Source organism: Rathayibacter sp. AY1C1 (assembly GCF_002932105.1).
In the GTDB taxonomy this organism is placed as follows: domain Bacteria; phylum Actinomycetota; class Actinomycetes; order Actinomycetales; family Microbacteriaceae; genus Rathayibacter.
On the sequence record NZ_PSWH01000027.1, the window covers coordinates 1 to 51,765 of the forward strand.

A 51,765-nucleotide genomic window follows, 5' to 3' on the forward strand; every position below is an offset into this window, starting at 1 on the left:
CGCCCGGACCCCGTCCCGCCCGACCCTCGCCCGGTCTCGATCCGCCGCTCCGCGGCTACTCGACCACCCGGAGGACACCGGCGGCCGCAGGCTCGCACTCCGATCCGCCACCCTCTCGCCGCACCCTCCGAGGCGAACCGGCGATCCGCGTGTCAGCGGAACGTCGTAGCCGGACGCACGACGCTCTCACCGACCCGGCCACCCTCCCCAGCCGACCGCGCCGAGCCGGGCAAGGACCGGCTCGCCACAGACACCGCGAACCGGCGATCCGCGTGTCAGCGGATCGTCGTAGCCGTACGCAGGACGCCCTTGAGAACCCGGCCACCCTCCCCAGCCGACCGCGCCGAGCCGGTCGGGGACCGGCTCGGAATTCAATACAGACAGTTCGGCCCCAGCAGGCTCTTCAGCTCGCCGAAGAGGTCCGGGGTGATGCGCACGGGGAACGGCACCTCGAACACGCGGGCCGTGTCGCCCTTGATGAGCTTCAGCCGCACCTCGGTCTGGCCGGAGTGGCGGATGAGCACGTCGCTGAGCTGTGAGACCGTGTCGGTGGTCGCGCGCGACTCGGGCATCGAGACGGTGAGCGGTCCCGAGTCGCCGTCCTGGCTCATCTCGGGGGCGAACAGGCTGAACGCGTGCAGGTTCATCCCGTCGTCGCGCATGCTGACGCGGCCTCTGACGACGACGATGGAGTCGTTCGTGAGCGCCGGGGCGAACTCCTGGTACGCCTTCCCCATGAACATGCAGGTGATCTCGCCGCCGAAGTCCTCGACCTGGATCATCCCGTACTGGTTGCCGGAGGCCTTGGCCATGCGGTGCTGGACGCTCGTGACGAGGCCCGCGACGACCACGGTCTCGCCGTCGGCGATCGTCTCCGAGATCAGCAGGTCGGCGATCGTGGTGCTGTAGTGCTTGGCGAGCTCGGTCTCGAGTCCGGCGAGCGGATGGTCGGACACGTAGAGCCCGAGCATGTCGCGCTCGAAGGCGAGCTTGTCGCGCTTGGCCCATTCGGGCCGCTCGGGCACCTGGATCGCGGCCTGCGGCTCGTCCCAGAGGCTGTCGAAGTCGAAGCCGACCTGGCCGTTCGCCTCGTTGCGCTTCTCCCCCACCGCCGCCTCGACGGCGTCCTCGTGCACCTCGACCAGGGCGCGGCGCGTCGAGCCGAGCGAGTCGAAGGCGCCGGCCTTGATGAGCGACTCGATGGTGCGCTTGTTGGTCACCTGCAGCGGCACCTTGCGGAGGAAGTCGTGGAACGTCTCGAAGCGGCCCTTCTCCTCGCGGGCGGCCCGGATGCCCTCGACGACGTTCATGCCGACGTTGCGGACGGCGCCGAGGCCGAAGCGGATGTCGGTGCCGACGGCGGTGAAGAAGCCGATCGACTCGTTGACGTCCGGCGGGAGCACCTTGATCCCCATCCGCCGGCACTCGTTGAGGTAGGCGGCCATCTTGTCCTTGGAGTCGCCGACGCTGGTGAGCAGCGCGGCCATGTACTCCGCGGGGTAGTGCGCCTTGAGGTACGCCGTCCAGTAGGAGACGACGCCGTACGCCGCCGAGTGCGCCTTATTGAAGGCGTAGTCGGAGAAGGGCAGCAGGATGTCCCAGAGGGTCTTGACGGCCTCCATCGAGTAGCCGTTGGCGATCATGCCGCCCGAGAAGCCCTCGAACTGCTTGTCCAGCTCGGACTTCTTCTTCTTGCCCATCGCGCGCCGCAGCAGGTCGGCCTGCGCGAGCGTGAAGCCCGCGAGCTTCTGCGCGATCGACATGACCTGCTCCTGGTACACGATCAGGCCGTAGGTCCCTCCGAGCACCTCCGAGAGCGGCTCCTCGAGCTCCGGATGGATCGGGGTGATCTCCTGCACGCCGTTCTTCCGCAGCGCGTAGTTGGTGTGGGAGTCGGCGCCCATCGGGCCCGGCCGGTAGAGCGCGAGGACTGCGGAGATGTCCTCGAAGTTGTCGGGCTTCATCAGTCGGAGAAGGCCGCGCATCGGGCCGCCGTCGAGCTGGAAGACGCCGAGCGTGTCGCCACGCGCGAGGAGGTCGTAGGCGGCCTGGTCGTCGAGCTCGAGGTCCTCGAGCACGAGGTCCTGTCCGCGGTTGGCGCGGATGTTGTCGAGGGCGTCGTCGATGATCGTGAGGTTCCGCAGCCCCAGGAAGTCCATCTTGATCAGCCCGAGAGACTCGCACGCGGGGTAGTCGAACTGCGTGACGATCTGGCCGTCCTGCTCCCGCTTCATGATCGGGATGATGTCGAGCAGCGGATCGCTGGACATGATGACGCCGGCCGCGTGCACGCCCCACTGGCGCTTGAGGTTCTCGAGTCCGAGCGCGGTGTCGAAGACCAGCTTGGCCTGCGGGTCCTCGGCGATGACGTTGCGCACGTCGAGCGCTTCCTTGTAGCGCGCGTGGGCGGGGTCGTTGATGCCGCTGAGCGGGATGTCCTTGCCCATGATCGCGGGCGGCATGGCCTTCGTCAGCTTCTCGCCCATCCCGAACGGGAAGCCGAGGACGCGCGAGGCGTCCTTGAGAGCCTGCTTCGCCTTGATGGTGCCGTAGGTGACGATCTGCGCGACGCGCTCGTCGCCGTACTTCTCGGTGACGTAGCGGATGACCTCGCCGCGGCGACGGTCGTCGAAGTCGACGTCGAAGTCGGGCATGGAGACGCGGTCGGGGTTGAGGAAGCGCTCGAAGATCAGGCCGTGGCGCAGCGGATCGAGGTCGGTGATCTTCATGGCGTAGGCCGCCATCGAGCCGGCACCGGAGCCGCGGCCGGGACCGACGCGGATCCCGTTGCGCTTGGACCAGTTGATGAAGTCGGCGACGACGAGGAAGTAGCCGGGGAAGCCCATCTGCAGGATGACGCGGGTCTCGTAGTCCGCCCGGTCGCGCACCTCCTGGGAGATGCCGTCCGGGTAGCGCTCGCGCAGTCCGGCCTCGACCTCCTTCACGAACCAGGTGTCCTCCGTCTCGCCCTCCGGCACCGGGAAGCGGGGCATGTAGTTCGCCGAGGTGTCGAACTGGACGTCGCAGCGCTCCGCGATGAGGAGCGTGTTGTCGCAGGCCTCGGGGTGGTCGCGGAAGACCTGGCGCATCTCGCGCGGCGACTTGAGGTAGAACTCGTCCGCGTCGAACTTGAAGCGCTTGGGGTCGTCGAGGGTGGTCCCGGACTGCACGCAGAGAAGCGCCGCGTGCGAGGTCGCATCGTGCGCGTGCGTGTAGTGCAGGTCGTTGGTGGCGACCAGCGGGAGGTCGAGGTCCTTCGCGAGCCGGATGACGTCGCCGATCACCCGCCGCTCGATGTCGAGGCCGTGATCCATGATCTCGGCGAAGAAGTTCTCCTTGCCGAAGATGTCGCGGTAGTCGGCGGCCGCCTGGCGGGCCTCCTTGTACTGGCCGAGGCGCAGGCGCGTCTGGACCTCGCCGCTCGGGCAGCCCGTGGTGCCGATCAGGCCCTCGGAGTACTGCGAGAGGATCTCGCGGTCCATGCGCGGCTTGAAGTAGTAGCCCTCGATCGACGCGCGCGAGGAGAGGCGGAAGAGGTTGTGCATGCCCGTCGTGGTCGAGCTGAGCAGCGTCATGTGGGTGTACGCGCCGGAGCCGGACACGTCGTCCCCTCCGCCGTCGCCCCAGCGGATGCGGGTCTTGTCGGAGCGGTGCGTCCCCGGGGTGAGGTAGGCCTCGGTGCCGATGATCGGCTTGATCCCCGCCGCCGTCGCGGTGCGCCAGAAGTCGAAGGCGCCGAACACGTTCCCGTGGTCGGTCACGGCGATGGCCGGCATGCCCTCCTCGACCGCCGCGTCGATCAGCGGCTTCACCCGCGCTGCACCGTCGAGCATCGAGTACTCGCTGTGCACGTGGAGGTGGACGAAGGAATCGTTACTCGGCAAGGATGCGCCTCCGGCGGACTGCGGGCAGGGGAGGGATGGCCGGCGACCCGGGAGGGCCCGTGGACACGGCGGGAAGAAGTCTAACCGCGCCGGACGCGGGTCCGGCCGGGAGAGCGCGGATCACTCCCCGCGCAGCACCTCGAGGGCGTGCACCAGGTCGTCGGGGTACGACGCCTCGAACTGCACCCACTCCCCGGAGCCCGGGTGGGTGAAGCCGAGCCGGACCGCGTCGAGCCACTGGCGGGTGAGGCCGAGCCGCTTCGAGAGGGTCGGATCGGCGCCGTACATCGCGTCGCCGACGCACGGGTGGCGCTGGGCGGCCATGTGCACGCGGATCTGGTGGGTGCGGCCGGTCTCGAGGTGGATCTCGAGGAGGGAGGCGAACGGGAAGGCCTCGATCGTCTCGTAGTGGGTCACCGAGGGCTTGCCGTCGGCGCGGACCGCGAACTTCCAGTCCGAGGACGGGTGGCGGCCGAGCGGGGCGTCGATCGTCCCGGCGAGCGGGTCGGGGTGGCCCTGCACGACCGCGTGGTAGACCTTCTCGACCGTGCGGTCGTGGAACGCGCGCTTGAGGTGCGTGTAGGCGCGCTCGGACTTCGCGACGACCATGAGGCCGCTCGTGCCGGCGTCGAGCCGGTGCACGATGCCCGCGCGCTCGGCCGCACCGGAGGTCGACACGGTGAAGCCCGCGGCGGCGAGGGCGCCGAGCACCGTCGGTCCCTCCCAGCCCACGGCGGGGTGCGCGGCCACTCCGACGGGCTTGTCGATCACCACGATGTCGTCGTCGTCGTGCACGATGCCGAGGCCGGGGACCGCCATCGGCACGATCCGCGGCTCCTCGCGCGGGCTCCACTCGACGCTCAGCCAGGTGCCGGCGTGCACGCGGTCGCTCTTGTCGAGGACCCGTCCGTCGGCGCTCACTCCTCCCGCCTCGGCGACCTCGGCCGCGAAGGTGCGCGAGAAGCCGAGCAGCTTCGCGACGGCCGCGTCCACGCGGAGGCCGTCGAGCCCGTCCGGGACCGGCAGCTCTCGGGACTGCGCCATCAGCGTCCGCCGAAGCGGTCGGCGTCGCGGGCCGCCTCCTCGACGGAGGAGGCCGCTGCGGGGGCGCCCGCTCCGGGGGCGGCGGGAGCGCCGTCCTCGGACACGACCTGCTCCTGCTCGTCGCGGCCCGCGCGCTCGCGGGTGCCGTCGAGGCCGACGCCCCGCACGCTCAGGAGGACGAACAGCGCCATCGCCGTGCAGATCGCGATGTCGGCGACGTTGTAGATCGCCGGGAGCAGCCACGGCGTGAAGAGGAAGTCGACGACGTGTCCGAGCCCGAAGGAGGGCTCTCGGAACAGCCGGTCGAAGAGGTTGCCGAGGGTGCCGCCGAGCAGCAGGCCGAAGAAGACGCCCCACGCGGCGGAGCGGATCCGGCGCGAGAACCAGATCACGGCGACGACGACGCACGCCGCGATGATCGAGAAGATCCAGGTCGACCCGCTCGCGAGGGAGAAGGCGGCACCCGGGTTCTTCACGTAGTGCAGGATCAGGACGTCGCCGAGGACATGGACGTCCTCGCCCAGGGGCAGGTTCGTCGTGACCAGGAACTTCGCGGTCTGATCGATCGCGAAGACCGCGAGCGCGACGAGGCCGAGGGTGACGAGCACCCTCGGCCTGACGTCCGCTGCGGCGGGACTACGCCCCAAAGCCCGACAGCGAGGACTCCGTCGACGCCGGCTGGGTGTCGAGGTCGCGGAGCTGGCCCTCGATGTAGCTCTTCAGCTTCTGGCGGTACTCGCGCTCGAAGGTGCGGAGCTCGTCGATGCGGTGCTCGACCGTCGCGCGCTCCTCCTCGAGCTTCGCGACCTGCTGGCGCTGCTTGGCCTCGGCCTCGGCGACGATGCGGGCGGCCGTGGCACGGCCCTCGGCGACGAGAGCGTCGCGCTTCTCGGCACCCTCGCGCACGTGCTCCTCGTGGAGGCGGCGGGCGAGCTGCAGGAGTCCGCTGGAGCTCTCGGCCTCGTCGACCGGAGCCGACTGCGAGGAGCTGACGGGAGCGACGACCGGTGCGGGAGCCGGGGTGGGCTCGGGCTCGGGCTGCGGCTCCGGCTCGGGTGCCTCGTCGACCACCGGGGCGGGAGCAGGAGTGCTCTCGCGCGGGGCGTCGGAGACTCGGGCGTCCGAGGGGCGGCTGTCGCCGGAGGAGAGGCGCTGACGAAGCTCCTCGTTCTCCTGGTTCAGGCGGCGGAGCTCCACGACGACCTCGTCGAGGAAGTCGTCGACCTCGTCCTGGTCGTATCCCTCACGGAACTTGGTCGGCTGGAACCGCTTGTTGACAACGTCTTCGGGAGTGAGCGCCATGGCTTTCCACCTTCGATTTCAAGTAGGTACACGTTTAACAACGCGCGACTAAAGCTAGCAACTTCAGGCGCACGGCGCAGTGCTGACACCGCGGGGAACGTCCGGACGTGCCAACGATACAGGGACGGTCAGGCGCGCTGGAGCCACGTGGCGATGTACATGCCCACGATGACGCAGAGCATGGTGAGGCTCCAGCCGAAATCGAGCGCGATCGGACCGATCGAGACCGGCTTGATCAGGCGTCGGAAGAAGCCGATCGGCGGGTCCGTGACGGTGTAGACGCCCTCCGCGGCGACGAGGCCGGCACCGCGGGGGCGCCAGTCGCGTCGGATCACGCGGACGAGGTCGAGCACGAACCGCGCCCACATCGCGAAGAAGTAGAGCAGCAGCACGAAGTACAGGACGCTCCCGAGGAGCGAGACGACGGAGGTCACCGGGGGCCAGGGCTCCCCGGGATCAGGACTTCGCGAAGAACGACGCGTCGGCGTCGCTCTCGGCGGAGGCGGAGTCGCCGGCGACGGTGATGTGCGACGGCGAGAGCAGGAAGACCTTGCTCGTCACGCGCTCGATGCGGCCGTAGAGGCCCTGCGAGAGTCCGCTCGCGAAGTCGATGAGGCGGCGGGCGTCCGCATCGCTCATCTGCGAGAGGTTGATGATCACGGGGATGCCGTCGCGGAAGTTCTCCGCGATGACCTGCGCGTCGCGGTACTGCTTCGGGTGGACGGTGAGGATCTCGTTCATCTCGGCGGGTGCCGTCGCCTTCGGGGTCTGGGGGGTGGGCTTGCGGAGCGGGGTGACCGTCGCGCGGGGCTGCTGCACCGGCTCGACGGGAGGGACGGGCTGCACCGGGGAGACCGGTGCGCGGTGGGCCGTCGCCGGGGCCGCCTCGACGGGCTCTGCGCGCTCGTACTCGACCTCTTCGTCGGCGAGTCCGAGGTAGACCATCGTCTTCTTCAGCGGGTTGGCCATGGGGTGTCCTCCGTGTCGTGTGTGCTCCCACAGGTGGGTCACCACGAGGTTAGGTGCGGGCGGGGCGTTCTCCGGTGATTGCCGATCCGATTCGCAGGTGTGTCGCACCCTCCGCGATCGCCTCGGCGAAGTCGTTCGACATGCCCGCCGAGATCGCCGTGGCGGAGGGCTCGACGGCGCACACGCGGTCGGAGATCGACCGGAGCCGGGCGAACGCCTGACGGGGCTCCTCGTCCAGCGGAGCGACCGCCATCACGCCGCGCAGCGTGAGGCCGGGCGCCCCGGCGAGAGCCTCGGCGAGGGGCTCGACGTCGGCGGGCGACGCTCCCCCGCGGTCGGGGTCCTCGGTGAGGTTGACCTGCAGGAACACGTCGAGCGGCTCCTCCCCCGCCTCCAGCAGCGGGACGAGCGCGAGCCGGTCGACGGAGTGGACCGCGTCGGCGTAGCGGCGCACCTGGCGCGCCTTCTTGCTCTGGAGCTGCCCGATGAAGTGCCAGCGCGCAGCGGTCCCCGCCAGCTCGGCCGACTTCTCCTGCGCCTCCTGGTGCCGGTTCTCGCCGAAGTCGACGACGCCCAGCTCGAGGAGGTCGCGGAGCAGCGACACGGGGTGGAACTTGGTCACCACGATGGTCGTGACCGAGGACGCCTCGCGACCGGCCGAGCGGGTCGCGTCGGCGACCCGCTCGGAGACCTCGGCGCAGCGCGCGGCCAGCTCCGGATCCGGCACGACTACTTGAGGAAGTCGGGGATGTCCAGGTCGCTGTCGTCGTCGTCGAAGGACGGGTCGGCGACAGGGGCCGGGGCGGCGACGGGGGTGCTCGACCAGATCGAGCCGGCCGCAGGGGCGGCGGCGGGAGCCGGGACGGGCTCGGCGGCCGACTCGCTCGCCGAGCTCTGCTGCTGGCGCGGCTGGGCGATCGCGGCCTGAGCGGTCCCGCCCGGCTCTCCGCCGTCGAAGCCCGCGGCGATGACGGTGACGCGCACCTCGTCGCCGAGCGTGTCGTCGATCACGGCACCGAAGATGATGTTCGCCTCGGCGTGCACCGCCTCCTGGACGAGGCGCGCCGCGTCGTTGATCTCGAAGATGCCGAGGTTCGAGCCGCCCTGGATCGAGAGGAGCACGCCGTGCGCGCCGTCGATGCTGGCCTCGAGCAGCGGTGAGGCGACGGCCAGCTCGGCCGCCTTGATCGCGCGATCGGCGCCGCGCGACGAGCCGATGCCCATCAGCGCCGAGCCCGCGCCCTGCATGACCGACTTCACGTCGGCGAAGTCGAGGTTGATCAGGCCGGGCGTGGTGATCAGGTCGGTGATGCCCTGGACGCCGGCGAGGAGCACCTGGTCGGCGGTCGCGAAGGCCTCGAGCATCGAGATGCCGCGGTCGCTGATCTCGAGCAGGCGGTCGTTCGGGACGACGATGAGCGTGTCGACCTCGTTCTTCAGCGTCGCGACGCCGGCCTCGGCCTGCGTCTGCCGACGGCGTCCCTCGAACCCGAAGGGCTTGGTCACGACGCCGATGGTGAGGGCGCCGATCGACTTGGCGATCCGCGCGACGACGGGCGCGCCGCCGGTGCCGGTGCCGCCGCCCTCGCCCGCGGTGACGAAGACCATGTCGGCCCCCGCGAGGACCTCCTCGATCTCCTCGGCGTGGTCCTCGGCGGCGCGGCGGCCGACCTCGGGGTCGGCGCCGGCGCCGAGTCCGCGGGTCAGCTCGCGGCCCACGTCGAGCTTGACGTCGGCGTCGCTGAGCAGGAGCGCCTGGGCGTCCGTGTTGATCGCGATGAATTCGACACCGCGCAGGCCGAGCTCGATCATGCGGTTGACGGCGTTGACGCCACCACCGCCGATGCCGACGACCTTGATCACGGCGAGGTAGTTCTGGTTTGAAGTCACGTCTCCGGCCTCCGGGCTGAACCTTAAACCTGTAGTTGAGGCTTAAAGTTATGCTGAGTATGCATTTGGGGTTCGGCTCCGACGGTAGGCGGAGTCCGGTCGCGCTCCCAGCAGACACGCCCGCAACGCTCGAAAGAACGCGCGGATCCGCCGCCGGTCAGGGCCGGGGCGCCACGACGGCGGCCTGGGGCGAGGACACGTCGTAGATGCCGACGACGGCGGGGTCGGTCGCGGCCATCAGCTTCTCGAGCACGACGGCCTTGAGCGCCGACTCGTCCGACCCGCCCCAGACGACTTCCGTGCCGTTCTGCAGGGTGAGCGAGACGTCGTCGCCGGTCGTGGCCGTCGCTGCCGTCACCTGCGGAGCGAGCGACGCGGGCAGGGAGCGCAGCACCCGTGCGGTCGCGCGGAAGCCGGCTCCCGAGGCGTCGCCGGACGCGGTGGTGAGGACCGGGTAGCCGGGCTGCGCCGAGTCCGCCGTCTCGATGACGACTCCGGCCGCGTCCACGAGCTCGAAGCGGCCCCCCGCCGCGATCACGCCGAGGGGCGTGCGCTCGACGATCGACACCACGAGGGTGCTCGGCGGCCGGGTCTGCACCGAGTAGCTCTGGATGAGCGGGGACGCGCCCAGCACGCGGCCGACCTCGTCCCGGTCCACCAGGGTGAGCGGGACGCCGAGCTGGTCGTCGAGCTCGCTCTGCAGGGCGGCGGCGTCGACGCGCTGGGTGCCCGAGATCTCGATCGTGCGCACGGCCATGAGCGGCGAGAAGGCCGCGACTCCGACGATCAGGGCGAGGGCGACGAGCGACCCGGCCACGACCAGGGCGATCAGGCGGCGCCGACGCGCGCGCTTCGTGAAGCGGCGGACCTCCCCCCGCTCGTAGCGCCTCCGCTCGCGGGCGGCCCGGGAGACGGCCCGGTTCTCGGCTCCGGGCAGGCGCAGGCCCGAGAGGGTGCGGCGGACCGCGCCCACGCGCGACCGAGTGCGCTCGGCCGGCTCCGGGTCCACGCGGATCGCGGAGACGATCCGGATCGGCTCGGTGTCCGGCTCCGGCTCGCCGCCGCGCGTGGAGACGCTCCGACCGGGCGCCGGAGGGCGTCCGCCGTCGGGCCGCTTCACGGCCGCTCCCCCGCTTCGGGCGCGAGGACCGCGGTCATCGTGCGACCGGCGCGGCCTCGCTCGCGCCGAGCGACTCGAGCACCTGCGGGATGATCCGGTAGACGTCGCCGCAGCCGAGGGTGATGACGAAGTCGCCCTCGCGCGCGATGCCGGCCGCGAGGCGGGCCGCCTCCGCCCAGTCCGGGACGAACGAGACGTGCGACGGGTCGGCGAACTTCTCGCTGACCAGCGCTCCGGTCACTCCGGGCTCCGGATCCTCGCGCGCCCCGTAGACGTCGAGGACGATCGTCTCGTCGGCGTAGCGCTCGAGCGTCTCGGCGAACTCGCGGGCGAAGAGGCGGGTGCGGCTGTAGAGGTGCGGCTGGTGCACGGCGATGATGCGGCCCTCGCCGACCACGGTGCGCGCGGCGGAGAGGGCGGCGGCTACCTCGGTGGGGTGGTGGGCGTAGTCGTCGTAGACGCTGACTCCGCGGACCGCTCCGTGCAGCTCGAAACGGCGCTCCGTGCCTCCGAACGCCGACACGGCCTCGAGCGAGGCGGCCGGATCGAAGCCCAGGCCCACCAGCACTGCGAACGCGCCGGCCGCGTTGATCGCGTTGTGCAGGCCGGGGATGCGGAGGCGGGCCGAGTAGCGCCTGCCCTCGTACTCGACCGAGAAGCCGACGGGGCCGACGAGGTCGAGGTCGACGACGCGGACGTCCGCCCCCTCGGCCTCGCCGAAGGTCAGCACCCGTCCGCCGACCAGCCGCTCGGTGACGCGGACGGCGCCGGGGTCGTCGGAGGAGATGACGACGAGCTCGCTCGCGGAGGAGGCGAAGGTGACGAAGGCCTCCTCGAACGCCTCCAGCGATCCGTAGTGGTCGAGGTGGTCCGGGTCGACGTTCGTGATGAGGGCGACCGCGGTGTCGTAGAGGAGGAAGCTGCCGTCCGACTCGTCGGCCTCGACGACGAAGACCTCGCCGGAGCCGGCGGCGGAGGAGGTGCCGAGGCTCTCGATGATGCCGCCGTTGACGAAGCTGGGGTCGGCGTCGACGCCGAGCAGGCCGGTGACGATCATGCCGGTCGACGTGGTCTTGCCGTGCGCTCCGGCCACCGCGATCAGGCGCTTGCCACGCACCAGCCAGGCGAGGGCCTGCGAGCGGTGCAGCACGGGCAGGCCGCGCTCCTTCGCGAGCAGGTACTCCGGATTGTCGGGCCACAGGGCGGAGGTGACGACGACCGCCTCGGCGTCCCCGAGGTTCGCCGCGTCGTGGCCGATGGCGACCGGGACGCCGAGCTCCCGCAGCTGCTCGATGGGGTGGGACTCGCGGACGTCGGAACCGGTGACCCGGTGCCCGGCGTGGTGGAACAGCCGGGCGATCCCGCTCATCCCGGAGCCGCCGATGCCGATGAAGTGGACCGAGCCGAGCTCGTCGGGGACGGTGATGCCGAGGTCGGGCTTGATCACGGGGCTCTCGCTTTCGGGTGGGTCGCGGCGGGCGGGAGGGGTCTCCCGCGGTGCGCCGGATCAGTGTAGACGGTGGGCGGGAGTGCTCTCCCGAGCCGCGCGGAGCGGGCTCAGCGCGGCTCGGAGAGGGTCGACTCGATCAGGTCGACGAGCCGCCCGGAGCCGTCGCGGACTCCCACGCGGGCGGCCCGGCGCGCCATCTCGTCGCGACGGGCGGTGTCGCCCAGGAGCGGTACGAGCTCCCGCTGGACCCAGCCGGGGAGGAAGGCGGCGTCCTCGACGAGGACCGCTCCCCCGGCGTCGACGACGCCGCGCGCGTTGTAGCGCTGCTCGCCGTTGCCGACCGGGTACGGGACGTAGACCGCGGGCAGGCCGAGGGCTGTCAGCTCGCTGACGGTCGCCGCCCCCGCGCGGGAGACGGCCACGTCCGCGGCGGACAGCGCGAGGTCCATCCGGTCGCAGTAGGCGAGGAGGTGGTAGCCGGCCACCCCCGGGTCCGTGATCTCGGCACGGTCGCCCGTGATGTGGAGGACCTGTAAGCCGGTGGCGACGAGATCCCGGGCGGCGGCGTGCACCGTCGCGTTGATCCGTCGAGCGCCGAGGGAGCCGCCGGTCACCAGGAGGGTCTGCCGGGACGGGTCGAGGCCCAGCGCCGCCATCGCCTCGTCGCGGCGCGCGGCCCGGTCGAGCTCGGCGATCTCGCGGCGCAGCGGCATGCCGACCACCCGCGCGTGCGGCAGGGGCGTGCCCTCGAAGGCCACGCCGACCGAGCGGGTCGCGCGCGCGCCGAGGCGGTTGGCGAGCCCGGGGCGCGCGTTGGCCTCGTGGACGGTGAAGGGGACGCCGGCGCGGCGGGCCGCCAGGTAGGCGGGTGCTGCCGCGTACCCTCCGAAGCCGACCACCGCGTCGATCCGCCGGTCGCGGATCGTCCGGACGATGCCGGCGATGGTCGCGCGGAAGGCTCCGGGGAACCGCAGCGCCGCCGCGTTCGGGCGGCGCGGGAACGGCAGCCGCGGGATCACCGAGAGCTCGTAGCCGCGGAGGGGGACGAGGCGCGCCTCGAGCCCCTCGGCGGTGCCGAGCACGAGCACTTCGTCGCGCGGGTTCCGCCTGCGGATCTCGTCGGCCGTCGCGAGCAGCGGATTGACGTGGCCGGCGGTGCCGCCGCCGGCGAGCAGATAGCGGGTCACTCCGCCGCCGCCTTCCTGCGGCGCAGCACGCCAGCGCCGGGCAGGGGCGCGGTCTGGGTGCGGGCGAAGGAGAGGACGACGCCGATGGCGAGGAGCGAGCTGAGCAGGGCGGTGCCTCCGGAGGAGATCAGCGGCAGCGGGACCCCCAGCACCGGGAGCACCCCCAGGACGACGCCGATGTTGACGAACGCCTGGCCGATCAGCCAGACCATGATCGCGCCGGTGCTGATCCGCACGAACGGATCGGAGGACGCGTGGATGACGCGGAAGAAGGCGACCGCGAGGACCACGAACAGCGCCAGGACGACGATCGCTCCGATCAGCCCGAGCTCCTCGCCGATGATGGCGAAGATGTAGTCGTTGTCCGCGGCGGGCAGCCAGGACCACTTGGCCTTGGAGTTGCCGAGGCCCACGCCGAAGATCCCGCCGGAGGCCATCGCCCAGGTGCCGTGCACCGGCTGCCAGCACGAGTTCTGGTACTCCTCGACGTTGGAGCAGTCGCCGAGGAAGGACATGATCCGGGTGAGGCGGTTGTCGCTGGAGACGGCGAACAGCACCGCTCCGATCGCGCCGACCACCACGATCGGCACGAGGACCTTCATCTGGACGTTCGCGTAGAAGAGTGCGGCGAGGACGATGCCCGCCATGATCACGACCGTGCCCAGGTCGCCTCCGATGAGGACCAGTCCGATCGCCGCGCCGCCGACGATCAGGACGGGGATGAGCGCGTCCTTCCAGTCCTTCGGCGACCGGTAGCGGCGGGCGAGCAGGAGCCCCAGCCAGAGGGCGAGCGCGAGCTTGATGATCTCGGAGGGCTGCATGCTGAAGGCGCCGAGGCGGATCCAGTTGCGGTTCCCGCCGACGGAGTCGCCGAGCGGTGTGAAGAGCACGAGGCACTGGAGGACGCAGCCGGCGATGAGCAGGATCGGCGTCACGCGCTTCCACACGCCGAGGGGCAGCCGCGAGACCACCAGCATCATCGGGATCCCGAGGAGGGCGAACCCGCCCTGGCGCAGGAAGCCCCCGAAGGAGTCGTCGCTCGACACGTAGGAGGTGACCGACGAGGAGGAGAGCACCATCGTCAGTCCGAACAGCACCAGGAAGAGCGTGGTTCCGAAGAGGAGGTAGAAGTTCGGCGAGTGGGAGGCGAAGACCTTCGAGAGGACGATCCGCGCGGAGCGGGCCCCGCTCCGGTCCTTCCCGCGCGGCTCAGTGCGCGAGCGGCCCGCGGGGCGGCTCGTCGTCGGAGCGGTCATCGGCTCCCCCTCCCAGGTGTGTCGCCACGGCGGCCGCGAAGGAGCGGCCCCGAGCCGCGTAGTCGAGGAACTGGTCCATCGAGGCCGCGGCGGGTGCGAGCAGGACGACGTCCCCCGAGCGGGCGAGCGTCGCGGCCGCCTCGACGGCCGCCTGCATCACCGCACCAGTGTCGTCCGGCACCGCCTCGCTCACGGGGAGGGCGGGCGCGTGTCGTCGGAATGCCGCGAGCAGCGCCGAGCGGTCGGCGCCGATCACCACGGCGCCCCGCAGGCGGCCGACGTGCGCGGCCACGAGGGCGTCCACGTCGACGCCCTTGAGCAGGCCGCCGACGACCCAGACGACCGACGGGTACGCGCGCAGCGAGGCGTCGGCGGCGTGCGGGTTCGTGGCCTTGGAGTCGTTCACCCAGGTCACCCCGTCGTGCTCGGCGACGACCTGGATGCGGTGGGCGTCGAGCTCGAAGGACGCCAGCGCGGTGCGGACGGCCGTGACCTCGATCCCGCACGCTCGGGAGAGCGCTGCCGCGGCGAGCACGTTCTGGACGATGTGCGGAGCGGCGAGGTTCCGAGCGGCGAGCTCGTCCACGGTGGTGATCTCGAGGGCACTGGTGCGGCGGTCCTCGAGGAAGGCGCGGTCGCAGAGGATGCCGTCGACGATCCCGAAGTCGCTCGGGCCGGGCACGCCGAGGCCGAACCCGATCGCCCGGGCGCCCTCCACCACCTCGGCGTCGAGCACCATCTGCTCGGTCGCCGCGTCGGCGCGGTTGTACACGCAGGCGACGCGGGTGCCGGCGTAGACCTTGCCCTTGGCTGCGCGGTAGGCGTCGAACGAACCGTGCCAGTCGAGGTGGTCGTCGGCGATGTTGAGGCACACGCTCGCGATCGGCTCGATCGCGCCCAGGTAGTGCAGCTGGTAGCTCGAGAGCTCCACGACGAGGACGTCGAAGCCCTGCGGGTCGCGGACCGCGTCGAGCACGGGCACGCCGATGTTGCCGCAGGGGGCGGCGTGGAGGCCGCCGGCCACGAGCATCGTCGCCGTGAGCTGGACGGTCGTGGTCTTCCCGTTGGTGCCGGTGACGGCCACCCATTCCGCCGGAGTGCCGTCGGCGCGCACGACCTTGTCGCGGACGCGCCAGGCGAGCTCGACGTCGCCCCACACGGGGATCCCGGACTCCGCCGCCCACACGAGGATCGGGTGCGTCGGCCGGAAGCCGGGCGACACCACGACCAGCTCCGGTGCGAACGCGTGCAGCTCCTCCGGAGCGGAGTCGAGGCGGTCGGCCCGGTGCAGGCGGGCGCCGATCACCTCGAGCAGGCGCTCGCGCTCCTCGTCGGCGCGGTCGGCGAGGACCAGCACCTCGGAGCCGAGCTCGGTCAGGGTGTCGGCCACCGAGAACCCGGTGACGCCCAGGCCCAGCACGGCGACGCGCAGGCCGCGCCAGTCCGAGTGCCAGCTGCGGAGGGAGTCGGGACGGGCGGGATCGGTCATGCCAGCGACAGCCATTCCAGGTAGAAGAGCCCGACTCCGGCGGCGACGAAGATGCCGGCGATGATCCAGAACCGGACCACGACGGTGATCTCGGCCCAGCCCTTGAGCTCGAAGTGGTGGTGGAGCGGGCTCATCAGGAAGATGCGCTTGCCCCGGGTCAGCTTGAAGTAGATCCGCTGGAGGATGACCGAGCCGGTCACGATGACGAACAGGCCGCCGATGAGGATGACCAGCAGCTCGGTGCGGGTGAGGATCGCCAGGGCCGCGAGCGCGCCGCCGAGGCCGAGCGAGCCGGTGTCGCCCATGAAGATCTGCGCCGGCGAGGTGTTCCACCAGAGGAAGCCCACCAGGGCACCGGAGACGGCCGCCGCGATGATGGCCAGGTCGAACGGGTCGCTCACCTGGTAGCACTTGTCGACGACCTCGGGGTTGAGGTGCTGGTCGAAGCACCACTGGTTCGACTGCCAGAACCCGATGATGACGTAGGAGCCGATCGCGAGGATCGAGGACCCGGTCGCGAGTCCGTCGAGCCCGTCGGCGACGTTCACGCCGTTCGACGTGCTGGTGACGATGATGCAGATCCACAGCACGAACAGGCCGATGCCGATCCAGCCGAGGGAGGCGAAGTCGAACGGCAGGTCGCGGATGAACGAGATCGAGGTGGACGCGGGGGTGAGCCCGTTGGAGTCGCGGACCATGATCGCGATCACCGCGAAGGCCGCGGCGACGATGACCTGGCCGGCGATCTTCGCCCAGCCGCCGAGGCCGAGGCTGCGCTGGTTGCGGGTCTTCAGGAAGTCGTCGACGAAGCCGACGAGTCCGAGCCCGACCATCATGAAGAGCACCAGCAGGGCCGACGGCGCGATCGCCCGGTTGCCGAACAGCATCCCGAGGAAGTAGCCGACCACGGTGCCGATGATGATGACGATGCCGCCCATCGTCGCCGTGCCGTGCTTGACGTGGTGCGACTTCGGTCCGTCCTCGCGGATGAACTGGCCCCACTGCAGGCGGTGGAAGAGGCGGATGAACAGGGGCGTCATCAGGAGCGTGAAGGCTCCCGAGAACGCGCCGGACAGGAGGAGTGCCCTCATCGGTGACGCTCCCCGAGACGGTCGGCGAGGAAGCGCAGCCCCGCGGAGTTGGACGACTTGACCAGCACGGTGTCGCCGGGTCGCAGGTAGTCCTCGAGGAGGTCGAACGCCTCGTCGGAGGTCTCCGCGAAGACGGACTCGCCGCTCCACGACCCCTCGCGCTCGGCCGCGACGTGGATCCGGCGGGCGCCTCGGCCCACCACCACGATCTGGGAGATGTTGAGGCGCACGGCCAGCAGGCCCACGCGCTCGTGCTCCTCGTCGGCCCACTCGCCGAGCTCGCTCATCTCTCCCAGGACGGCGACAGTGCGCCCCCCGGGCTTCGCGATCTGGGCGAGGGTGCGCAGGGCGGCCGCGGTGGAGTCGGGACTCGCGTTGTACGCGTCGTTGATGATGCGGACGTCCTCGCCGCCCAGGACCTCCATGCGGCCGCGCTCGGCGAGGGTGACGGTCGCGAGAGCCTCGACGATCGCGGGCAGCGCCACTCCGACAGAGAGCGCGGCGGCGGTCGCCGCGAGGGCGTTCATCACGTGGTGCTCGCCGAGGACGCGCAGCAGGAGCTCGGCGCGAGCGGCCTCGCGGCCCTCCCCCGCCGAGACCTCGATGGCGAAGCGGGTGCCGTCGGCGGTCGCGTCGATATCGACGGCGCGGACGTCCGCGCTCTCGCCGCGGCCGAACCAGAGGACCCGGGCGGCGGTGCGGCCCGCCATCGAGGCGACCCGGCCGTCGTCGGCGTTCAGCACGGCGACGTCGTCGGCGGTGAGGTCGGCGACCATCTCTGTCTTGGCCTCGAGCGTGCGCTCGATCCCGCCGAACTCGCCGGCGTGCGCGAGGCCCACGGCGAGGACGACGCCGACGTCGGGCCTGGCCATCCGGACAAGGCGGCGGATCTCGCCGACCGCGCTCGCGCCCATCTCGGCGACGAGGAAGCGCGTCGACTCGGACACCTGGAGCATCGTGATCGGCGCGCCGACCTCGTTGTTGAAGGATCCGCGCGGAGCGACCGTCTCTCCGACCCGCTCGAGGACGGTGCGGAGGAGGTTCTTGGTCGTCGTCTTGCCGTTCGAGCCGGTGACGCCGATGACGGTGAGCCCGCCCTTCGCGCGGACGCGCCGGACGACCTCGGTCGCCAGCGCTCCGAGCGCCTCGACGGAGTCGTCGACGAGGACCTGCGGCACGTCGAGGTCGAGCGGGCGCTCCACGATGAGGAGCGCGGCACCGCGCTCGAGAGCGGCGGGAGCGAAGAGGTGGCCGTCGGTGTGCTCGCCGCGCTTGGCGACGAAGATCCCGCCGGGCGCGATCTCGCGGGAGTCGGTCTCGGTCGCTCCGTCGATCACGGTGGCGGCCGTGGCGGACGAGCCGGCCAGGTGGAGGCGTCCGGAGACGGCCTCGGCGATCTCGGTGAGGGTGAGGGCGATCATCTACAGCCAGCCCGCCTCGCGCAGCGCGTGACGGACGTCGTCTCTGGCCGAATACGGCATGTGCACTCCTGCGATCTCCTGGTGGTCCTCGTGGCCGGGCCCGGCGTAGAGGATCGAGTCCCCTTCGCGCGCGAGGGCGACGGCGGCGCGCACGGCGGCGCGCGGGTCGGCGATCTCGTGGATCTCCCGGTCGGGCACGGCGGCCCGGGCGCCCTGGAGGAGCGCGGCGCGGATGGCGGCCGGATCCTCCCAGCGCGGGTGGAAGTCGGTGACGACAACGACGTCGGCGAGGCGGGCGGCGATGGCGCCCATGTCGCTCCGCTTGGTCGTGTCGCGGTCCCCGTCCGCCCCGAACACCATGAACAGGCGGCCGGGCGTGATGGTCCGCAGCGCCTCGAGCGCGTTCTGGAACGCGTCGGGGGTGTGGCCGTAGTCGACGTAGACGCGCGGTCCGCGCTCCCCCGAGACGAGCTCCGCGCGGCCCGGGATGTAGACGTCGAGACGACTGTCCTCGAGCGCGTGCGCGACGGCGTCCAGGTCGAAGCCCGACTCCACCAGCATCACGATCGCCAGCGCGGCGTTGGACGCCATGTACCAGCCGATCAGCGAGACGGTGACGACGACGGAGCGGTTCTCGGGCCCCTCCAGGCGGAAGGTGGTGCTGTCGGGCGTCGCGTCGAGCACCGTCATCGACCAGTCGGCGGGCGTCGTCGGGGCGACTCCGACGACCGGAGAGCCGGCGAGCGTCGCGACGGGGATGCGGCTGCGCTCGGCGAGCTCGCGCCCCCAGGCGCTGTCGACCGTGACGACGCCGCGGCGTGCGCGCTCCGGCTCGAAGAGGTCGGCCTTGGCCTCGAAGTACTCGCGCAGATCGGAGTAGTCGTCGAGGTGGTCGTGGCTGAGGTTCGTGAAGCCGACGACGTCGAAGACGAGGCCGTCGATCCGGTGCCGCGTGAGCGCCTGCGCCGACACCTCGATGGAGACCGCGCGGACGGCGGACTCGCGCATCCGAGCGAGCAGGCCGTGCAGCTCGCTCGCCTCGGGAGTGGTCAGCGAGCTGACCACGGCGACGTCGCCGATCCGGCGCTCGGCGGTGGAGCTGAGGCCGGAGACGACTCCGAGCCGGCGCAGCAGCGCGTCGAGGATGTAGACGACGCTCGTCTTGCCGTTGGTCCCCGTCACGCCGAAGAGCGTCGGGACGTCCTCGCGGGTGCGGTGGATCCACGCGGCGACGTCGCCGAGGGCGGCCCGCGGGTCGGGGGTCACCAGCACGGGCAGGCCGCTGTCGGCGGCGAGCTCCGCTCCGGCCGGGTCGGTCAGCACGGCGACGGCTCCGGACGCCGCGGCGGCCGACGCGAAGGCCGCGCCATGGGCACGGCGTCCTGCGACACCGACGTAGAGGTCCCCGGACTCGACCTGGTTCGAGTCCAGCGTGACTCCGCTCACCTCGACGCCCTCGAGGCCGCGGACCGGGCCGAGGGAGAACTCGGCCACGAGCTGCGAGAGACTCCGCGGCACAGGGTGCTCGGGGCGGAGGGAGGACTGCGGGCGAGGGTCGTGCACTGCCCGCTCTTTCTCTCGTTCTGGTGCGTGGATCGTGGTCCCGGCGGGACTCACCACGTCGTCGGGTACTCGACGGGCGGCACCGTGGACGGCTCCACCCGGTTGGTCTTGAGCACCTGGGTCATGACCTGCTGGAAGACGGGAGCCGTCGCCTGGGACGTGTTCATCTTAACCGGATCGGCGATGGTGACCGTCACGACGTACTCCGGGTCCTCCGCCGGCGCGAGCCCGGCGAGCGAGACGGTGTAGCTCTTCGAGTAGCCGCCCTTGCCGTCGGGCTGCTGCGCGGTACCGGTCTTGGTGGCGATGTTGTAGCCGTCGACGTGGATGTCGTTCGCCAGCCAGCCCTCGTTGTAGTGCGTCTGCAGCATGTCGACGACCTGCTTCGCGGCCGAGCTCGACACCACCTGGGTGCCCGTCGCATCGGGGACGTCCACGACGGAGCCGTCGGCCGTGGTGCAGCCGTCGATCAGCTGCGACGGGAGCCGCACTCCGCCGTTGCCGAGCGTCTGGTAGATGCTCGCGACCTGCACCGCGGTCGCCGAGACGCCCTGGCCGAACATCGTCGTGTAGTTCGTCTGGTTGTCCCAGTCCTGGTAGTCGGCGAGCAGGCCGCCCTCCTCGCCGGGGAAGCCGCTCGTAGTGGGCGTGCCGAGACCGAACTTCTGCAGGTAGTCGTAGCGGGTCTGGGCCGACAGGCGGGAGCCGAGCATCGAGATGCCGACGTTCGACGAGTCCTTGAGGATGCCGGTCAGCGTGTAGTTCGTCGGGGTATGCGCGAAGTCGTCGCTGAACGAGGCGCCGTCCTTCTCGAAGGAGTCCGGGACGACGACCTGGGTCGTCGGGCCCGCCTGGCCCTGGTCGATCAGCATCGCGGCCGTCATCGGCTTGAAGGTCGAGCCCGGCTCGAACGGCGCGCGGAACGCGCGCGAGCTGCGGTCGGCGGAGGCGCTCGCCTCGACGTTGTTGGGGTCGACGGTCGGCGTCTCGGCCACGGCGAGCAGCTTGCCGGTCTTGACCTCCTGCACCACGACGATCCCGTAGCTGCCGCCGACCTCGGCGACGCGCTGCGAGAGGACCTGCTGGGAGTAGTACTGGAGGTCGGAGTCGATGGTGAGCTTCAGCGTCCCGCCGTCGACGGCCGGGGTCTCCGAGACGGTGCTGCCCGGGATCCGGACGTAGTCGGCGCTGCGCTCGTAGCTCTCGGACCCGTTCTGCCCCGCGAGGCAGGTGTTCTCCGCGTACTCCATGCCCTCCTGGGCCGCTCCGTCCGCCCCGACGTAGCCGACGAGGTTGCCGGCCACCGCGCCGTTGGGGTAGCTGCGTCCCTGCTGGGTCTCGAAGTAGGTCCACGGGATGTCGAGCGCGACGAGCTTCTGGTAGGCCTCGAGGTCGAGCCCCTCCGAGAGGATCAGGTAGTTGGCCTTCGCGTCCTTCGCGAGCGCGGCGTCCACCGCTCCGGTGATCTGCTCGACCGACTGCCCGGTGATCGCGCCGATCTCGGAGGCGGCCTGCTGCACGCTGACCATGACCTTCTGGTCCTCGCCCAGCTCGCGCGGGAACTCGGCCACGTTCTTCGGCGAGGTCGTCAGCCGGTAGCGCGTGGTGGTGTCCGCGAGCACCGTCCCGGAGCGGTCCACGATGGGGCCGCGCTGGCCGTAGGTGACGACGCTGTTCGACTGGTTCTGGGCGGCCGCATCGGTGAGCTCGTTCGCCCGCACGATCTGGATGTCCACCAGCTTGCCGATGAAGAGTCCGACGACGGCGACGATGATGACGAACGAGACGGCCGTGCGGCGTCTGCTCGAGCGGTGGTGTCTCACTGCGGCGGTGTCCTTCTTGCTCCGGGCGGGCGGGCCGCCGTTCGTCGGGTCCGGATGGTCGTCGTGCGCCCCGCGGGGCGGGTGCCCGCGCGGAGGCGGACCGCGACGCCGTGCGTCAGTGCGTGATGGGCGCGGGCAGCTCGCCCTGCAACGGTACGGCCGCACCGTCGACAGCCGGGGAGGACGCGCTCGCGCCGGGCTGGAGAGCCGGGACGAGGGCGTTGGGCACGAGCGGCGCGGAGGCGGTGCCCGCGACTTCGCTCGACGCGGCGGAGGAGGGGTCGCCCAGCACGGCGCCGTCCGAGAGGCGGAGGTAGACCGGCGCGGTATTGGCGACCATGCCCAGGCCCTGAGCGGCGGTGGCGAGGTTCTGCGGCGAGCTCAGCGTGTCGACGGCGTCCTGCTTCTCCGCGTTGCTGCGGGTGAGCGACTTCTGCTCGGTCTGCAGCGCCGAGATCTGGTAGGCCCCCTGCGAGAGGCCGACGCTCACCAGGAGCTGGACGACGATGATCGCGAAGAGGCCGGCGACGGCGACGATCCCGTAGACGAGCTTCGGGCGCGACTGCGCCTGACCGGCCGGGACGGCCTCGATGCGGGGGCGGGGCGCCTCCTCCTCGGGGCGTGCTCGGCGGGCGGTGTCGATGACGGCGGGGTCGATGACGGCGGTGGCGCTCATGCGGTGCTCCTGATCCTCTCGGCCGCGCGCAGACGCACGGGTGTCGCTCGGGGGTTGCGGGCCTTCTCGTCGTCGGAGGCGAGCTCGGCTCCGCGGATGACGAGTCGGAACTCGGGTCGATGCTCCGGCAGCTCCATCGGGAGGCCGGCCGGGGCGGTGGAGGAAGACGCGGCCTGGAGCGCGCGCTTGACGATCCGGTCCTCGAGCGACTGGTACGCCTCGACGACGATCCGCCCGCCCTCGTTGATCCGGCCCAGCGCGGCGGGGATCGCCCGCTCGAGGACGGACAGCTCCTGGTTGACCTCGATCCGCAGCGCCTGGAAGACGCGCTTGGCGGGGTGGCCGTTCCGCTGGATCGCGACCGGGGTCGCCGCCTGGATGATCTCGACGAGACGGCCGGAGCGCTCCAGCGGAGCCTCGCGACGGGCCTCCACGATCTTCTTGGCGAAGCGCGCGGCGAGGCGCTCCTCGCCGTACTCGTGGAAGATGCGGCGCAGGGCGGTCTCGTCGTAGTCGGCGATGATGCTCGCCGCCGTGAGCGGGGCGGTCGAGTCCATCCGCATGTCGAGCGGCGCGTCCTTGGAGTAGGAGAACCCGCGCTCGGTCTCGTCGAGCTGGAGCGAGGAGACGCCGAGGTCGAAGAGCGCACCGTCGATCGTGTCGATGCCCAGCTCGTCGAGCACGTCGGGCAGCTCGTCGTAGACGGCGTGCACGAGGTCGATCCTGGAGGCGTGGGCGGAGAGCCGCTCCCCCGCGAGCTGCAGCGCCTCGGGGTCGCGGTCCAGGCCCACGAGGTGCAGGCCGGGGAAGCGCTCGAGCAGCGCGAGCGAGTGCCCGCCCATGCCGAGCGTCGCGTCGACGACGACCGCCCCGTCGCGCTCCAGCGCCGGAGCCAGGAGCTCGACGCAGCGCTCGAGCAGCACCGGGAGGTGCCGCTCCTCGGTCGGGCGCGGAGCGCCCTTCGGAGTGTTCTCTGCCATGGCGGTCCCGCCGTTCCCGTTCCTGTCGTCCGATCCCCATCCACCTCGCGTCCGGACACCGGGGAAGGTGCGTCCGGGCGCCGAGTGGCTGGGAGTCGCGCGACAGGACCTAGAACAGGCCGGGGATCACCTCCTCCTGGGTGTCGGAGAACACGGACTCCTGCTCCTGCAGGTAGGTCTCCCAGGCGCCCTGCGCCCAGATCTCGGCGCGGTTGCCCGCTCCGATGACGGTGAGGTCGCGGTCGAGGCCGGCGTAGGCGCGCAGCGGAGCCGGGAGGGTCACGCGGTTCTGCTTGTCCGGCGTCTCGGCGCTCGCGCCCGAGAGGAACACCCGGAGGAAGTCCCGCGCCTGCTTGCTGGTCACCGGCGCCTGCCGGATCTTCTCGTGCATCACCTCGAACTCGGCCTGGCTGAACACGTACAGGCACCGCTCCTGGCCGCGCGTGACGACGACTCCGGAGGAGAGCTCGTCGCGGAACTTGGCGGGGAGGATCACGCGGCCCTTCTCGTCGAGCTTGGGGGAATAGGTGCCGAGGAACACGGACTGCCCCCCACTTCTTCCGGCCAAGGATGGTGTGTCCTCCACAGTACTCCACTTCCCCCCACTCACAACTCCGGCGCGGCGCGGGGCGCGCCGGAGAGGCCCCGGTCATCCGCGTGTTTCCGCGGAATCGCGACAGTGGGGCGAAGTGGAGGGGGAATGCCGCGGGAGGGAGGCCGCGGGCACGAAAAAAGGGCCGATCCGTGAGGATCGACCCTGTGGTGGAGCGGAGGGGAGGCTAGCCGCGCCCGTCTCCGCGGTTGTCCCACCTGTCGTTCAGACGGTCCATGAAGCCGGACCCCTGGCGGTTGCCCGAGCGGGGCTTCAACGGACGGCCGACGTCGGGCAGGCCGGGCTCGGAGGAGCCGCCGGCGGCCGGGCGCATGGCCACGATCACGCCGCCGAGCATGAAGGCGAACCCGAGGATGCCGACGAGGGGCTGGCGCACGACCACGCCCGCGACGAGCACGGCGAGACCGAGGATGCCGAGCAGGATGCCGAGCACGAGGGCCCGGTAGTTGGTGCCGCCGCGCCCCTTGCCGACCGCCGCCACGAAATCGGCGTCGTTCTGGTAGAGGTTCCGCTCCATCTCATCGAGGAGCCGTTGCTCGTGTTCCGAAAGCGGCATCGTGACCCCTTCAGGGTGCGGCGTCGACCCTTTCGGGGATCGGCACCGGAATAGGCGGCGTCTGGGCTCGACCGGTCGGACGGCGCTTCAGTGTAGACCGAGCCCGACGCAGGCACCAGGCACCTTCGGTGCATAGGCTGGTCGGGTGAACCACAGCTCTCGACTGGTCGATCGCGTCCAGCTCCGAATCGATGAATTCCTCACCGGGCGCACGCCAATTCTGCGCTCCATAGGAGAGGACGTCTCCGCCCTCGGCGACCTTTCGCGGGACTTTCTCAGCGGGGGCAAGCGGTTCCGCGCGCGCTTCTGCGAGGCGGGCTGGAACGCGGTGTCGAGCACCTCGAGCGAGGCCCATCCGAGCGGCTCCGATCCGATCGCGAGGGTGGGCGCCGGCCTGGAGCTGTTCCACGCCGCCGCTCTCGTCCACGACGACGTGATCGACAACTCCGACACCCGCCGCGGCGCTCCCGCGGCGCACCGGCGCTTCTCCTCCTTCCACGCCGACGGCGGCTGGACCGGCGACCGCGACGAGTTCGGCCGCTCCTCCGCGATCCTCCTCGGCGACCTCCTCCTGGTCTGGTCGGACGAGATCTTCGCCGCGGCGGAGTGGTCGCTCGGGGATCGAGTCGCGGCCGAGCGCGCGCGCGCCGAGTTCAACCTGATGCGCACCGAGGTCACGCTGGGCCAGTACCTCGACATCCTCGAGGAGAGCGCGTGGGTGCAGCACCCCGAGCACGAGCACCTGCAGCGGGCGGAGCGGGTGGTGGTCTACAAGAGCGCGAAGTACAGCATCGAGGCGCCTCTGGTGATCGGCGGCTCCCTCGCCGGCGGCGACGACGCTCAGCTGGACGCCCTGCGCCGCTTCGGGCTCCCGGTCGGGATCGCCTTCCAGCTGCGCGACGACGTCCTCGGAGTCTTCGGCGACCCGGCAGTGACGGGCAAGCCGGCCGGCGACGATCTGCGGGAGGGCAAGCGCACCGTGCTGCTCGGCCTCGCCCGCGGCGCGTGCTCGCCGGGCGAGCGGGCCGAGCTCGACGCGGTCGTGGGCCGGAGCGACGCCGACGCGGCGTCCATCGCGCGGGCGCAGGAGATCATCGCGGGCAGCGGCGCCCTCGAGCGACTCGAGGAGCGCATCGACCAGGAGGTGGCCGCGGCGATCGCGGTCCTCCCCGACGCGCAGCTCCGCACGGAGGGCGTGGCTGAGCTGCGCGAGCTGGCCGCCCAGGTCACGGTCCGCACCTCCTAGGAGCGGACCGGCGGGATCAGGCCAGGGCCTGGGCGACCCGCCGGACCTCGGCCTTGCGGCCGGCGCGGAGGGCGACGATCGGGCTCGTGCCCAGGCTCTCCTCGACCGTCAGCATCCAGTCGACCGCCTCGTCGTCGGTGAAGCCGGAGTCGGCGAGCAGGATCGCGGTGCCGCGGATCTCGCTCATCGGCTCCCCGTCGCGGAGGAAGAGGGCGGGGACCTTCAGCACGCCGTCGCGGCGGGTGCCGAGCAGGTGGCGCTCCTCGAGGAGGCGGCGGACCCGGCCGGCGCCGAGCCCGGTCAGCTCCACGAGGTCGGGGACGGTCAGCCACTCGAGCTCGGAATCGGTCGAGGTGGCGGGGGAAGCGGACGAGTCGGTCACGCGTCAAGACTGCCACGAGCCCGGAGGGCCGCCAACTGCGGGCGCCCCGGAGAAGGAGTCGGGCCCGTCCTGCGCCGCCCGGGCGTCGCTCACCGGTTCCCCCGGGGGTCTTGCCTAGACTCATCGCGTGACCACCAGCCAGCTCGACCCTCTCCTCGGCCGTCTCGTCGACGGCCGGTACGAGGTGCGCTCGAGGATCGCCCGCGGCGGCATGGCGACGGTCTACCTCGCGCACGATCAGCGCCTCGAGCGCCGCGTGGCGATGAAGGTCATGCACGGCCACCTCTCCGACGACGCGACGTTCAAGAACCGCTTCGTCCAGGAGGCGCGCTCCGCCGCCCGTCTCGCCCACCCGAACGTGGTCAGCGTCTTCGACCAGGGCCAGGACTCGGACATGGCCTACCTGGTGATGGAGTACCTCCCCGGGATCACCTTGCGCGACCTGCTCAAGGAGCGCGGCCGGCTGACCGCCCAGCAGGTCGTCGACATCATGCACTCCGTGCTCTCGGGTCTCGCCGCCGCGCACCGCGCCGGGATCCTCCACCGCGACCTCAAGCCCGAGAACGTGCTCCTCGCCGACGACGGCCGGATCAAGATCGGCGACTTCGGCCTCGCGCGCGCCGCCTCCGCCAACACCGCCTCCGGTCAGGCCCTCCTCGGCACGATCGCCTACCTCTCCCCCGAGCTGGTCACGCGGGGCACCGCCGACACCCGCAGCGACATCTACGCCATCGGGATCATGATCTACGAGATGCTCACCGGAGAGCAGCCCTTCACGGGCGAGCAGCCGATGCAGATCGCGTACCAGCACGCGAACGACTCCGTCCCGTACCCCAGCGCGACGGTCGCCTCCGTCCCCACCTCGCTCGACGAGCTCGTCCTCTGGGCGACCGAGCGCGACCCGGACATGCGGCCCCGCGACGCCGGTGTCATGCTCGCGCAGCTGCTCGAGGCCGAGCGGCTCATGGGCATCACACCGAGCGACCGCCGCGGCGACACGCAGGCGGTCACCCCGCTCCCGGCGCCCGTCGCCGATCCGGCGCCCGCGACGGCCGTCTTCGATCCGGCGGAGCCCGGGCAGACCTCGGTCTTCGACCCGGCGCCGGCCCCCGGAGCGGTGCTCGTGGTCGACGAGGACGACGACACCGTCGCCCGGCTCGCGAGCAGGCGCCGCGTCCGACGGCGCCGCGGCGTCCTGCTCACGGTGGTCGTCCTCCTCCTGGCGCTCATCGGCGGCGGGACGGCCTGGTGGTTCGGCGAGGGACCCGGCGCGATCGTGTCGATCCCGGACGTCGTCAGCCAATCGCAGCAGGACGCGACGGCCCAGCTGCAGGCGCAGGGCTTCGAGGTGCAGCCGCAGGAGACGCCCGACCTCACCGTGCCCGCGGGGACGGTGGTGAGCTCCGATCCGCCCGGCGGGCAGGGGGTGCACAAGGGCTCCGTCATCACGCTGACCGTCTCGAGCGGGCCGCGCCAGCTGCCGGTCCCGTCGCTCGCCGGCCTCTCGGAGGCCGACGCTGCTGCCGCGGTGACGGGCGGCTCCTTCACCGTCGGCGACGTCTCGAAGATCTTCGACGCCGACGTCGACGCGGGTGTGGTCGTCTCCGCCTCGCTGCCTGACGGATCGGCGCTGCCCGAGACGATGTCCGAGACCAGCACCATCGCGATGGTGGTGAGCCTCGGACCGATCCCGAACGTCGTCGGCCTCTCGATCGACGACGCGACGGCGAAGGCGGAGGCGGCCGGTCTCGCCCTCGACCGCAGCGGCGAGGACTGGAGCGACACCGTGGCCGCGGGCGTCGTCCTCACGCAGGCGAACCCGGAGGCGCCCGCCGTGACCGGCGACACCGTCTCGGTCGTCGTGTCGAAGGGGCCCGAGCCCGTCGCCGTGCCGAACGTCGTGGGGATGAACCGCGACGAGGCGAAGGCGGCCCTCGAGGCGGCGGACCTGTCGTGGAGCTACTCCCTGACGACGCTCGGCCCGCTGATCGACGCGGCGCCGAACGAGCTGACCAAGGTCACGAACCAGTCCAACAAGGCCGGCGATCTTGTGCAGCGCGGCACGACGATCCAGCTGTCGATCACCATCACGACCTGACGCCGCCGGTCGAGCCCCTCGGCGGGGACTCGACCGGCGGTCGGGGTCGGATCAGATCGCGCGGCCCCGGAGCTCCTCCGCCACGAGGAACGCGAGCTCGAGCGACTGCATGTGGTTGAGGCGCGGGTCGCAGACCGACTCGTATCGGGTGGCGAGCGTCGCCTCGTCGATGTGCTCCGAGCCGCCGAGGCACTCGGTGACGTCGTCGCCCGTGAGCTCGACGTGGATGCCGCCCGGGTGCGTCCCCGCGGCGCGGTGCGCCTCGAAGAAGCCCTTCACCTCGTCGACCACGTCGTCGAAGCGACGGGTCTTGTAGCCGGTCGGCGTCGTCAGCCCGTTGCCGTGCATCGGATCGGTCACCCACAGCGGCAGGGCGTCGCTCCGCTTGACGGCCTCGAGCAGCGGCGGGAGGGCGTCGCGGATCCTCCCGGCACCCATGCGGGTGATGAAGGTGAGGCGACCGGGCTCCCGCTCGGGGTCGAGCTTGTCGATCAGCTCGAGCATCGTCTCGGGCGTGGTCGACGGGCCGAGCTTCACGCCGATCGGGTTGCGCACCCGCGACAGGAAGTCGACGTGCGCGCCGTCGAGCTCGCGGGTGCGCTCGCCGATCCAGATGAAGTGGCTGGAGGTGTTGTACGGCGTGCCGGTCCGCGAGTCGATGCGCGTCATGGGGCGCTCGTAGTCCATCAGCAGGCCCTCGTGGCCGGTGTAGAACTCGGTGCGCTTCATGCCCTCGAAGTCGGCCCCGCACGCCACCATGAACTTGACCGCGCGGTCGATCTCGCGGGCCAGCTGCTCGTAGCGCTGGTTCTGCGGGTTCTCGGTGAAGCCCTTGTTCCAGTAGTGGACGAGGCGCAGGTCGGCGAATCCGCCCTGCGTGAAGGCGCGGATGAGGTTCAGCGTCGAGGCGGCGGTGTGGTAGCCCTGCACGATGCGACGCGGGTCCGCGGCGCGCGACTCCGGGGTGAAGTCGTAGCCGTTGACGATGTCGCCGCGGTAGGCGGGCAGGGTCACGTCGCCGCGGGTCTCGAGGTCGCTCGAGCGCGGCTTCGCGAACTGGCCGGCCATCCGGCCCATCTTGATGACGGGCATGCTCGCGCCGTAGGTCAGGACGACGGCCATCTGCAGCACGGTCTTGACGCGGTTGCGGATCTGCTCGGCGGTCGCTCCGGCGAAGGTCTCGGCGCAGTCGCCGCCCTGCAGGAGGAACGCCTCGCCGCGGGCCGCGGCTCCGAGACGCTCGCGCAGCTGGTCCACCTCGCCGGCGAACACCAGCGGAGGGAGCGCGGCCACCTCGGCGGACGCCGCTCGCACGGCCTCCGCATCGGGCCACTGCGGCTGCTGCTTGATCTCGAGCTCGCGCCAATAGTCCAGGCCGGCGACCACGGAGGGGGCGGCGAGGACGTACGGTTCGTTCGGATCGATGACCACGAGGGTGTTCCCGGTTCTGACGGGCGCCAGCGGCGCGCGGAGGGCCGCCGTCCGGACGGACGGCAGCGGTTGACGAGCTTATCGCCTGGCAGGGCGCTCGGCCGGGAGGGGGCCCCGGCGTCGAGCGGGCGCTCAGCGGGTGAGGGCCGCGCGCTTCTCCTTGACCGAGGTCGCGTAGACGTCGAGGTACTCCTGGCCGCTCAGGGCGAGGAGCTCGTACATGATCTCGTCGGTGATCGAGCGGAGGATGAACCGGTCGCCCTCCATGCCCTCGAAGCGGCTGAAGTCGAGCGGCTCCCCGAAGACGATGCCGATGCGGCCCAGCTTCGGCAGGCGCTTGCCGATGGGCATGATGCGCGCGGTGTCGATCATGGCGACCGGGATGACGGGCACGCGGGCCTCGAGGACCATGCGTGCGACACCGGTGCGGCCGCGGTACATGCGGCCGTCGGGGCTGCGCGTGCCCTCGGGATAGATGCCCAGGGCGTGGCCGCCCGCGAGGACGCGGAGGCCCGTGTTGAGCGAGGCCTCCGACGCCTTGCCACCGGAGCGGTCGATGGGCAGCATCCCCGTGGCGGTGAAGAACGTCCGCGTCGCCCAGCCCTTGAGGCCCTTGCCGGTGAAGTAGTCGCTCTTGGCGAGGAAGACCATGTTCCGCTCGATCACCAGCGGGAGGATCACGGAGTCGATGAAGGAGAGGTGGTTGCTCGCGAGGATCACGCCGCCGTTCTGCGGCACCTTGTCGGCGCCGACCACCCACGGCCGGAAGATCGTCTTCAGGAGCGGGCCCGCGACGATGTGCTTCATGAACCAGTAGAACATCGGGCTCCTCGGCGGTGCGGCGGATCGGGTGCGGCGGGTGCCGCTAGAGGGAGCTCGCGTGCAGGCGCGCCAGGTCGGCGGCCCCCACGACTCCGGCGTCATTGACGAGCTCCGCGATGCGGAACTCGGGCTCGGGGTGGTAGCCCCGGGCGGGGAGGTTGTCGAGGTAGGCCTGGCGGATGGGGTCCAGCAGGAGGTCCCCCGCCTGCGCCACTCCGCCGCCGATGACGAACATCTGCGGGTCGAGGACGGCGCTCAGGCTGGCCGCCGCCTCGCCCAGCCAGTGGCCGAGCTGTCGCAGCGCCGCGAGGGCGCCGAGGTCGCCAGCGGTGATCAGCTCGGAGATGAGGTGGCCGTTCAGCTCGCCGCCGTTGCGGGCGCGGGCGTCGGCGATGCCCTGGCCGATCCCGCCCGCGTCGGCCAGCTCGCCGGCGAAGCGCTGGAGCGCGCGGCCCGAGCCGTACTGCTCGATGCAGCCGCGTGCGCCGCAGCCGCAGGGCAGGCCTCCGGGGACGACGCGCATGTGCCCGATCTCGGCCGCGGCGCCGAAGCCGCCGCGCAGGAGCCGGTCGTTGATGACGATCGCGCCACCCACTCCGGTGCCGATGGTGAGCATCAGCATGTCGCTGACGAGGCGGCCCGAGCCGTAGCGGAACTCGGCCCAGCCGGCGGCGTTCGCATCGTTCTCGATGATGATCGGCAGGTCGATGCGGGCCGAGAGCTTCTCGCGGAAGGGCTCGTTGCGCCAGTTGATGTTCGGGGCGTAGTAGACGATCGACTGCGAGGCGTCGATGAAGCCGGCGGCGGCGACTCCGACCGCGGAGACGTCTCCCGGGAGCAGGCCGGAGCGCAGATGCTCGACCATCTCGACCACGACGTCGACGATCAGCTCGGGGTGCCCGGCAGGAGTGGGCCGACGGTCCTCGCGGAGGATCCCCCCGAACTCGTCGACCAGGGCTCCGGCGATCTTCGTGCCGCCGATGTCGATCCCGATCGCGTGCACGCGAACCGCCTTCCCGTCGCCACCGGCGCGGCAGCGTCGGCGGGCCGCCCTGAGCGGCGGCCAGGACGAGTGTAGTGACCGCGAGCGCTCCGATGCGGCTCAGCGGCGAGACCCGGCGACGCGTGTCGGCCCTCCTCGCGGAGCCACCCCTGGATCGTTACCCTGAACGGATCCACAGCTTGCGCCGCGCCGGTAGGGTGGAGACGACGTTCATTCAGGTACCGAAGGAGTTGCCGTGGACCAGTTCGATTCCCCCCTGGTGGTTCCGGCCGATCCCCAGGCCAACACGACCGCCCTCCTGCTGGACCGCGTCCGCGAGACACCCGATCGCCCGCTCTTCGCGCTGCCCGACGGCGACGGCTGGCGCGAAATGACGGCGCAGGAGTTCCTCGACCAGGTCACGGCCCTCGCGAAGGGCTTCGTCGCCGCCGGCCTCGAGCCGGGCGAGAAGGTCGGGCTGATCTGCAAGACGCGCTACGAGTGGACGCTGATCGACTTCGCCGTCTGGTTCGCCGGCGGGATCCTCGTCCCGGTGTACGAGACCTCCTCCCCCGCGCAGGTGCAGTGGAACCTCGCCGACTCCGGCGCGCACGCCGTGATCGTCGAGACCCCCGAGCACTTCGCCCGCTTCGACGAGATCCGCGCCGACCTTCCCGAGGTCCGCCTCGCCTGGCAGATCGGGCTGGGCGATCTGGACAAGCTCGTCGCGCGCGGCGGCGACGTGCCGGACGCCGAGATCGAGCGCCGCCGCTCGCTGGCGACCGGCACCGACATCGCGACCATCATCTACACCTCCGGCTCCACCGGCCGCCCCAAGGGCTGCATCATCCGGCACTCGAACTTCGTCGAGCTCAGCCGCAACTCGGCGGTCGCGCTGACGGAGCTGATCCACCAGCCCGGCGCGTCGACGCTGCTGTTCATCACCACCGCGCACGTGTTCGCCCGCTTCATCGCGATCCTCTGCGTGCACGGCGGGGTGAAGGTGGGGCACCAGGCCGACACCAGGCAGCTGCTCCCCTCGCTCGCGTCCTTCAAGCCGACGTTCCTCCTGGCCGTGCCGCGCGTGTTCGAGAAGGTCTACAACTCCGCGGAGCAGAAGGCCGAGGCCGGAGGGAAGGGGAAGATCTTCCGCCGCGCGGCCGACGTCGCCGTCGCCCACTCGATGGCGCTCGAGGCGGGCTCGGTGCCGCTCGCGCTGAAGCTGCAGTTCCTCCTCTTCGACCGGCTCGTGTACTCGAAGCTGCGCACCGCCATGGGCGGGAACGTCCGCTTCGCCGTGTCCGGCTCGGCGCCGCTGGGAGACCGGCTCGGGCACTTCTTCCACAGCCTCGGCATCAAGATCCTCGAGGGCTACGGCCTCACGGAGACGACGGCGCCCGCCACGGTCAACCGCACCGAGCGGTTCAAGATCGGCTCGGTGGGCCCGGCGATGCCCGGGGTCTCGATCCGGATCGCGGGCGACGGCGAGATCCAGGTGCGCGGCATCGACGTCTTCGGCGGCTACTGGAACAACGAGGCGGCGACGGCCGAGTCGTTCGACGGCGAGTGGTTCCGCACGGGCGACCTCGGAACCCTGGACGAGGACGGGTACCTGCGCGTCACCGGGCGGAAGAAGGAGATCATCGTCACCGCCGGCGGCAAGAACGTCGCTCCGGCGGCGCTGGAGGATCCGATCCGCGCGAACCCGCTGGTCGGCCAGGTCGTCGTCGTCGGCGATCAGCGCCCGTTCATCGCCGCTCTGGTCACGCTCGACTCCGAGATGCTGCCGACGTGGCTCGCCAACAACGGGCAGGACAAGGGCCTCTCACTCGAGGACGCGGCCGTGAACCCGGTCGTTCTGGCCGAGGTGCAGCGGGCCGTCGATGCGGCGAACGAGCGCGTGTCCCGTGCAGAGTCGATCCGGAAGTTCGTGATCCTCCCGAGGGAGTTCACGGAGGCGAGCGGTCACCTGACTCCGAAGATGAGCATCAAGCGCAACGTCATCCTCGCCGACTTCGCCGACACCATCGCCGCCGTCTACTCCGCCGCCCCCGCCACCGAGGGCATCTCCCTCCGCTGACCCCGCGCTCTCCCGCCGTTACCACCAGGCCGTCCCGATCGCAGCCGCCTCCGGGACAGCGCGCCCAGCTCTATCCCGTCGGCGGAACGCCCGACGCTCTCCTCGACGCGCCCCTGTCGCGGTGCCGACCGCGCCGGGCCGGGCAGGGACCGGCTCCCCCTCAACACAGCCGTATCCGGGAAAGCGCGTCCCAGCGCTTTCCCGTCGGCGGAACGCACGACGCTCCACAGAACGCGCCCACCTCGAAAAGCCGACCGCGCGGAGCCGGGCAGGGACCGGCCCACCCTCGACACAGCCGTATCCGGAAAAGCGCGTCCCAGCGCTTTCCCGTCGGCGGAACGCACGACGCTCCACCGAACGCGCCCACCCCGAAAAGCCGACCGCGCGGAGCCGGACAAGGACCGGCCCCCCCTCGACACAGCCGTATCCGGGAAAGCGCGTCCCAGCGCTTTCCCGTCGGCGGAACGCACGACGCTCCATAGAACGCGCCCACCCCGAAAAGCCGACCGCGCGGAGCCGGACAAGGACCGGCCCCCCCCTCGACACAGCCGTATCCGGAAAAGCGCGTCCCAGCGCTTTCCCGTCGGCGGAACGCACGACGCTCCATGGAACGCGCCCACCTCGAGCGGCCGACTGCGTGGAGCCGGGCAAGGACCGGCTCCCCACCAACACAGCCGTATCCGGGAAAGCGCGTCCCAGCGCTTTCCCGTCGGCGAAACGCACGACGCTCCACGGAACGCCCCCACCTCGCTGAGCCGACCGCGCCGGGCCGGGCAGGGACCGCCCCCCCCTCGACACAGCCGTATCCGGGAAAGCGCGTCCCAGCGCTTCCCCGTCGGCGGAACGCACGACGCTCCACCGAACGCGCCCACCTCGAAAAGCCGACCGCGCCGAGCCGGGCAAGGACCGGCTCGGAATCCAACTCAGAACCAGTCGGATTCCCGGACGGCCTTCATGGCGGCGCGGCGGTCGTCCTGGGAGAGGCGGTCGAGGTAGAGGCGTCCGTCGAGGTGGTCGCATTCGTGCTGGAGGGCCTGGGCCATGAGGCCGTCGCCTTCGAGGACGATCTCGTTGCCGTCGAGGTCGGTGCCGCGGACCTTCGCGTGCGGGTAGCGGATCGCGGGGTACCAGAGGTTCGGGACGGAGAGGCAGCCCTCGTCGACCGGTCGCGGGTCTCCGCTGAGCTCGATGATCTCGGGGTTGAGGATGTACCCGATGACGCCGTCGACGTTGTAGCTGAAGGCGCGGAGGTTGACGCCGATCTGGGGGGCTGCGACGCCGGCGCGTCCGGGCGGTCGGACGCTGTCGACGAGGTCCTCGACGAGGCCGCGGACGCCGGCGTCGACCGTCTCGATGGTCGTGGACGGGGTCTTCAGCACCGGGTCCCCGAAGATGCGGATCTGGCGTACGGTCATGTGGTGCGCTCCCTCAGGGCCTCCTCCGCGCTCAGGAGGGCGTTCTCGACGACTTCGCTCGCTGCGGGGTGCGGCCAGTACTGGCTGCGAGCGAGTCCGCGGATGCCGGTGCCGGCGCTGGCGGCCTGGACGAGCGGCTGAATGAGGATACTGGCCTGCGGCCCGATGATGTGCGCGCCGAGGAGGGCGCCGTCGAGTCCGACGACCAGGAGGCAGGCGCTGGAGTCGTCCTCGAGCGCCCAGCCGAAGGCGGTGGAGCCGTACTCCTGGGTGACGGTGACGACGTCCAGGCCCTGGTCTCGCGCTTCGGCCGCGGTGAGCCCGAAGTGGGCGATCTGCGGGTGGGCGAAGATCGCGCCGGGCACCGGCGAGAGGGTGTCGGAGAGCAGCTCGCCCGGGTGCAGGAGGTTGTGCGCCACGAGGCGCGCCTCGTGGTTGGCGACGTGCTTGAGCTGCCAGCGGGACGACACGTCGCCGAGGGCGAAGAGGCCGGGCACGGGGTGTCCGCCGGAGAGGACGCGCTGCTCGGGGTCGACGCTGATCCGGCCGTCCTCGTGCAGATCGATCCCGACGGAGGCGGCGGCGACCGTGTCGCTGTTGGGGTCGCGGCCGAGGGCGACGAGGAGCAGGTCGGTCTCGACCGTCGTGCCGTCGCTGAGGGCGACGCGGAGCCCGTCAGGTCGGGCGTCGACGCTCTCCGCGCTCACTCCGGTGAGCACCGTGTACCGCTCGGCGGCGATCCCGGTGAACCGGCGCGAGACGTCCTCGTCGAGGGTGCGGAGGAGGCGGTCGCCGCGGACGGCGACGGTCACGGCTGTGCCGAAGGAGGAGAAGACGTGGGCGAACTCGACGGCCACCGCGCCGCCGCCGAGGATCAGCATCCGCTCGGGGAGCTCGTCGAGCCGCATGACGGAGGAGGAGTCCTGGATGCGGGGGTCTGGCTCGTACGCGGCCAGGAGCGGCCTGGGCCGCGAGCCGGCGGCCACGACCACCTGCGGCGCACTGATGCGGGCACCGCTGGCGCTGACGAGGACGTGCGGGCGGTCGCCGTCTCCGAGCGACTCGAAGCCGAAGCTCTCGCGGAGGACGGTCACGTTCGGGGAGCGCTGATCGCGGTACTCGAACCCGCCCTCGCTGATCGCGTCGATCCGGCCGAAGACCCGGTCGCGCACCTCGGCCCACTCGGGGCGGCGCAGGCGCGAGTGGACGCCGATCGGGCCGCCCTGGTCGACGTCGGTGATCACGTCGGCGACGTGGACGAACATCTTGGTCGGGATGCAGCCGGCGTTGAGGCAGGTGCCGCCGAACCACTCCCCGTCGTCGAGGATCGCGACCCGCAGGCCGTCGAACTCCGGACCGACGATCGAGTTGCCGGAGCCGGCCCCGATGACGATCAGGTCGAAGGAGTCGGTGGTCGCGTCGGGTCCGTCGGTGCGGTCCTGGAACGCGGCGGACACCGCCTCGGAGCCCCGGGGCTCAGACACGTCGGACCGGCATGCCCTCGACCACGAGCGCGGCGAGCAGGCGTGCGGCGTCCTTCGTGCCCTCGCGCAGCTGCTCCCACTTCACCACGGATCCGGCGGCGAGCACCGGGTCGTAGGGGATGCGGACGATGTCGCGGACGCGGGAGCGGAAGTGCGACTCGATCTCCTCCAGCTTCACCAGGCTCGTGCCCTGCGTCGCCGTGTTGAGCGCGACGACCGCGTTGCGCACCAGGGCGCCATAGCCGTTCGCGTCCAGCCAGGTGAGGGTCTCGGAGGCCAGGCGGGCCTCGTCGACGCTGCCGCCCGAGACGATCACCACCGTGTCGGCGCGCTGCAGCGTGGGCCGCATCACCGAGTGCACGATGCCCGTGCCGCAGTCGGTGAGCATGATCGAGTAGAAGCGCTCGACCAGGTCGGCGACCACGTTGTAGTCGTCCTCGTCGAAGGCCTCGGAGAGCTGCGGGTCGGTGTCGGAGGCGAGGACGTCGAGGCGGGTCTCGTCGCGGGAGACCATCGTCGAGAACTCGGTGAATCCGGTCACGCCGGCCGCGCGGTTCACGACATCGCGGACGGTCGCCCGCGTCTGCTTGGGGACGCGCTCGGCCAGGGTGCCGCGGTCGGGGTTCGCGTCGACCGCGATGATGCGGTCCTCGCGCGCATCGGCGAGGGCCATGCCCAGGAGCGTCGTGACCGTCGTCTTGCCGACGCCGCCCTTGCGGGTCATGACCGGGACGAAGCGGGTGCCGCCCTCGAACTGCCGGCCGATCCGCTCGTCCATCGCCTTCCACGCCTTCACCTTCGCGGAGTCGCCGAGGTTGACCGTGTGGAAGGTCAGGCCGTAGAGGAAGCGGTGCCAGCCGCCCGTGGGAGCGGGACGGGTCTTGCGGTTGACCTCCAGGAGCCTGTCCGGGGTGAGCATCGACGCCGACTCGGGGACGGCGGCGCTCGGCGCGGACGGAGCGGGAGCGGCGCTCGAGGACTCGGCGCGGAGGCGGTCGCGGCGCGTGGGGACGGCGGCGGGCTCCCCCGCGGACTCGGACGCCGCGGGCTTCTCGGCGGACTCCGCTCGGGCGGGGATCCCCGCCGAGACCGGTCCGTTCGCGCCGGACGGGTGAGCGGGAGCCGGTGAGGGGGTCGGAGCAGGACTCGGCTCCGGGGGCGCGAGAGCGTGCGAGCGCGAGGGCGGCAGGCCGAGGCGGCCGACGTCGATCGCGTCCTCGTCCTCGACCGGAGCGGGGGCGGTGGAGCGGCGTCGCGGGCCGGGCGGAGTGATCCGCACGCCGTCGGGCAGGAGGGTCGGAGCGGTGTCGCTCGCTCGCGGGGAGTACTGACCCGATTCCCGAGCCGCGTCCATGGCGGTCCGCGGCGTGGGACCGGTGCCGGTGTCGGGCTGTTCGTCATTGCGCTCATCCATGCGAACGAGCCTCCTTCCGCTCAGGACGAGTGTACCGGCGGGCCCGGATCGCGCCGGGCGGCTTGGTCGGAGCGCGCTCCGACTGCTAGTGCTGCCCGCTTCCGGAGGCGGCGCGGACGGCGCGTGCAGCGAACGGTTAGGTTCTGCCGCCCGGAGGAACGTAAAGTAGTCAGCCATGCATGTACTCAGCGTGAGCTCCCTCAAGGGCGGCGTCGGCAAGACCACGGTGACGCTCGGCCTTGCATCCGCGGCGTTCTCGAAGGGCCTGCGAACGCTGGTCGTCGACCTCGATCCCCAGTCCGACGTGTCGACCGGAATGGACATCAACGTCGCCGGCCACCTCAACATCGCCGACGTCCTGACGTCGCCGAAGGAGAAGATCGTCCGCTCGGCGATCGCCCCCTCCGGCTGGACCAAGGAGCACCACGGCACGATCGACGTGCTGATCGGCAGCCCCTCCGCGATCAACTTCGACGGGCCGCACCCCAGCATCCGCGACATCTGGAAGCTCGAGGAGGCCCTCGCGAGCGTCGAGGCCGACTACGACCTCGTGCTGATCGACTGCGCCCCCTCGCTCAACGCCCTGACCCGCACGGCGTGGGCCGCGAGCGACCGCGTCGCCGTCGTCACGGAGCCGGGCCTGTTCTCGGTGGCCGCCGCCGACCGGGCGCTCCGGGCGATCGAGGAGATCCGCCGCGGACTCAGCCCGCGCCTCCAGCCGCTGGGCATCATCGTCAACCGCGCCCGCGTCCAGTCGCTGGAGCACCAGTTCCGGATCAAGGAGCTGCGCGACATGTTCGGACCGCTCGTGCTCAGCCCGCAGCTCCCGGAGCGCACCTCCCTCCAGCAGGCGCAGGGCGCGGCGAAGCCCGTGCACGTCTGGCCCGGGGAGAGCGCTCAGGAGATGGCGCACAACTTCGACCTGCTGCTCGACCGCGTGATCCGCACCGGTCGCATCGGCGAGCAGGTCCCCGCCGCGACCTAGGGCCGGCGGGTCCGCCGAACTCCTCCGGCTCGAGGTCTCGGGACGCGGGCGATGCTCGGTGCCCGAGGAGTGCCAGGGACGGCGCCGGCGGACGCTCGGCGTCGGAGTTCAGCGCGGGCTCTCGATGCGCGGGCGGAGCCCATCGTCGGATCCGCAGGGCGGGACACGGACGGAGCCCGTCATCGGACCCGCATGCTAGCGGGCGTGATCGGCGGGGAGCTCGCGTCCGGCGGACGGATCACGCGGGCGGGGCCCGCCATTCGACCAGCTCGGTGAGACTCGGGTGCCGCCCGTTGCCCGCTCAGCACGGCTGCAGGCAGGTCCGCTCCTGATCAGCTGAGCGCGCGGAGGAGACCCCGGAGTCCCCGGGGCCGCGGCCGACCCGCGAGGGGTGGGCGGTCAGCCGACGCGGCGGGAGGCGCGGCGCTGGGCGAGCTCGTCGCCCGGGTCGACCGACTGATGGTCGAGCTCGACGAGGCTCGACTCGACTTCGCGGAGGACCTTGCCGACGGCGATGCCGAAGACGCCCTGGCCGCGGCTGAGCAGGTCGATGACCTCGTCGTTCGAGGTGCAGAGGTAGACGCTCGCGCCGTCGCTCATCAGGGTCGTCTGCGCGAGGTCGTCGACCCCGGACTCGCGGAGCTGGTTGACCGCCGTGCGGATCTGCTGGAGCGAGATCCCGGTGTCGAGCAGGCGCTTGACCAGCTTCAGCACGAGGATGTCGCGGAAGCCGTAGAGGCGCTGCGTTCCGGAGCCGGACGCGCCGCGCACGGTGGGCTCGACGAGCTCGGTCCGCGCCCAGTAGTCGAGCTGCCGGTAGGTGATCCCCGCGGCGCGCGCCGCGACGGCCCCGCGGTAGCCCGCGTCGGCGTCGAGCTCGGGCAGTCCGTCGGTGAACAGGACGAGGTCGCGCTGGCCGCTGACGTCGCGGCTGACTTCTCTCATCCCTGTGCCTCTCGGATCCGGACGCCGGATCCTCCGAACGCGCTCCCTACCGTACCGACCGGCGCAGGCCGAGTAAACGACATCGGCCTCGGCGCCGCGGCGTGTCGCACGGGCCGCCCGACGGCCGGCGGCGCGGCCCTCACGAGCGGGCGATCCGCGAGAGGGCGCTGCGCACCATCGCCCCGCGGATCGTGCCCAGCTGGGTCGCGAGCCCCACCGCGTTCTCGGCAGCGCCGGCGGAGCCGGACGCCTCTCCGCGGCGGGCGCTGGAGGCGACGACGCTCTCGATGAGCGACATCTCGCGCTCGACGGCGACGCGGAGCGGTCGGAGATGGCGGGGCTCGATACCGGATCGGCCGAGGTCGACGAGCGCCTTGAGCGTCGTCACGGCCTCGTCCCCGAACACGTCGCCGCCCCGCACGAGCCCGGCGGCGATGGCCTCCTGGACGAGAGCGGGCGTGGCACCGGACTCGGCCGCGAGGCCCTCGCGGGTCAACCGCGTGGCGGGGCCGAGGAGCGAGGCGCTCGGACCCCCGACACCGGCCGGCAGGGCGGGCTCGCGTCCGGCGTCGATGTCGTCGAGGTATCCGCGGATGACCTTGAGGGGGAGGTAGTGGTCGCGCTGCAGAGCGAGGATCATCCGGAGCCGCTCGACGTCGGAGCCCGAGAACTTGCGGTAGCCGGAGTCGGTGCGGGCCGGCGAGACGAGCCCCTGCTCCTCGAGGAAGCGCAGCTTGGACGGGGTGACGTCCGGGAACTCACTGGTCAGCCTGGCCAGCACCTGCCCGATGCTCAGCAGAGCGGCGGAGCCGGTGGGGAGGGCGCGCGCGGAGGAGCGGCCCACGGCTCACGCGTCCGGAGCGGCGACGAGGTCGGCGCGGGACGCGTAGAAGGTGAGTCGGAACTTGCCGACCTGCACCTCGGAGCCGTCGGTGAGGATCGCGGACTCGATCCGGACCCCGTCGAAGTAGGTGCCGTTCAGGGAGCCGAGGTCGTGGACCTCGAACGCCGTGCCGCGGCGGACGAACTCGGCGTGCCGGCGCGAGACCGTGACGTCGTCGAGGAAGATGCCCGCGTCGGGGTGACGGCCGACCGTCGTGGAGTCGGTGTCGAGGAGGAAGCGGGCGCCGGTGTTCGGTCCGCGGCGCACGACCAGCAGCGCGGATCCCGAGGGCAGAGCCCCGACGGCCTCGGCCTCCTCGCGGGACGCGCGGTTGTCGAGAGCGGCGAGCTGGGCACCGATGTCGTCGGTGAACGTCAGAGTCGTCTCCGTCGACGGCTCACCGGGAACGGAATTGTGCTGGGCGGATGATGCTCCACCGACGGGCTCGACCAAGACGTACCTCCTATCAGGTCAGCGTATCCGAATCGTGACCCTCGTCGGACCCCTGAGCACCTGTGCGGACCCCCAGGACGAGGTCCCGCGTCTGGACGGCGTAGACGATCCCGGCCCACCAGTAGAGGAATGCGCCCCACAGCGCGAAGGCCCAGGCGATGGGGAGCGAGGCGGGCGCGAGGGCCGGGAACGCCTGCCCCAGCATGATCAGCGGGAGCGCGTAGAAGAGGCAGAAGGTCGCGAATTTCCCCAGGTGGTGCACGGGAAGCGGTCCGTAGCCGTTGTTCGCCAGGACGACCGCCAGGACCACGAGCATCAGGTCGCGGGCGAGCAGCACGGCGACCAGCCACCAGGGCACCAGTCCGCGGGCCGCGAGGCCCAGGACGGTGGCGAAGATGTAGAGCCGGTCGGCGGCCGGATCGAGGACGCGTCCGAGGCGCGTCATCTGGTCGAAGCGGCGCGCGATCCAGCCGTCGAGGTAGTCGGTGAGGCTCGAGACCACGAGGGTCAGGAGCGCGAGCGCGTCCTCACCGAGGACCACGAGCACGAGGAACACCGGCACCAGGGCGAGGCGCACCATGCTGAGGACGTTCGGGACCGTCCAGATCCGGTCCTCACCGGTGCGCGCCATGCGCCCAGCCTAGGCGGGGCGCACGGCGGCGTGGTCAGCGCTTGTCGCGCCAGACCCGCTCGAACGGCAGGCGCCAGGCGTGCGGCGCGATCAGCTGGTGGATGGCGTTCGGCCCCCAGGAGCCGGGCGCGTAGAGACGGACGGGCGGCGGATCCTGCAGGAGGGGCGCGGAGACCTCCCAGAGCCGCTCGATGCCCTCCGCGGTGGTGAACAGCGTGTGGTCTCCGCGCATCGCGTCGAGGATCAGGCGCTCGTAGGCCTCGAGCGCGTCGCCCGCGCGGTCGGTCTCCTGGAGCGCGAACTGCATGCTCAGCTTGTCGAGCCGCATGCCGGGACCGGGGCGCTTCCCGTAGAACGAGAGCGAGACCTTCGAGGCGTCCGCCAGGTCGAAGGTGAGGTGGTCCGGGCCGTGGGCACCGACTCCGGAGCCCTGCGGGAACATGCTCTTCGGGGGCTCGCGGAACGCGATCGAGATGATGCGCTGACCCTCGGCCATCCGCTTGCCGGTGCGGAGGTAGAACGGCACTCCCGCCCAGCGCCAGTTGTCGATCTCGCACTTCAGCGCGACGAAGGTGTCGGTCTCGGAGTCGGCGGCGACGCCCGGCTCGTCGCGGTAGCCGATGTACTGGCCGCGCACCACGTTCTCGGGGTTCAGCGGACGCATCGAGCGGAAGACCTTGTTCTTCTCCTCGCTGATGGCCTGGGGCTCCAGCGCGGTCGGCGGCTCCATCGCCATGAACGCCAGCACCTGGAAGAGGTGGGTGACGACCATGTCCTTGTACGCGCCGGTGGACTCGTAGAACTCGGCGCGACGGTCGAGCGTGAGGCGCTCGGGGATGTCGATCTGGACGTGATCGATGAAGTTGCGGTTCCAGATGGGCTCGAAGAGGCCGTTGGCGAAGCGGAAGGCGAGGATGTTCTGCGCCGGCTCCTTGCCGAGGAAGTGGTCGATCCGGAAGATCTGCTCCTCGCTGAAGGTCTCGTGGAGCTCCGCGTTGAGGACGACCGCGCTCTCGAGGTCGACGCCGAACGGCTTCTCCATGATGATCCGCGAGCGCTCGACCAGCCCGGCCTCGGCGAGCATCCGCACGACGGAGAGAGCTGCCCTGGGCGGGACGCTGAGGTAGTGCAGCCGGCTCACGTCCGGGCCGAGGACCGCCTCGGCGTCGGTCACGGCGGCGGCCAGCGCGGCCGGACCGGCGGACTGCGGGACGTAGCGGAGCTTGGACGCGAACTCGTCCCACTGCGCCGGCGTCAGGGAGCGGCTCCCGAACTCGTCGTAGGCCAGCTTCGCGAAGGCGCGGAACGAGGCGTCGTCGTGCTCCTCGAGCGAGGTGCCGACGATCTGCAGGTCCGGTGCGAGGGAGGAGAGCGCGAGGTGGGCCATCCCCGGGATGAGCTTGCGCCGGGCCAGGTCGCCGACGGCGCCGAACAGCACGACGACATGGGGTGCCGCCTGCTCGGTCTGGACGGCGGGAGCGGGGGGTGCGGTTGTCACGGTCACCCCTCGATCATTCCAGTTCGGATCGTGACGCAGGCGTCATGTGCTCGATACGCACCGCCGCTAAGGTCTCTCCCGTGCATCCGTTCTCCGACGCGTCCGCCGCGACCGCAGCACCCGCCTCCGCCACCGCCCCCTCCTCCGCCGACGGGACGACCGCGCCTCCGCTCGACGAGAGGATCCGCGCCGACGTCCACCTGCTGGGCGAGCTGCTCGGCCAGGTGCTCCGCGAGTCGGGCGAGCCCTCCCTCTACGAGGACGTGGAGCGCCTGCGCGCGCTCACGATCAGCGCCTACGACAGCGGCGACGCCGCCGGGACCGCGGAGGCGGAGGAGTTCGTCGCCTCGCTCACGCTCGAGCGCGCCGAGGAGGTCGCCCGGGCGTTCACCTGCTACTTCCACCTCGTCAACGTGGCGGAGGAGTTCCACCGCGTCCGCGTGCTGCGCCGGCGCGAGGCCGACGCCGGCGCGCAGTCGCCCGAGGACTCGATCCTCGCCTCGATGCGCCGGCTGACCGGGGAGCTCGGGGAGGACGAGGCGTTCGCGCGCCTGTCCCGACTGGAGTTCCGCCCGGTCCTCACGGCGCACCCGACCGAGGCGCGCCGCCGCGCAGTGGCCTCGACCATCCGCCGCATCAGCGACCTGCTCGAGCAGCGCGACGACCCGCGCATGGGCGGCGTCGTGCTGGTGGAGATCCGCCGCAAGCTGCTGGCCGAGGTCGACACGCTGTGGCGCACCGCTCCGCTGCGCGAGTCCAAGCCCACTCCCCTCGACGAGGTGCGCACCGCGATGAGCGTCTTCGACGAGTCGCTGTTCTCGGTGCTCCCCCGCGTCTACCGCCGCCTCGACGACGCTCTGCTCGGCGAGGGCTCGGGCACCCGGGCTCCGGTCGCACCGGCCTTCGTCCGCCTGGGCACCTGGATCGGCGGCGACCGCGACGGCAATCCCTTCGTCACCGCCGAGACGACCCTCGCTGCGGTGGACATCGCCTCCGAGCACGTCCTCATGGGCCTCGAGCGGGTCGCCCGCCGCGTGGGCCGCGCGCTGACCCTCGACGCGTCGACCACTCCCCCGTCGGCCGCCGTCGAGGCGCTCTGGGCCTCCTGCGTCGAGCGGGCTCCCGAGCTCGCCGCCGACATCGCCGAGCGCTCGCCCAACGAGGCGCACCGCCGCGTCCTGCTCTTCGCGGCCGAGCGCCTGGCCGCGACCCGGTCCGAGGGGCCGCTGGCCTACTCCGCCGCCGCCGAGCTGCTGGCCGAGCTGCGCACCCTCCAGGAGTCCCTGGTCGAGGCCGAGGACGTCCGCGCCGCCTACGGCGACCTCCAGGACTTCGTCTGGCAGCTCGAGACCTTCGGCTTCCACCTCGCCGAGATCGAGGTGCGCCAGCACTCGAAGGTGCACCGCGAGACGATCGCCGCGATCCGCGCCGGCGAGGAGCTCGACGAGCGCGGCCTCGAGGTCCTGTCGGTGTTCCGGGCGATCGCGAAGGTCCAGGAGCGCTTCGGCACCGACGCGGCGAGGCGGTACATCGTCTCCTTCACGCAGTCGGCCGACGACCTGCGGACGGTCTTCGAACTGGCCGAGGCGGCGACCGACGGCAAGCCGCCGATCATCGACGCGGTCCCGCTCTTCGAGACCTTCGCCGACCTCGACGCCTCGACCGACATCCTCGCCGAGATGATCCGCCTCCCCCAGGTGCAGGCGCGCCTCGCGGCCACCGGCGACCGGCTCGAGGTGATGCTCGGCTACTCCGACTCGTCGAAGGACGTCGGACCGGTCTCGGCGACGCTCGCGCTCTACGACGCGCAGGCGCGCATCGCGCAGTGGGCGGCCGACGAGGGCATCGTGCTCACGCTGTTCCACGGGCGCGGCGGAGCGCTCGGCCGCGGCGGCGGGCCGGCCAACCGGGCCGTCCTCGCGCAGCCGCCCGGATCGGTGGACGGCCGCTTCAAGCTGACGGAGCAGGGCGAGGTCATCTTCGCCCGCTACGGCAACCCGGACATCGCCACCCGGCACATCGAGCAGGTGGCGGGAGCGACGCTGCTCGCCTCCTCCCCCGCGGTGGGCGAGCGCAACGCGGGCGCCGCGGAGCGCTTCGCCGAGGTGGCGGCGACGATGGACCGCGAGTCGCGCCGCCGCTTCTTCGAGCTCGTGAAGGCCGACGGCTTCGCGCCGTGGTTCGCCCGGGTCACCCCCCAGGAGGAGGTGGGCCTGCTCGCCCTCGGCTCGCGTCCGGCCCGCCGCGGCCTCTCCGTCGAGTCGCTCGAGGACCTGCGAGCGATCCCGTGGGTCTTCGCCTGGACCCAGGCCCGCGTCAACCTGACCGGCTGGTTCGGGCTGGGCAGCGCGCTCGAGGCCGTCGGCGACCTCGACCTGCTCCGCGAGGCCTACGCCTCCTGGCCGCTGTTCACGACGATGGTCGACAACGTGGAGATGTCGCTCGCGAAGACCGACGAGGGCATCGCCCGCCGCTACCTCGCCCTCGACTCCCGCGACGACCTCGCCGGACTCGTGCTCGACGAGATGGCGCTCACCCGCCGGTGGGTGCTCTCGATCACCGGCGAGGAGAGCCTGCTCACGGGCCACCGCGTGCTCGGCCGTGCCGTGCGCCTGCGCACCCCGTACGTGAACGCGCTCTCGCTCCTGCAGCTGCGCGCACTGAAGGCGCTCCGCACCGACCCGGGCGGATCCGGGACGGAGCAGAACCAGCGGCTGCTCCTGCTCGCGGTCAACGGAGTCGCGGCGGGTCTGCAGAACACCGGCTGATCCCGGCTCGGAACGACGGAACCCCCGGCGGCCTCACGGCTGCCGGGGGTTCTCGTGCGTCTGCGGGCGCCTCCCGCCTGCGGAGCGGGTCGAGGCGCCGGGCGGATCAGGCCTGCGGGGCGGCGCCGGCCTCCTGAGCGGCCTTCGCCTCCTCGTACTGGCGGCGCACCTCGACCATGTCGAGGCCGCGGACCTGCTCGATCAGGTTGTCGAGCGCGGGGGCGGGCAGGGCGCCGGGCTGAGCCATCAGCGGGATGCCGTCGCGGTACACCACGAGGGTGGGGATGGAGGAGATGCCGTAGCTCGCGGCGAGCTGCTGCTGGTCCTCCGTGTCGACCTTCGCGAAGGTGATGTCGGCGTTCTTCTCGCTCGTGGCCTCGAAGACCGGAGCGAACTGCTTGCACGGGCCGCACCAGTCGGCCCAGAAGTCGATGAGGACGATGCCGTCGGCGATCGTCTGGTCGTGGGAGTCGAGGGTCATCGCAGTCGTAGCCATGGGGGATGCAACCGGGTGCCCCCGCGGCCTATTCCCGGGCGGGATCGAGGAGGTCGAGCAGCGACCTCGGACCGACCACGGCGGCCCCGAGCGCCTCGACGCGGGCGGCCAGTCCACGGTCGGCCGTCACGACGACCGCGGTCTCGAGCGCGCCGACCAGCTCGACGATCGCGTCGTCGCCCGAGCCGTCGGCCGCGTGGACCGTCAGCCGCTCCGTGAGAGCGCCCGCCTCCGGACGGGCGGCGCGCGCCACTCCCTCGAGCACCACGGCGATGCGCGGCCAGACCGTGTCGGCGTCGATCCCCAGGAGACGGCCGGGGACGCCGGCCTCCGCGAGGCGGGCCAGGGAGGCGAGGAGGCGCTCCGCGGCGCCGGCGCGGTCGCTCCACCAGCCGTCGGGGCGTGAGCCGACCACGTTGGCGGCGTCCACGACGAGCACCGGGATCGAGGAGCCGAGCGCGCGCAGACCCGGCCAGGCCGCTCCGAAGCCCGGGTGCAGCGGCAGGGAGTCGACCTCGTCGGGGGCGACCCAGCGCAGCTCGGTGCTCTCGGCGTCGCTGATGCGAGGAGTGAAGTGCTCGCGGGACTCGGCCAGGACGGTGGAGTAGCTCCACGGTCCGATCACGACGACGCTGGAGAGCACGGGCCGGATCAGGTCGGCGGGGACGCCCGCCTCCTCCTCCGACTCCCGGAGGGCCGCCTCGAAGGCCGTCTCCTCGGGGTGACGGGCGCCGCCGGGCAGCCCCCAGGTGTCCCCGAAGTGGCTCCAGCTGACGCGGTGCTGGAGCAGGACGCGTCCCGACGGATCGCGCAGGAGGAGGCCGGCGGCGCCGAAGCGCCCCCAGAAGCGGCGTCCGTCGCCGATCTCGACCCAGCCGTCGCCGAGCGACGCGTCGAAGGGGTGGCGCGGGAGCACGGCGTCCGCGCCGGGGTCCTCGCTGGTCATGCCCTCCAGCCTCCCACACCGCGCCCGCCGCGCCCGACCCCGACGGGCTGGCAGAATCGTACGATGCGCCGCTCGAGACCCCTCCGCCTCGCGACGCTCGCCTGGCTCGCGCTGATCGCCCTGATCACGCTGACGCCCGCGCCCTACCCGGCCGGGGAGCCCAACGCGCTGATCCGCGGGATCATCGCCTTCCTCGCTTCCACGCCGCTCACCGGCTGGTTCGACTTCGACGTGGCGGAGTTCACCGCGAACGTGCTGCTCTTCGTGCCGCTCGGTGCGCTGATCGCCGCGCAGCTGCCGGCGGTTCGCCGCCTGTGGGCCGCCGTCATCGGGCTCGCCGTGTCGGCGGCCGTCGAGACAGCGCAGCTGCTGTGGCTGCCGACCCGCGTCTCCGACGTGCAGGACCTCGTCTCGAACGGCAGCGGCTCCCTGATCGGCGCCCTGCTGACGATCGCGCTGCTCCGCTTCTCCCCCCGCCGCCGCTCCCGGAAGGACCGCACCGCCCATGCCCGCTGAGACCCTCGTCGTCCTCGACCGACCCTCCCTCGACGCCGAGGCGCACTCGCCGGGAGGACCCGCGCACCGCATCGATCCGAGCGGGCGCGGCGATCTGGACGTCACCGACCTCGGCTTCACCCGCGGCGACGGCGTGTTCGAGACGATCAACCTGGTCGACGGACGGCTGCAGGCGCTCGACGCGCACCTGGACCGCTTCGAGCGCTCGGCCCGGATGCTCGACCTGCCCCGGCCGGACCGGCCCGCCTGGCTCGAGGCGATCGGAGCGGCGGTGGCCGCGCACCCGCCCGTCGCCGAGGCGATGGTGAAGACGATCCTGACCCGCGGCGTCGAGGGCGGCGGGCGGCCCACCGGCGTCGTCTTCGTCCAGACCAGCCCGGACTTCGGCCCGGCCCGCCGCGACGGCGTGCGCGTAGTGCTGCTGGACCGCGGGCTGCGCTCGGACGTGCAGTCGACGTCCCCCTGGCTGCTCGCCGGCGCGAAGACGCTCTCGTACGCGGTGAACCGTGCGGCCGTGCGGGAGGCTGCCCGGCGCGGTGCCGACGACGCCCTGTTCGTGTCGAGCGACGGCTACCTGCTCGAGGGGCCGACCTCGAACCTCGTGCTGCTGACGGGCGGGGAGCTCGTGACTCCTCCGCCGAGCCTCGGGCTGCTGCCCGGCACCACGCAGGCCGACCTGTTCGCGCTCGCGCCGGGCCTCGGACTCGGGACGGCGGTGCGTCCGCTGCGCTCGGGCGATCTGGAGGCGGCGGACGCGGCGTGGCTGGTCTCGAGCGCGCGCAACGCCGCTCCCGTCCGCGCCGTCGACGGGACCGACCGCCGCGTCGACGCCGACCTCTCGGCCCGGATCAACGCCGCGCTGCTCGCCCGCTGAGACTCCGATCCTCCCCGTGGGACGCCCCGCGCCGAGCGCGGACGGCGTCCCGGAGGAGAGAGGGCTCAGGAGAGGCCGTCGACGTCCGCGGGGCCGCGGCTGATCAGTCCGCCGCGGACGTGCTCGACGGTGGGGTCGAGCTGCACCGGATCGCGCTCGTCCGCCGCCTCGTCGTTGATCACGGCCGAGACGATGCCGCGCCAGTCGGTGCCCTCGGCCACGGCGTCCTCGGAGCCGACGCGGCGCGTGACGAACACGGCCTCCGACTCCTCGCCCGCGTGCGAGATGACGGCGAGGACGCCGACGGTGCGACCGCCCGGGTGCTCGATCCGCCACTCCTCGTGCCCGGACGGGACGAGCGAGAACTCCAGGCCCGCGTGCGGGAAGCCGGTGGGGCGCAGCTCGGACGGGGATCCGCTCTGCGGAGGCGCGCCGCGGGTGGGGACCCCGGTGCCCTCGCCGCTCGTCGTGCTCATGCCGACGTCGCCGCGGGTTCCGCCGGCTCCGGAGCTGTCGTTCGCCGCGACCATGCGGTCGTCGCCGCTCCGCAGCGCGTCGTCCGCTCCGGTGTAGATGCTGTCGTCTCGGTTCATGGGAACCTCCTTGTCGGCGGCCAGTGTAGGACCGCGGGGTGGGTGGCGAGCGGGCGCCGTTCGTAGACTGGGGGGATGCAGATCCCGGTGACCGGTGCCGTGCGGGTGGACGCGTGGCTCTGGGCGGTGCGCATCTACAAGACGCGCTCCGCCGCGACGACCGCGGCCCGGGCCGGCCACATCCGCGTCAACGGCGAGCGGGCCAAGGCGGCGCAGACCGTGCGGGTGGGCGATGAGGTCCGCGCCCGGATCGGCGGCTTCGACCGGGAGCTGATCGTCCGCGGACTCGTGGTCAAGCGGGTCGGTGCGCCGGTGGCCGCCGAGTGCATGGAGGACCGGACGCCCCCGCCGCCACCCCGGGAGTCCGCGCCGGGCGTGATCGTCCGTGACCGCGGAGCGGGCCGCCCGACCAAGCGCGACCGGCGCGACATCGAGCGCCTCCGCGGATTCTGACCGCGCGACCCGCCGGCGGCCTCAGGGGGCGAGTGCGCGCAGGCGCTCCAGGAGCCCCTCCGCCGCCTCGTCGAGGAACCGCTGCTGCAGCTCGTCGCCGACCTGGACGAGGGCGATGTCGGTGAAGCCCGCCTCGATGTAGGGCACGAAGCTCTGGGCGAGCTCGTCGAGATCGGGGCCGCAGGCGATCTGCTCGGCGACGTCCTCAAGGCGCACGAACTGGCTCGCTCCGGCGAAGCCGGCGGGGGTCGGCAGATCGGAGTTGACCGCCCAGCCGCCGGCGAACCAGCGGAACTGCTCGTGGGCCAGCGCCACTCCCTGCTCCTTGTCCGGCGCCCAGCAGATCGGGATCTGGCCGATCGTGCGCGAGGGGGCGGCGTCCGCACCGCGGACCGCGGTCCACTGCGAGATCAGCTCGGCGTCGGGCTCGGTCGTGATGAGGTGGTCGCCGATCGGCGCGAAGCGGGCGATCGACTTCTCCCCCGAGACCGCCAGGCCGATCTCGACCGGCGTGTCCGGCAGGTCCCAGATGCGGGCGGAGTCGACGCGGAAGTACTCGCCCTCCCAGGTCACCAGCTCGCCGGTGTGCAGCTCGCGGATGAGGTGGACGGCCTCCTCGAGCATGTCCTGGCGCACGGCGACCGAGGGCCAGCCCTCGCCGACGACGTGCTCGTTGAGGTTCTCGCCCGAGCCGAGGCCGAGCGTGAAGCGGTCGTCGGAGAGGATCGCGAGCGTCGCGGCCTTCTGAGCCACCACGGCCGGGTGGTAGCGGATGGTCGGCGCGGTGACGTAGGTCGTGAGGTCGATGGTCGACGTGGCCTGCGCGACCGCTCCGAGCAGCGTCCAGGCGTAGGAGGCGTGCCCCTGCTCGGTCAGCCACGGCGAGTAGTGGTCGCTCGAGACCGCGAACTCGAAGCCGAGCCTCTCGGCGTCGACCGCGTAGCCCACCAGCTGCTTGGGTCCGCTCTGCTCGGTCATCAGGGTGTATCCGAATCGCACCATGGTCCGTCCTCGTTCCGCTCGTCGTGGGATGCCCGGGGGCACGTCCCATGGTGGGCGGGGCGCCGGATGCGCGCTAACCCCTTGCCCCGGTCGCGAGCGGCGGCTAGCGCGGCGTCAGACGAAGCGGATGCGGTTCTGCACGCGGGTGCGGACCTCGAACGACTCGCCGTACCCGCCGAGCCGCGGGTCGTCCGTGCCGGAGCGCAGCAGCTGCGGCAGCAGCGAGCGGCGGATGACGACGGCGCCCTGGTGCCTGCCGCGCTCGACCTGCTCGAACGGCTGCTCCAGCGCGTCGTCCGGCACGACCACGACGCTCGTCGAGAAGCGGACGCCCAGCTCGCGGCCGAGACGGCGCGCGGCCTTCGCGAGCGAGGCGATCGGCTTCTCGTCCTCGGCGATCCCGGGGCCCTCGAGCTCGCCCTTCCTCAGACGGACCGGGTCGCCCCAGTCGGCGGAGGTCAGCGCGAGCAGGCCGGCCGGCCCGAGCACGAGGTGGTCGATCTTGAGCCCGCCGTCGCCGACCGCGACGTCGTTCCAGATCGTGTAGGCGATGCCGAGCGCGCCGACGAGCGCGGCCGTCGCCTCCTCGGCCTGAGCCTTCGCGAGCCAGGAGCGGACCTCGCGAGGAGCGGAGCGGACGATCGCCGGGTCGAAGGGGTCCTCGGTCTCGACGCCGCGGCCGAGCCACTCGCGCACCAGGCGCAGGTAGTACTCGCGCGCCGCGCCTCCCGGGTGACCGTAGGAGCGGGCGCGCACGGCCGAGGCGGTCTGCGGGCGCGGTGAGCCGGTGTACGGCGACTGCGGGGAGGACCTCCCGGGGGCGGGAGCGCCTCGGTCGTAGTCGCCGCGGGCGGAGGCGCTGCCGATCCGCTCCCAGGCGAGCTGCACCGCGTGGAACGACGCGGCGTCGCCTCCCGTGTCCGGATGGGTCTCGCGGAGGCGGAGCCGGTACGCCCGGCGGAGCTCGTCGTCGGACGCGGTGGCGGCGACGCCCAGCACCTCGTAGGGGGTGCGGGCGGCGTGGCTGTCGGGCATGTGCTTCCGGGACTGTCTC

46 protein-coding genes are annotated in these 51,765 nt (G+C 71.9%); 8 read left to right on the plus strand and 38 right to left on the minus strand.

Features of this window, described 5'->3' with window-relative positions; genetic code table 11:
* Positions 1-371 precede the first annotated feature (371 nt).
* The 21 genes from dnaE to C5C71_RS12700 form a co-directional block, all read right to left on the minus strand.
* On the minus strand, positions 372-3,833 hold the full coding sequence (gene dnaE, locus C5C71_RS12600; RefSeq protein ID WP_244229655.1) for a DNA polymerase III subunit alpha: 3,462 nt from the start codon (positions 3,831-3,833) through the stop codon (positions 372-374).
* A gap of 171 nt (positions 3,834-4,004) precedes the next feature.
* Positions 4,005-4,928, minus strand: a complete 924-nt coding sequence (locus C5C71_RS12605) for an RluA family pseudouridine synthase (protein WP_104233341.1) — start codon at positions 4,926-4,928, stop codon at positions 4,005-4,007.
* Complete coding sequence (gene lspA, locus C5C71_RS12610) at positions 4,928-5,536, minus strand: signal peptidase II (RefSeq protein ID WP_104337810.1); 609 nt, start codon at positions 5,534-5,536, stop codon at positions 4,928-4,930. The genes C5C71_RS12605 and lspA overlap by 1 nt, the downstream gene beginning before the upstream one ends.
* A 28-nt stretch (positions 5,537-5,564) precedes the next feature.
* Complete coding sequence (locus C5C71_RS12615; RefSeq protein ID WP_104222600.1) at positions 5,565-6,230, minus strand: DivIVA domain-containing protein; 666 nt, start codon at positions 6,228-6,230, stop codon at positions 5,565-5,567.
* Positions 6,231-6,358: 128 nt separating this feature from the next.
* On the minus strand, positions 6,359-6,664 hold the full coding sequence (locus tag C5C71_RS12620) for a YggT family protein (RefSeq protein ID WP_258059242.1): 306 nt from the start codon (positions 6,662-6,664) through the stop codon (positions 6,359-6,361).
* Between the two features lie 22 nt (positions 6,665-6,686).
* Positions 6,687-7,199, minus strand: a complete 513-nt coding sequence (locus C5C71_RS12625) for a cell division protein SepF (RefSeq protein ID WP_104222599.1) — start codon at positions 7,197-7,199, stop codon at positions 6,687-6,689.
* Between the two features lie 49 nt (positions 7,200-7,248).
* Positions 7,249-7,926: a YggS family pyridoxal phosphate-dependent enzyme gene (locus C5C71_RS12630; protein ID WP_104337811.1), complete on the minus strand. Its 678-nt coding sequence runs from the start codon at positions 7,924-7,926 to the stop codon at positions 7,249-7,251.
* Between the two features lie 2 nt (positions 7,927-7,928).
* Positions 7,929-9,089 carry a cell division protein FtsZ gene (ftsZ, locus tag C5C71_RS12635; protein ID WP_104222597.1) on the minus strand — a complete coding sequence of 387 codons (1,161 nt, stop codon included), beginning with the start codon at positions 9,087-9,089 and terminating at the stop codon, positions 7,929-7,931.
* A gap of 157 nt (positions 9,090-9,246) precedes the next feature.
* Positions 9,247-10,209 (minus strand): cell division protein FtsQ/DivIB, encoded by a 963-nt coding sequence (locus C5C71_RS12640; protein ID WP_104337812.1) that lies wholly within the window; start codon positions 10,207-10,209, stop codon positions 9,247-9,249.
* 34 nt (positions 10,210-10,243) lie between these two features.
* A complete protein-coding gene (murC, locus tag C5C71_RS12645) occupies positions 10,244-11,656 on the minus strand; it encodes a UDP-N-acetylmuramate--L-alanine ligase (protein WP_104337813.1) in 1,413 nt (470 codons plus the stop codon).
* Positions 11,657-11,766: 110 nt separating this feature from the next.
* Positions 11,767-12,846 (minus strand): undecaprenyldiphospho-muramoylpentapeptide beta-N-acetylglucosaminyltransferase, encoded by a 1,080-nt coding sequence (gene murG / locus C5C71_RS12650; RefSeq protein WP_104337814.1) that lies wholly within the window; start codon positions 12,844-12,846, stop codon positions 11,767-11,769.
* Positions 12,843-14,102 carry a putative lipid II flippase FtsW gene (gene ftsW, locus C5C71_RS12655; RefSeq protein WP_104222593.1) on the minus strand — a complete coding sequence of 420 codons (1,260 nt, stop codon included), beginning with the start codon at positions 14,100-14,102 and terminating at the stop codon, positions 12,843-12,845. Before ftsW ends, murG begins: the two co-directional genes overlap by 4 nt.
* Positions 14,056-15,591: a UDP-N-acetylmuramoyl-L-alanine--D-glutamate ligase gene (murD, locus tag C5C71_RS12660; protein WP_104337815.1), complete on the minus strand. Its 1,536-nt coding sequence runs from the start codon at positions 15,589-15,591 to the stop codon at positions 14,056-14,058. The genes ftsW and murD overlap by 47 nt, the downstream gene beginning before the upstream one ends.
* Positions 15,588-16,682, minus strand: coding sequence for a phospho-N-acetylmuramoyl-pentapeptide-transferase (gene mraY / locus C5C71_RS12665; protein ID WP_104222591.1), 1,095 nt, complete (start codon positions 16,680-16,682; stop codon positions 15,588-15,590). Before mraY ends, murD begins: the two co-directional genes overlap by 4 nt.
* Entirely contained in the window at positions 16,679-18,103 is a 1,425-nt protein-coding gene (gene murF / locus C5C71_RS12670; protein WP_104247145.1) for a UDP-N-acetylmuramoyl-tripeptide--D-alanyl-D-alanine ligase, read from the minus strand. The genes mraY and murF overlap by 4 nt, the downstream gene beginning before the upstream one ends.
* Positions 18,104-19,666 (minus strand): Mur ligase family protein, encoded by a 1,563-nt coding sequence (locus tag C5C71_RS12675; protein ID WP_104238697.1) that lies wholly within the window; start codon positions 19,664-19,666, stop codon positions 18,104-18,106.
* Between the two features lie 50 nt (positions 19,667-19,716).
* On the minus strand, positions 19,717-21,489 hold the full coding sequence (locus tag C5C71_RS12680; protein ID WP_258068722.1) for a penicillin-binding protein 2: 1,773 nt from the start codon (positions 21,487-21,489) through the stop codon (positions 19,717-19,719).
* A 115-nt stretch (positions 21,490-21,604) separates the two neighbouring features.
* Positions 21,605-22,165, minus strand: coding sequence for a hypothetical protein (locus tag C5C71_RS12685; protein ID WP_104222588.1), 561 nt, complete (start codon positions 22,163-22,165; stop codon positions 21,605-21,607).
* Positions 22,162-23,145, minus strand: coding sequence for a 16S rRNA (cytosine(1402)-N(4))-methyltransferase RsmH (gene rsmH / locus C5C71_RS12690; protein ID WP_104337816.1), 984 nt, complete (start codon positions 23,143-23,145; stop codon positions 22,162-22,164). Before rsmH ends, C5C71_RS12685 begins: the two co-directional genes overlap by 4 nt.
* Before the next feature lie 109 nt (positions 23,146-23,254).
* Positions 23,255-23,686, minus strand: coding sequence for a division/cell wall cluster transcriptional repressor MraZ (gene mraZ / locus C5C71_RS12695; RefSeq protein WP_104222586.1), 432 nt, complete (start codon positions 23,684-23,686; stop codon positions 23,255-23,257).
* A 238-nt stretch (positions 23,687-23,924) separates the two neighbouring features.
* Positions 23,925-24,314: a DUF3040 domain-containing protein gene (locus tag C5C71_RS12700; RefSeq protein WP_104337817.1), complete on the minus strand. Its 390-nt coding sequence runs from the start codon at positions 24,312-24,314 to the stop codon at positions 23,925-23,927.
* 145 nt (positions 24,315-24,459) lie between these two features.
* Here C5C71_RS12700 and C5C71_RS12705 point away from each other — a divergent pair, with 145 nt between their 5' ends.
* Positions 24,460-25,560 carry a polyprenyl synthetase family protein gene (locus C5C71_RS12705; protein ID WP_104337818.1) on the plus strand — a complete coding sequence of 367 codons (1,101 nt, stop codon included), beginning with the start codon at positions 24,460-24,462 and terminating at the stop codon, positions 25,558-25,560.
* A gap of 16 nt (positions 25,561-25,576) precedes the next feature.
* Here the strand turns inward: C5C71_RS12705 and C5C71_RS12710 are convergent, their stop codons facing one another.
* Positions 25,577-25,942 (minus strand): Rv2175c family DNA-binding protein, encoded by a 366-nt coding sequence (locus C5C71_RS12710; RefSeq protein ID WP_104222583.1) that lies wholly within the window; start codon positions 25,940-25,942, stop codon positions 25,577-25,579.
* A gap of 127 nt (positions 25,943-26,069) precedes the next feature.
* Here C5C71_RS12710 and pknB point away from each other — a divergent pair, with 127 nt between their 5' ends.
* Entirely contained in the window at positions 26,070-28,040 is a 1,971-nt protein-coding gene (gene pknB, locus C5C71_RS12715) for a Stk1 family PASTA domain-containing Ser/Thr kinase (RefSeq protein ID WP_104250750.1), read from the plus strand.
* Between the two features lie 51 nt (positions 28,041-28,091).
* Here pknB and C5C71_RS12720 read toward each other — a convergent pair whose 3' ends face one another.
* The 3 genes from C5C71_RS12720 to C5C71_RS12730 all read right to left on the minus strand — a co-directional run bounded on the left by C5C71_RS12720 (position 28,092) and on the right by C5C71_RS12730 (position 31,296).
* Positions 28,092-29,426, minus strand: a complete 1,335-nt coding sequence (locus C5C71_RS12720) for a class II 3-deoxy-7-phosphoheptulonate synthase (RefSeq protein ID WP_104222617.1) — start codon at positions 29,424-29,426, stop codon at positions 28,092-28,094.
* Positions 29,427-29,603: 177 nt separating this feature from the next.
* Positions 29,604-30,293, minus strand: a complete 690-nt coding sequence (locus C5C71_RS12725) for a 1-acyl-sn-glycerol-3-phosphate acyltransferase (RefSeq protein ID WP_104222581.1) — start codon at positions 30,291-30,293, stop codon at positions 29,604-29,606.
* A gap of 43 nt (positions 30,294-30,336) precedes the next feature.
* Complete coding sequence (locus C5C71_RS12730; protein WP_104222580.1) at positions 30,337-31,296, minus strand: ROK family glucokinase; 960 nt, start codon at positions 31,294-31,296, stop codon at positions 30,337-30,339.
* 235 nt (positions 31,297-31,531) lie between these two features.
* Here C5C71_RS12730 and C5C71_RS12735 point away from each other — a divergent pair, with 235 nt between their 5' ends.
* Positions 31,532-33,355, plus strand: coding sequence for a long-chain fatty acid--CoA ligase (locus C5C71_RS12735; RefSeq protein ID WP_104337819.1), 1,824 nt, complete (start codon positions 31,532-31,534; stop codon positions 33,353-33,355).
* A gap of 923 nt (positions 33,356-34,278) precedes the next feature.
* Here C5C71_RS12735 and def read toward each other — a convergent pair.
* The 3 genes from def to C5C71_RS12750 are packed head-to-tail and all read right to left on the minus strand — an operon-like array spanning position 34,279 to position 37,668.
* Entirely contained in the window at positions 34,279-34,770 is a 492-nt protein-coding gene (gene def / locus C5C71_RS12740) for a peptide deformylase (protein WP_104337820.1), read from the minus strand.
* Positions 34,767-36,254 carry a mycothione reductase gene (locus C5C71_RS12745; RefSeq protein ID WP_258068723.1) on the minus strand — a complete coding sequence of 496 codons (1,488 nt, stop codon included), beginning with the start codon at positions 36,252-36,254 and terminating at the stop codon, positions 34,767-34,769. The genes def and C5C71_RS12745 overlap by 4 nt, the downstream gene beginning before the upstream one ends.
* Positions 36,247-37,668 (minus strand): MinD/ParA family protein, encoded by a 1,422-nt coding sequence (locus tag C5C71_RS12750; protein ID WP_258063289.1) that lies wholly within the window; start codon positions 37,666-37,668, stop codon positions 36,247-36,249. Before C5C71_RS12750 ends, C5C71_RS12745 begins: the two co-directional genes overlap by 8 nt.
* Positions 37,669-37,843: 175 nt before the next feature.
* Here C5C71_RS12750 and C5C71_RS12755 point away from each other — a divergent pair, with 175 nt between their 5' ends.
* Positions 37,844-38,653 (plus strand): ParA family protein, encoded by an 810-nt coding sequence (locus C5C71_RS12755; protein ID WP_104222576.1) that lies wholly within the window; start codon positions 37,844-37,846, stop codon positions 38,651-38,653.
* Positions 38,654-39,052: 399 nt separating this feature from the next.
* Here the strand turns inward: C5C71_RS12755 and C5C71_RS12760 are convergent, their stop codons facing one another.
* From C5C71_RS12760 to zwf, 5 genes are all read right to left on the minus strand, one after another.
* A complete protein-coding gene (locus C5C71_RS12760) occupies positions 39,053-39,598 on the minus strand; it encodes a MerR family transcriptional regulator (protein WP_104222575.1) in 546 nt (181 codons plus the stop codon).
* 139 nt (positions 39,599-39,737) lie between these two features.
* Positions 39,738-40,442 (minus strand): MerR family transcriptional regulator, encoded by a 705-nt coding sequence (locus C5C71_RS12765; RefSeq protein ID WP_104222574.1) that lies wholly within the window; start codon positions 40,440-40,442, stop codon positions 39,738-39,740.
* Between the two features lie 3 nt (positions 40,443-40,445).
* Positions 40,446-40,934 (minus strand): FHA domain-containing protein, encoded by a 489-nt coding sequence (locus C5C71_RS12770; protein ID WP_104222573.1) that lies wholly within the window; start codon positions 40,932-40,934, stop codon positions 40,446-40,448.
* 13 nt (positions 40,935-40,947) lie between these two features.
* On the minus strand, positions 40,948-41,565 hold the full coding sequence (locus tag C5C71_RS12775) for a CDP-alcohol phosphatidyltransferase family protein (RefSeq protein WP_104222572.1): 618 nt from the start codon (positions 41,563-41,565) through the stop codon (positions 40,948-40,950).
* A 34-nt stretch (positions 41,566-41,599) separates the two neighbouring features.
* The gene (gene zwf, locus C5C71_RS12780; RefSeq protein ID WP_104225448.1) at positions 41,600-43,063 is read right to left on the minus strand and encodes a glucose-6-phosphate dehydrogenase; all 1,464 of its coding nucleotides are present in this window, start codon (positions 43,061-43,063) and stop codon (positions 41,600-41,602) included.
* Between the two features lie 44 nt (positions 43,064-43,107).
* On the opposite strand from zwf, the gene C5C71_RS12785 reads away from it, so the two are divergent.
* Entirely contained in the window at positions 43,108-45,831 is a 2,724-nt protein-coding gene (locus C5C71_RS12785; protein ID WP_104337822.1) for a phosphoenolpyruvate carboxylase, read from the plus strand.
* A gap of 106 nt (positions 45,832-45,937) precedes the next feature.
* Here the strand turns inward: C5C71_RS12785 and trxA are convergent, their stop codons facing one another.
* Both trxA and C5C71_RS12795 read right to left on the minus strand, forming a co-directional pair.
* Positions 45,938-46,327, minus strand: coding sequence for a thioredoxin (gene trxA / locus C5C71_RS12790; protein WP_104225382.1), 390 nt, complete (start codon positions 46,325-46,327; stop codon positions 45,938-45,940).
* A gap of 28 nt (positions 46,328-46,355) precedes the next feature.
* A complete protein-coding gene (locus C5C71_RS12795; RefSeq protein WP_104337823.1) occupies positions 46,356-47,273 on the minus strand; it encodes an NUDIX domain-containing protein in 918 nt (305 codons plus the stop codon).
* 63 nt (positions 47,274-47,336) lie between these two features.
* Here C5C71_RS12795 and C5C71_RS12800 point away from each other — a divergent pair, with 63 nt between their 5' ends.
* Positions 47,337-47,789: a VanZ family protein gene (locus C5C71_RS12800; protein ID WP_104337824.1), complete on the plus strand. Its 453-nt coding sequence runs from the start codon at positions 47,337-47,339 to the stop codon at positions 47,787-47,789.
* On the plus strand, positions 47,779-48,663 hold the full coding sequence (locus C5C71_RS12805; RefSeq protein ID WP_104225385.1) for an aminotransferase class IV: 885 nt from the start codon (positions 47,779-47,781) through the stop codon (positions 48,661-48,663). The genes C5C71_RS12800 and C5C71_RS12805 overlap by 11 nt, the downstream gene beginning before the upstream one ends.
* 65 nt (positions 48,664-48,728) lie before the next feature.
* Here C5C71_RS12805 and C5C71_RS12810 read toward each other — a convergent pair whose 3' ends face one another.
* On the minus strand, positions 48,729-49,256 hold the full coding sequence (locus tag C5C71_RS12810; protein ID WP_104225386.1) for a hypothetical protein: 528 nt from the start codon (positions 49,254-49,256) through the stop codon (positions 48,729-48,731).
* 75 nt (positions 49,257-49,331) lie between these two features.
* Between C5C71_RS12810 and C5C71_RS12815 the strand changes: the two genes are divergently transcribed.
* A complete protein-coding gene (locus C5C71_RS12815) occupies positions 49,332-49,709 on the plus strand; it encodes an RNA-binding S4 domain-containing protein (RefSeq protein WP_181027140.1) in 378 nt (125 codons plus the stop codon).
* A 21-nt stretch (positions 49,710-49,730) separates the two neighbouring features.
* Here C5C71_RS12815 and C5C71_RS12820 read toward each other — a convergent pair whose 3' ends face one another.
* Both C5C71_RS12820 and C5C71_RS12825 read right to left on the minus strand, forming a co-directional pair.
* Positions 49,731-50,711 carry a TIGR03557 family F420-dependent LLM class oxidoreductase gene (locus tag C5C71_RS12820; protein ID WP_104337825.1) on the minus strand — a complete coding sequence of 327 codons (981 nt, stop codon included), beginning with the start codon at positions 50,709-50,711 and terminating at the stop codon, positions 49,731-49,733.
* 114 nt (positions 50,712-50,825) lie between these two features.
* On the minus strand, positions 50,826-51,765 hold a 940-nt coding region (locus C5C71_RS12825), incomplete at its 5' end, for a DnaJ domain-containing protein (RefSeq protein ID WP_258068724.1).

Excerpts from the sequence above, each read along its gene's own strand:
- C5C71_RS12725 (WP_104222581.1), bottom strand. The coding sequence starts at position 30,293 with ATGTTCTACTGGTTCATGAAGCACATCGTCGCGGGCCCGCTCCTGAAG.
- C5C71_RS12625 (WP_104222599.1), bottom strand. The coding sequence starts at position 7,199 with ATGGCCAACCCGCTGAAGAAGACGATGGTCTACCTCGGACTCGCCGAC.
- trxA (WP_104225382.1), bottom strand. The coding sequence starts at position 46,327 with ATGGCTACGACTGCGATGACCCTCGACTCCCACGACCAGACGATCGCC.
- dnaE (WP_244229655.1), bottom strand. The coding sequence starts at position 3,833 with ATGCTCGACGGTGCAGCGCGGGTGAAGCCGCTGATCGACGCGGCGGTC.
- murF (WP_104247145.1), bottom strand. The coding sequence starts at position 18,103 with ATGATCGCCCTCACCCTCACCGAGATCGCCGAGGCCGTCTCCGGACGC.
- C5C71_RS12810 (WP_104225386.1), bottom strand. The coding sequence starts at position 49,256 with ATGAACCGAGACGACAGCATCTACACCGGAGCGGACGACGCGCTGCGG.
- C5C71_RS12800 (WP_104337824.1), top strand. The coding sequence starts at position 47,337 with ATGCGCCGCTCGAGACCCCTCCGCCTCGCGACGCTCGCCTGGCTCGCG.
- C5C71_RS12755 (WP_104222576.1), top strand. The coding sequence starts at position 37,844 with ATGCATGTACTCAGCGTGAGCTCCCTCAAGGGCGGCGTCGGCAAGACC.
- C5C71_RS12805 (WP_104225385.1), top strand. The coding sequence starts at position 47,779 with ATGCCCGCTGAGACCCTCGTCGTCCTCGACCGACCCTCCCTCGACGCC.
- C5C71_RS12615 (WP_104222600.1), bottom strand. The coding sequence starts at position 6,230 with ATGGCGCTCACTCCCGAAGACGTTGTCAACAAGCGGTTCCAGCCGACC.
- C5C71_RS12750 (WP_258063289.1), bottom strand. The coding sequence starts at position 37,668 with ATGGATGAGCGCAATGACGAACAGCCCGACACCGGCACCGGTCCCACG.
- ftsW (WP_104222593.1), bottom strand. The coding sequence starts at position 14,102 with ATGACCGCTCCGACGACGAGCCGCCCCGCGGGCCGCTCGCGCACTGAG.
- C5C71_RS12775 (WP_104222572.1), bottom strand. The coding sequence starts at position 41,565 with ATGGCGCGCACCGGTGAGGACCGGATCTGGACGGTCCCGAACGTCCTC.
- C5C71_RS12815 (WP_181027140.1), top strand. The coding sequence starts at position 49,332 with ATGCAGATCCCGGTGACCGGTGCCGTGCGGGTGGACGCGTGGCTCTGG.
- C5C71_RS12820 (WP_104337825.1), bottom strand. The coding sequence starts at position 50,711 with ATGGTGCGATTCGGATACACCCTGATGACCGAGCAGAGCGGACCCAAG.
- C5C71_RS12760 (WP_104222575.1), bottom strand. The coding sequence starts at position 39,598 with ATGAGAGAAGTCAGCCGCGACGTCAGCGGCCAGCGCGACCTCGTCCTG.
- mraY (WP_104222591.1), bottom strand. The coding sequence starts at position 16,682 with ATGAGGGCACTCCTCCTGTCCGGCGCGTTCTCGGGAGCCTTCACGCTC.
- def (WP_104337820.1), bottom strand. The coding sequence starts at position 34,770 with ATGACCGTACGCCAGATCCGCATCTTCGGGGACCCGGTGCTGAAGACC.
- murD (WP_104337815.1), bottom strand. The coding sequence starts at position 15,591 with ATGACCGATCCCGCCCGTCCCGACTCCCTCCGCAGCTGGCACTCGGAC.
- C5C71_RS12605 (WP_104233341.1), bottom strand. The coding sequence starts at position 4,928 with ATGGCGCAGTCCCGAGAGCTGCCGGTCCCGGACGGGCTCGACGGCCTC.
- C5C71_RS12685 (WP_104222588.1), bottom strand. The coding sequence starts at position 22,165 with ATGAGCGCCACCGCCGTCATCGACCCCGCCGTCATCGACACCGCCCGC.
- rsmH (WP_104337816.1), bottom strand. The coding sequence starts at position 23,145 with ATGGCAGAGAACACTCCGAAGGGCGCTCCGCGCCCGACCGAGGAGCGG.
- C5C71_RS12795 (WP_104337823.1), bottom strand. The coding sequence starts at position 47,273 with ATGACCAGCGAGGACCCCGGCGCGGACGCCGTGCTCCCGCGCCACCCC.
- C5C71_RS12700 (WP_104337817.1), bottom strand. The coding sequence starts at position 24,314 with ATGCCGCTTTCGGAACACGAGCAACGGCTCCTCGATGAGATGGAGCGG.
- C5C71_RS12785 (WP_104337822.1), top strand. The coding sequence starts at position 43,108 with ATGTGCTCGATACGCACCGCCGCTAAGGTCTCTCCCGTGCATCCGTTC.